The organism is Klebsiella planticola ATCC 33531, assembly GCF_000735435.1.
Lineage (GTDB): Bacteria > Pseudomonadota > Gammaproteobacteria > Enterobacterales > Enterobacteriaceae > Klebsiella > Klebsiella planticola.
In genome coordinates this window covers 1-57671 of record NZ_JMPP01000001.1, presented here as the reverse complement: position 1 = coordinate 57671, position 57671 = coordinate 1, and the positions used below count along the sequence as shown (strand labels likewise).

51 protein-coding genes (1 of these 51 running past the window's edge) are annotated in these 57671 nt (G+C 55.6%); 34 read left to right on the top strand and 17 right to left on the bottom strand.

From position 1 onward, the window contains the following. Window positions 1-23, bottom strand: partial view of a type II secretion system pilot lipoprotein GspS gene (gspS, locus tag GRPL_RS25195; protein ID WP_032697290.1) — the 5' portion only. The gene continues 352 nt to the left of window position 1, outside the view; 23 of the gene's 375 nt are visible here — the first part of the coding sequence; the start codon lies at window positions 21-23; its stop codon lies beyond the left edge, outside the window. A 611-nt stretch (window positions 24-634) separates the two neighbouring features. Here gspS and mrcB point away from each other — a divergent pair. The 5 genes from mrcB to fhuB all read left to right on the top strand — a co-directional run bounded on the left by mrcB (window position 635) and on the right by fhuB (window position 9342). Further along, a complete protein-coding gene (mrcB, locus tag GRPL_RS25200; protein WP_032689425.1) occupies window positions 635-3187 on the top strand; it encodes a bifunctional glycosyl transferase/transpeptidase in 2553 nt (850 codons plus the stop codon). Between the two features lie 228 nt (window positions 3188-3415). Beyond that, on the top strand, window positions 3416-5629 hold the full coding sequence (fhuA, locus tag GRPL_RS25205) for a ferrichrome porin FhuA (RefSeq protein WP_032689424.1): 2214 nt from the start codon (window positions 3416-3418) through the stop codon (window positions 5627-5629). 46 nt (window positions 5630-5675) lie between these two features. Further along, window positions 5676-6473: a Fe3+-hydroxamate ABC transporter ATP-binding protein FhuC gene (gene fhuC, locus GRPL_RS25210; protein ID WP_032689423.1), complete on the top strand. Its 798-nt coding sequence runs from the start codon at window positions 5676-5678 to the stop codon at window positions 6471-6473. Further along, window positions 6473-7363: a Fe(3+)-hydroxamate ABC transporter substrate-binding protein FhuD gene (fhuD, locus tag GRPL_RS25215; RefSeq protein WP_032689422.1), complete on the top strand. Its 891-nt coding sequence runs from the start codon at window positions 6473-6475 to the stop codon at window positions 7361-7363. The genes fhuC and fhuD overlap by 1 nt, the downstream gene beginning before the upstream one ends. Further along, entirely contained in the window at window positions 7360-9342 is a 1983-nt protein-coding gene (gene fhuB, locus GRPL_RS25220) for a Fe(3+)-hydroxamate ABC transporter permease FhuB (RefSeq protein ID WP_032698108.1), read from the top strand. The genes fhuD and fhuB overlap by 4 nt, the downstream gene beginning before the upstream one ends. A 75-nt stretch (window positions 9343-9417) precedes the next feature. Here the strand turns inward: fhuB and hemL are convergent, their stop codons facing one another. Further along, a complete protein-coding gene (gene hemL / locus GRPL_RS25225) occupies window positions 9418-10698 on the bottom strand; it encodes a glutamate-1-semialdehyde 2,1-aminomutase (RefSeq protein ID WP_032689420.1) in 1281 nt (426 codons plus the stop codon). Between the two features lie 178 nt (window positions 10699-10876). On the opposite strand from hemL, the gene clcA reads away from it, so the two are divergent. Further along, window positions 10877-12295 carry a H(+)/Cl(-) exchange transporter ClcA gene (clcA, locus tag GRPL_RS25230; protein ID WP_155032489.1) on the top strand — a complete coding sequence of 473 codons (1419 nt, stop codon included), beginning with the start codon at window positions 10877-10879 and terminating at the stop codon, window positions 12293-12295. A gap of 81 nt (window positions 12296-12376) precedes the next feature. Beyond that, window positions 12377-12721, top strand: coding sequence for an iron-sulfur cluster insertion protein ErpA (gene erpA, locus GRPL_RS25235; RefSeq protein WP_004858085.1), 345 nt, complete (start codon window positions 12377-12379; stop codon window positions 12719-12721). A 56-nt stretch (window positions 12722-12777) separates the two neighbouring features. On the opposite strand, the gene GRPL_RS25240 is transcribed toward erpA, so the two are convergent. The 3 genes from GRPL_RS25240 to mtnN all read right to left on the bottom strand — a co-directional run bounded on the left by GRPL_RS25240 (window position 12778) and on the right by mtnN (window position 15035). Next, entirely contained in the window at window positions 12778-13401 is a 624-nt protein-coding gene (locus GRPL_RS25240) for a TRIC cation channel family protein (protein WP_032689418.1), read from the bottom strand. 142 nt (window positions 13402-13543) lie between these two features. Beyond that, window positions 13544-14344: a vitamin B12 ABC transporter substrate-binding protein BtuF gene (gene btuF / locus GRPL_RS25245; protein ID WP_032697293.1), complete on the bottom strand. Its 801-nt coding sequence runs from the start codon at window positions 14342-14344 to the stop codon at window positions 13544-13546. After that, window positions 14337-15035, bottom strand: coding sequence for a 5'-methylthioadenosine/S-adenosylhomocysteine nucleosidase (mtnN, locus tag GRPL_RS25250; protein ID WP_032689416.1), 699 nt, complete (start codon window positions 15033-15035; stop codon window positions 14337-14339). The genes btuF and mtnN overlap by 8 nt, the downstream gene beginning before the upstream one ends. A gap of 84 nt (window positions 15036-15119) precedes the next feature. On the opposite strand from mtnN, the gene dgt reads away from it, so the two are divergent. The 3 genes from dgt (at window position 15120) to GRPL_RS25265 (ending at window position 19546) form a co-directional block, all read left to right on the top strand. Then, window positions 15120-16634 carry a dGTPase gene (gene dgt / locus GRPL_RS25255; protein ID WP_032689415.1) on the top strand — a complete coding sequence of 505 codons (1515 nt, stop codon included), beginning with the start codon at window positions 15120-15122 and terminating at the stop codon, window positions 16632-16634. A gap of 135 nt (window positions 16635-16769) precedes the next feature. Next, window positions 16770-18209 carry a serine endoprotease DegP gene (degP, locus tag GRPL_RS25260; RefSeq protein WP_004858096.1) on the top strand — a complete coding sequence of 480 codons (1440 nt, stop codon included), beginning with the start codon at window positions 16770-16772 and terminating at the stop codon, window positions 18207-18209. Window positions 18210-18388: 179 nt separating this feature from the next. Then, complete coding sequence (locus GRPL_RS25265) at window positions 18389-19546, top strand: CdaR family transcriptional regulator (RefSeq protein ID WP_032689414.1); 1158 nt, start codon at window positions 18389-18391, stop codon at window positions 19544-19546. A 90-nt stretch (window positions 19547-19636) separates the two neighbouring features. On the opposite strand, the gene GRPL_RS25270 is transcribed toward GRPL_RS25265, so the two are convergent. The 4 genes from GRPL_RS25270 to map form a co-directional block, all read right to left on the bottom strand. Next, window positions 19637-20026: a DUF3461 family protein gene (locus GRPL_RS25270; protein ID WP_004858100.1), complete on the bottom strand. Its 390-nt coding sequence runs from the start codon at window positions 20024-20026 to the stop codon at window positions 19637-19639. A gap of 107 nt (window positions 20027-20133) precedes the next feature. Beyond that, window positions 20134-20958, bottom strand: a complete 825-nt coding sequence (dapD, locus tag GRPL_RS25275; protein WP_004858103.1) for a 2,3,4,5-tetrahydropyridine-2,6-dicarboxylate N-succinyltransferase — start codon at window positions 20956-20958, stop codon at window positions 20134-20136. 35 nt (window positions 20959-20993) lie between these two features. Continuing rightward, window positions 20994-23657 carry a bifunctional uridylyltransferase/uridylyl-removing protein GlnD gene (glnD, locus tag GRPL_RS25280; protein WP_032698105.1) on the bottom strand — a complete coding sequence of 888 codons (2664 nt, stop codon included), beginning with the start codon at window positions 23655-23657 and terminating at the stop codon, window positions 20994-20996. Between the two features lie 59 nt (window positions 23658-23716). Next, window positions 23717-24511, bottom strand: coding sequence for a type I methionyl aminopeptidase (map, locus tag GRPL_RS25285; RefSeq protein WP_032689412.1), 795 nt, complete (start codon window positions 24509-24511; stop codon window positions 23717-23719). 323 nt (window positions 24512-24834) lie between these two features. Between map and rpsB the strand changes: the two genes are divergently transcribed. The 20 genes from rpsB (at window position 24835) to tilS (ending at window position 48614) form a co-directional block, all read left to right on the top strand. Continuing rightward, complete coding sequence (gene rpsB / locus GRPL_RS25290; RefSeq protein ID WP_032689411.1) at window positions 24835-25560, top strand: 30S ribosomal protein S2; 726 nt, start codon at window positions 24835-24837, stop codon at window positions 25558-25560. 117 nt (window positions 25561-25677) lie between these two features. Continuing rightward, on the top strand, window positions 25678-26529 hold the full coding sequence (gene tsf / locus GRPL_RS25295; RefSeq protein ID WP_015585106.1) for a translation elongation factor Ts: 852 nt from the start codon (window positions 25678-25680) through the stop codon (window positions 26527-26529). Between the two features lie 147 nt (window positions 26530-26676). Beyond that, window positions 26677-27402, top strand: coding sequence for a UMP kinase (pyrH, locus tag GRPL_RS25300; protein ID WP_004858112.1), 726 nt, complete (start codon window positions 26677-26679; stop codon window positions 27400-27402). A 150-nt stretch (window positions 27403-27552) separates the two neighbouring features. Continuing rightward, a complete protein-coding gene (frr, locus tag GRPL_RS25305) occupies window positions 27553-28110 on the top strand; it encodes a ribosome recycling factor (RefSeq protein ID WP_004858114.1) in 558 nt (185 codons plus the stop codon). 239 nt (window positions 28111-28349) lie between these two features. Continuing rightward, window positions 28350-29552 carry a 1-deoxy-D-xylulose-5-phosphate reductoisomerase gene (gene ispC / locus GRPL_RS25310; protein ID WP_032698104.1) on the top strand — a complete coding sequence of 401 codons (1203 nt, stop codon included), beginning with the start codon at window positions 28350-28352 and terminating at the stop codon, window positions 29550-29552. Window positions 29553-29801: 249 nt separating this feature from the next. Beyond that, on the top strand, window positions 29802-30560 hold the full coding sequence (ispU, locus tag GRPL_RS25315) for a (2E,6E)-farnesyl-diphosphate-specific ditrans,polycis-undecaprenyl-diphosphate synthase (RefSeq protein ID WP_004858119.1): 759 nt from the start codon (window positions 29802-29804) through the stop codon (window positions 30558-30560). 12 nt (window positions 30561-30572) lie between these two features. Then, a complete protein-coding gene (gene cdsA / locus GRPL_RS25320; RefSeq protein WP_032697297.1) occupies window positions 30573-31430 on the top strand; it encodes a phosphatidate cytidylyltransferase in 858 nt (285 codons plus the stop codon). Window positions 31431-31441: 11 nt separating this feature from the next. Next, window positions 31442-32794, top strand: a complete 1353-nt coding sequence (gene rseP / locus GRPL_RS25325) for a sigma E protease regulator RseP (RefSeq protein ID WP_032689408.1) — start codon at window positions 31442-31444, stop codon at window positions 32792-32794. Between the two features lie 31 nt (window positions 32795-32825). Next, window positions 32826-35255 (top strand): outer membrane protein assembly factor BamA, encoded by a 2430-nt coding sequence (gene bamA, locus GRPL_RS25330; protein WP_032689407.1) that lies wholly within the window; start codon window positions 32826-32828, stop codon window positions 35253-35255. Between the two features lie 122 nt (window positions 35256-35377). Beyond that, window positions 35378-35863, top strand: coding sequence for a molecular chaperone Skp (skp, locus tag GRPL_RS25335; RefSeq protein WP_004858127.1), 486 nt, complete (start codon window positions 35378-35380; stop codon window positions 35861-35863). A 3-nt stretch (window positions 35864-35866) separates the two neighbouring features. After that, window positions 35867-36892, top strand: coding sequence for a UDP-3-O-(3-hydroxymyristoyl)glucosamine N-acyltransferase (lpxD, locus tag GRPL_RS25340; RefSeq protein ID WP_004858130.1), 1026 nt, complete (start codon window positions 35867-35869; stop codon window positions 36890-36892). A gap of 171 nt (window positions 36893-37063) precedes the next feature. Then, entirely contained in the window at window positions 37064-37519 is a 456-nt protein-coding gene (fabZ, locus tag GRPL_RS25345; RefSeq protein ID WP_004858132.1) for a 3-hydroxyacyl-ACP dehydratase FabZ, read from the top strand. Between the two features lie 3 nt (window positions 37520-37522). After that, on the top strand, window positions 37523-38311 hold the full coding sequence (gene lpxA / locus GRPL_RS25350; protein WP_032698103.1) for an acyl-ACP--UDP-N-acetylglucosamine O-acyltransferase: 789 nt from the start codon (window positions 37523-37525) through the stop codon (window positions 38309-38311). Further along, window positions 38311-39459: a lipid-A-disaccharide synthase gene (lpxB, locus tag GRPL_RS25355; protein WP_032689405.1), complete on the top strand. Its 1149-nt coding sequence runs from the start codon at window positions 38311-38313 to the stop codon at window positions 39457-39459. The genes lpxA and lpxB overlap by 1 nt, the downstream gene beginning before the upstream one ends. Beyond that, the gene (gene rnhB, locus GRPL_RS25360; RefSeq protein WP_032689404.1) at window positions 39456-40052 is read left to right on the top strand and encodes a ribonuclease HII; all 597 of its coding nucleotides are present in this window, start codon (window positions 39456-39458) and stop codon (window positions 40050-40052) included. Before lpxB ends, rnhB begins: the two co-directional genes overlap by 4 nt. Before the next feature lie 37 nt (window positions 40053-40089). Continuing rightward, window positions 40090-43572, top strand: coding sequence for a DNA polymerase III subunit alpha (gene dnaE, locus GRPL_RS25365; RefSeq protein WP_032697298.1), 3483 nt, complete (start codon window positions 40090-40092; stop codon window positions 43570-43572). Window positions 43573-43584: 12 nt separating this feature from the next. Further along, window positions 43585-44544 carry an acetyl-CoA carboxylase carboxyl transferase subunit alpha gene (gene accA, locus GRPL_RS25370; protein ID WP_015585101.1) on the top strand — a complete coding sequence of 320 codons (960 nt, stop codon included), beginning with the start codon at window positions 43585-43587 and terminating at the stop codon, window positions 44542-44544. 113 nt (window positions 44545-44657) lie between these two features. Next, a complete protein-coding gene (locus GRPL_RS25375; RefSeq protein WP_032698101.1) occupies window positions 44658-46814 on the top strand; it encodes a lysine decarboxylase LdcC in 2157 nt (718 codons plus the stop codon). Between the two features lie 42 nt (window positions 46815-46856). Beyond that, on the top strand, window positions 46857-47246 hold the full coding sequence (locus GRPL_RS25380) for a VOC family protein (RefSeq protein WP_032697300.1): 390 nt from the start codon (window positions 46857-46859) through the stop codon (window positions 47244-47246). Window positions 47247-47312: 66 nt separating this feature from the next. Next, complete coding sequence (gene tilS, locus GRPL_RS25385) at window positions 47313-48614, top strand: tRNA lysidine(34) synthetase TilS (RefSeq protein WP_032697304.1); 1302 nt, start codon at window positions 47313-47315, stop codon at window positions 48612-48614. Window positions 48615-48629: 15 nt separating this feature from the next. Here the strand turns inward: tilS and rof are convergent, their stop codons facing one another. Both rof and GRPL_RS0125445 read right to left on the bottom strand, forming a co-directional pair. Continuing rightward, window positions 48630-48890 carry a Rho-binding antiterminator gene (gene rof, locus GRPL_RS25390; RefSeq protein WP_004858152.1) on the bottom strand — a complete coding sequence of 87 codons (261 nt, stop codon included), beginning with the start codon at window positions 48888-48890 and terminating at the stop codon, window positions 48630-48632. Next, on the bottom strand, window positions 48877-49077 hold the full coding sequence (locus GRPL_RS0125445) for a YaeP family protein (RefSeq protein WP_004858155.1): 201 nt from the start codon (window positions 49075-49077) through the stop codon (window positions 48877-48879). Before GRPL_RS0125445 ends, rof begins: the two co-directional genes overlap by 14 nt. Before the next feature lie 196 nt (window positions 49078-49273). Here GRPL_RS0125445 and GRPL_RS25395 point away from each other — a divergent pair, with 196 nt between their 5' ends. Genes GRPL_RS25395 through nlpE form a run of 3 tightly spaced genes read left to right on the top strand, consistent with a single transcriptional unit; the run spans window position 49274 to window position 50970 of the window. Beyond that, the gene (locus GRPL_RS25395) at window positions 49274-49819 is read left to right on the top strand and encodes a YaeQ family protein (RefSeq protein ID WP_032689401.1); all 546 of its coding nucleotides are present in this window, start codon (window positions 49274-49276) and stop codon (window positions 49817-49819) included. Continuing rightward, complete coding sequence (gene arfB / locus GRPL_RS25400) at window positions 49816-50229, top strand: alternative ribosome rescue aminoacyl-tRNA hydrolase ArfB (RefSeq protein WP_032689400.1); 414 nt, start codon at window positions 49816-49818, stop codon at window positions 50227-50229. The genes GRPL_RS25395 and arfB overlap by 4 nt, the downstream gene beginning before the upstream one ends. Window positions 50230-50271: 42 nt before the next feature. Continuing rightward, entirely contained in the window at window positions 50272-50970 is a 699-nt protein-coding gene (gene nlpE / locus GRPL_RS25405; protein ID WP_085397085.1) for an envelope stress response activation lipoprotein NlpE, read from the top strand. A 157-nt stretch (window positions 50971-51127) separates the two neighbouring features. Here the strand turns inward: nlpE and proS are convergent, their stop codons facing one another. From proS to metN, 6 genes are all read right to left on the bottom strand, one after another. Continuing rightward, on the bottom strand, window positions 51128-52846 hold the full coding sequence (gene proS, locus GRPL_RS25410; protein ID WP_004858164.1) for a proline--tRNA ligase: 1719 nt from the start codon (window positions 52844-52846) through the stop codon (window positions 51128-51130). A 112-nt stretch (window positions 52847-52958) separates the two neighbouring features. After that, window positions 52959-53666, bottom strand: coding sequence for a tRNA (N6-threonylcarbamoyladenosine(37)-N6)-methyltransferase TrmO (gene tsaA / locus GRPL_RS25415; protein WP_032689397.1), 708 nt, complete (start codon window positions 53664-53666; stop codon window positions 52959-52961). Next, window positions 53663-54070: an Rcs stress response system protein RcsF gene (rcsF, locus tag GRPL_RS25420; RefSeq protein ID WP_004858168.1), complete on the bottom strand. Its 408-nt coding sequence runs from the start codon at window positions 54068-54070 to the stop codon at window positions 53663-53665. Before rcsF ends, tsaA begins: the two co-directional genes overlap by 4 nt. A gap of 108 nt (window positions 54071-54178) precedes the next feature. Further along, complete coding sequence (locus tag GRPL_RS25425) at window positions 54179-54994, bottom strand: MetQ/NlpA family lipoprotein (protein WP_004858169.1); 816 nt, start codon at window positions 54992-54994, stop codon at window positions 54179-54181. A gap of 84 nt (window positions 54995-55078) precedes the next feature. After that, on the bottom strand, window positions 55079-55732 hold the full coding sequence (locus tag GRPL_RS25430; RefSeq protein ID WP_032689396.1) for a methionine ABC transporter permease MetI: 654 nt from the start codon (window positions 55730-55732) through the stop codon (window positions 55079-55081). Then, window positions 55725-56756: a methionine ABC transporter ATP-binding protein MetN gene (gene metN, locus GRPL_RS25435; RefSeq protein ID WP_032689395.1), complete on the bottom strand. Its 1032-nt coding sequence runs from the start codon at window positions 56754-56756 to the stop codon at window positions 55725-55727. Before metN ends, GRPL_RS25430 begins: the two co-directional genes overlap by 8 nt. Before the next feature lie 188 nt (window positions 56757-56944). On the opposite strand from metN, the gene gmhB reads away from it, so the two are divergent. Continuing rightward, window positions 56945-57511, top strand: a complete 567-nt coding sequence (gmhB, locus tag GRPL_RS25440; RefSeq protein WP_004858176.1) for a D-glycero-beta-D-manno-heptose 1,7-bisphosphate 7-phosphatase — start codon at window positions 56945-56947, stop codon at window positions 57509-57511. Window positions 57512-57671 lie beyond the last annotated feature (160 nt).

Genomic DNA, 57671 nt, shown 5'->3' with positions numbered 1-57671 from the left:
GGAAATATAATGGAAGTTCGCATAATATATTAAACAGATCGGGTTAACTGAAGGACAGTTTAACAAATATTTCCATGCTGTCATCAGGAAATATTATTATAGATATTTGTTAAGGCGCTCCCGTTTTTATCGTCAAATGGCTTAATGTTTCTCTTTACTTCTTACCAGAATATTTGTTGTCACACTCACAATATAATATTCAACCAGCGCTGAGGTTTTTGTTTTTTATCGCTGCAGAGGTCCTCAGGCAGACCGCTGCGACGATGAACGGCGAAGGATATTTTTTATGTTATTAAAAAACATAATATTTTCGCTTTTGTTACGCCGTGAGGGAGTAAAATGCTGGTTAAGCCTGTCCCGGTTTAGTGCTATCCTGTGTCACCTGGACTATTTGTGCTATGTCCCAAAATTCTCGTCAGGCGATGTGTGTAACATGATGATTTATATTATGAATTCTCCAGGAGTACATAAACATACATCATGACCGCGCCCTGTGACGCGAAGCGCTGTGATACCGAGGTAGTGGCCTGCGGGTTGAGACCTCCGGGCGTGAATTTGAGAGATATCTTCTTCCTCTTTCAAGAGGAAGTATTGAGAATCAGGCTTTTACGCCTGAAAGTTGCGGAGAAAAAGCATGGCGGGAGATGACCGCGAGCCTATCGGACGTAAGGGAAAGCCCTCGCGTCCGGCAAAACAAAAAGTGACTCGTCGTCGGGTCCGGGATGAGGACTACGACGATGATTACGACGATGATGATTATGAGGATGAAGAGCCGATGCCGAAGAAAGCAAAAGGCAAAGGTAACAAGCCTCGGCGTAAACGTACCTGGCTATGGCTACTGTTCAAGCTAGGGATCGTGGTCGCGGTGCTGGTTGCCGCTTACGGTGTCTACCTCGATCAGAAAATCCGTAGCCGTATCGACGGCAAAGTTTGGGAGCTTCCGGCGGCGGTCTATGGCCGTATGGTGAACCTCGAACCGGATATGCAGATCAGCAAAAATGAAATGGTTCGTCTGCTGAATGCCACGCAGTACCGCCAGGTCAGCGCAATGACGCGCCCGGGCGAGTACACCGTGCAGGCCAACAGCATTGAGATGATCCGTCGTCCGTTTGATTTCCCTGATAGTAAAGAAGGGCAGGTGCGCGCGCGTCTGACCTTTGACGGCGATCATCTGGAAACGATTGAGAATATGGAGAACAACCGCCAGTTCGGCTTCTTCCGTCTCGATCCGCGGCTGATCACCATGCTGCAGTCGGCAAATGGCGAACAGCGTCTGTTTGTGAAGCGCAGCGGCTTCCCGGATCTGCTGGTGGATACGCTGCTGGCGACCGAAGACCGTCACTTCTATGAACACGACGGGATTAGCCTGTATTCGATTGGTCGTGCGGTGCTGGCGAACCTGACGGCCGGGCGCACGGTGCAGGGGGCCAGTACTCTGACCCAGCAACTGGTGAAAAACCTGTTCCTTTCCAGCGAGCGTTCTTACTGGCGTAAAGCGAACGAAGCCTATATGGCGCTGATCGTTGATGCGCGTTACAGCAAGGATCGTATCCTTGAGCTGTATATGAACGAGGTATACCTCGGTCAGAGCGGCGACAACGAAATTCGCGGCTTCCCGCTGGCGAGCCTCTATTACTTTGGCCGCCCGGTGGAAGAACTCAGCCTCGATCAGCAGGCGCTGCTGGTCGGGATGGTGAAAGGCGCATCGATTTACAACCCGTGGCGTAATCCGAAGCTGGCGCTGGAACGACGCAACCTGGTACTGCGTCTGCTGCAGCAGCAGAACGTGATCGATCAGGAGCTGTATGACATGCTGAGCGCGCGTCCTCTGGGCGTGCAGCCGCGCGGCGGCGTGATCTCTCCACAGCCGGCATTTATGCAGATGGTTCGTCAGGAGCTGCAGGCGAAACTGGGCGATAAGGTGAAAGATCTCTCCGGCGTGAAGATCTTTACTACCTTTGACTCCGTTGCGCAGGATGCGGCAGAGAAAGCGGCGACCGACGGCATTCCGGCCCTGAAGAAACAGCGTAAGCTGCCGGATCTGGAAACCGCGATGGTGGTGGTTGACCGCTTTACGGGCGAAGTGCGGGCGATGGTCGGCGGTGCGGAGCCGCAGTTTGCCGGTTACAACCGCGCGATGCAGGCCCGCCGTTCAATCGGTTCTCTGGCCAAGCCGGCGACCTATCTGACGGCGCTGAGCTTGCCGAACCAGTATCGCCTGAACACGTCGATTGCCGATGCCCCGATCACCATCCGTCTGCCAAACGGTCAGACCTGGTCTCCGCAGAACGACGATCGTCGCTTTAGCGGTCAGGTGATGCTGGTGGATGCGTTGACGCGCTCGATGAACGTGCCGACCGTTAACCTCGGGATGGCGCTGGGCCTGCCGGCGATAACCGACACCTGGGTCAAACTGGGGGCGCCGAAAGATCAGCTGCACCCGGTACCGGCGATGATTCTCGGGGCGCTGAACCTGACGCCGATCGAAGTCGCGCAGGCGTTCCAGACCATCGCCAGCGGCGGTAACCGCGCGACGCTTTCGGCGCTGCGTTCGGTCATCGCCGAAGATGGTACCGTGCTGTATCAGAGCTATCCGCAGGCAGAGCGTGCGGTGCCGGCGCAGGCGGCGTACATGACGCTGTGGACCATGCAGCAGGTTGTGCAGCGTGGTACCGGTCGTCAGCTTGGCGCGAAGTATCCGGGCCTGCATCTGGCAGGGAAAACCGGGACCACCAACAATAACGTCGACACCTGGTTTGCCGGTATTGACGGCGGTCAGGTGACCATTACCTGGGTGGGTCGCGATAACAACCAGCCGACGAAACTCTACGGTGCCAGCGGCGCCATGTCTATTTACCAGCGCTATCTGGCTAACCAGACGCCGACGCCGCTGGTGTTGACGGCACCGGAAGACGTGGTGGATATGGGCGTGGACAGCAATGGCAACTTCGTATGTAGCGGGGGGATGCGTTCGCTTCCGGTCTGGACAACCACGCCGGATGCGCTGTGTCGCCAGGGCGAGCAGATGCAACAGCAGCAGCTGGAGCAGCAACAGCAGAACAATCCGTTCAATCAGTCCGGGCAGCAGCAACCGGCGCAGCAGCAACAGCAGCAGCAACAGCCCGCGAAGCAGGAAAAGAGCGATGGCGTAGCAGGCTGGATTAAGGATATGTTCGGCGGTAACTGATCGTCGTCACCAGGCCCCCTGATACAGATGTATCAGGGGGCTTTTTTATTTCTGCACATTACTTAACAGTCACTTAACCCCACAATAACTGCCTGGTTATTATTTCGTCCTTCAGTCTCCAGCGCGGGGCATACCACTTGCCTTGTATTCTGCGTTTCGCCTATTATGCAACGGTCATAATAATAATTCTCGTTTACGTTATCATTCACTTTCATCAGAGATATACCCATGGCGCGTCCAAAAACTGCTCAGCCAAATCACTCGCTGCGTAAAATCGCAGTCGTAGTAGCCACGGCGGTTAGCGGCATGTCTGTCTATGCGCAGGCAGCAGTTGAACCGAAAAAAGAAGAAACCATCACCGTTATCGCGGCACCGGCCACCCAAGAGAGTGCCTGGGGGCCGGCGCCCACGATCGCTGCGAAACATTCGGCAACGGCGACCAAAACCGATACTCCGATTGAAAAAACACCGCAGTCTGTCTCCGTCGTCACCCGCGCCGAGATGGACATGAAGCAGCCGACGACGGTAAAAGAGGCGCTGTCCTATACGCCGAGCGTCTTCTCCACCCGCGGCAGCTCTACCACCTATGACGTGGTGACCATTCGCGGCTTCACGACCTCCACAACGGTCAATACCAACCAGTATCTGGACGGCATGAAGCTGCAGGGGAATAACTATTCAGAAGTGTCGATGGACCCTTACTTCCTTGAGCGCGTGGAAGTGATGCGTGGACCAACATCGGTGCTGTACGGCAACAGCAACCCTGGCGGTATCGTCAGCATGGTGAGCAAGCGTCCGACGACCGAACCGCTGAAAGAAATTCAGTTCAAAATGGGTACCGATAATCTGTGGCAGACCGGTTTTGACTTCAGTGATGCCATCGATGATAACGGCGTGTGGTCATATCGACTGACCGGTTTAGGCCGCAGTCAGGATGCGCAGCAGCAGATGGCGAAATCAACTCGCTACGCGGTCGCGCCCTCCTTCAGCTGGCGTCCGGATGATAAAACCGACTTCACTTTCCTCAGTAACTTCCAGAACGATCCGTATGCCGGTTACTACGGTTGGCTGCCTCGCGAAGGGACCGTGGTGCCGTATTACGACGCCAACGGCAACGCCCATAAGCTGCCGACTGATTACAACGAAGGCGAGCCGGATAACAAGATGTCCCGCCGTCAGCAGATGGTCGGCTACAGCTTCTCGCATCAGTTTGATGACACCTTCACCGTGCGCCAGAACCTGCGCTATGCCGACGTGAAGACGCTGTATCGCTCCGTTTACGGTAACGGCTATTCGGCTCCGGGCCAAATCAACCGCGCCTATGTGCGTTCTGATGAACATCTCAATACGTTCACCGTTGATACGCAGCTGCAGTCTGACTTTGCCACCGGCGCGGTCAACCATACGTTGCTGACCGGCGTTGATTATTCGCGCATGCGTAACGATGTGAATGCTGAATACGGTTCTGCCGATTCAATCAGCATGAGCAACCCGCAATACGGTGATGCGAACGTCAACGTGAACTTCCCCTACGCGGTGCTGAACCGTATGGAGCAGACCGGCCTGTATGCTCAGGACCAGATGGAGTGGGACAAATGGGTGATGACGCTGGGCGGCCGCTATGATTACGCCATGGCTTCAACCCTGACGCGCTCTTCTAACGATCTCGCGGAAAACCACGATCAGCAGTTTACCTGGCGTGGCGGTATTAACTATCTGTTCGATAACGGAATTTCTCCGTACTTCAGCTATAGCCAGTCCTTCGAACCGGTTTCCGGCTCTTCCCGCGAAGGCAAGCCGTTCGATCCTTCCCGCGGCGAGCAGTATGAAGCGGGCGTGAAATACGTCCCGAAAGACATGCCGGTGGTGGTGACCGCGGCAGTCTATCAGCTGACCAAAGACAAAAACCTGACCGCGGATCCCAACGATCCGTACGGAATTTATAGCGTTCAAACAGGTGAAATTCGCTCGCGCGGTTTTGAGCTGGAAGCAAAAGCGGCGGTCAATGCCAATATCAACCTGACGGCGGCCTATAGCTATACCGATGCGGAGTACACCGAAGACACCGTATTCAAAGGCAAACGTCCGGCGGAAGTTCCGCGCAACATGGCGTCGCTGTGGGCAGATTATACCTTCCACGAGAGCGCGCTGAGCGGTCTGACGGTTGGGGCCGGGGCGCGTTATATCGGCTCGACGGTGAGCTACTACAAAAATGATACGGACACCGGGAAGAAAAACGACTCCTTCAACGTGGCTGGCTATGCCTTGATGGATGCCACGGTGAAATACGATCTGGCGCGTTTTGGTCTGCCAGGATCGTCTGTGGGGATCAACGTGAACAACCTGTTCGATCGTGAGTACGTATCCAGCTGCTACAGCGAATACGCGTGCTACTGGGGCGCAGGACGTCAGGTTATTGCGACCGGAACCTTCCGCTTCTAATCACTTACCGGGCGCGGTTCGCCGCGCCGTTCACCAGGTCGCCGCTATGCAGGAAAACTCTCCGCACTCTGATACCACGTTTTCGTTGAATCGCGTTACCTTCCGCGTACCTGGCCGTACGCTGCTGCATCCTCTCTCCTTAACTTTCCCGGCGGGACAAGTGACGGGGCTGATTGGCCATAATGGCTCCGGCAAATCCACACTGCTGAAAATGCTCGGCCGTCATCAGCCGCCGTCGGAAGGCGATGTGCTGCTGGACGGGCAGCCGCTGGACAGCTGGAGCAGCAAAGCCTTTGCCCGTAAAGTGGCCTACCTGCCGCAGCAGTTACCGCCGGCGGAAGGGATGACGGTGCGTGAGCTGGTGGCAATCGGCCGCTATCCGTGGCACGGCGCGCTGGGGCGTTTTGGCGCCGCCGACCGCGAGAAAGTGGAAGAGGCGATTGCGCTGGTCGGTCTTAAGCCTCTGGCGCACCGGCTGGTTGACAGCCTGTCCGGCGGTGAACGGCAGCGGGCGTGGATTGCCATGCTGGTGGCGCAGGACAGCCGCTGTTTATTGCTGGATGAACCCACCTCGGCGCTGGATATCGCCCATCAGGTTGATGTCCTGGCACTGGTGCATCGTTTGAGTCAACAGCGCGGGTTAACGGTGATCGCCGTCCTGCACGATATCAACATGGCTGCCCGTTACTGTGATTATCTGGTCGCGTTACGCGGTGGTGAGATGATTGCTCAGGGAACGCCCGCGCAGCTGATGCGCAGCGAAACGCTGGAGCAAATTTACGGTATTCCGATGGGTATTCTGCCGCATCCGGCGGGTAGCGCGCCGGTAAGCTTTGTCTATTGATGGAAAAGACGCCTTTAATAACCCGTCGCCGTCTGCTGGCGGCGATGGCCCTGTCACCCCTGCTGTGGCAGATGCGCGGCGCCCAGGCCGCAACCCTCGATCCGCAGCGTATTGTGGCGCTGGAGTGGCTGCCGGCAGAACTCCTGCTGGCGCTTGGCGTGACGCCCTACGGCGTGGCCGATATCCCGAACTATAACCTGTGGGTGAATGAACCGGCGCTGCCCTCCTCGGTGATTGATGTCGGGCTGCGTACGGAGCCGAATCTCGAGCTGCTGACGCAGATGAAACCGTCGTTTATCGTCTGGTCGGCCGGATACGGGCCGTCGCCAGAGAAACTGGCGCGTATTGCCCCGGGGCGGGGATTCACCTTCAGCGACGGTAAACGACCGCTGCTGATGGCGCAGCAGTCACTCAACGAGATGGCCGAGCTGATTGGCCGCCAGCAGGCGGCGAAGCGCCATCTGGCGGAATTTGATGCGCTGATGGAGAACCTGCGCCCGCGTTTCGCCCGTCGAGGCGATCGTCCGCTGCTGATGATCACCTTACTCGATCCCCGCCATGTCCTGGTTTTCGGCAATAATTGCCTGTTCCAGGAGGTGCTCGATCGCCTGGGGATTAAAAATGCCTGGCGCGGTGAAACCGCCTTCTGGGGCAGCGTCAGCGTCGGCATCGATCGGCTGGCCGCCTACAAAGAGACCGATGTTATCTGCTTTGATCATGGTAATCATGCCGAAATGAGCCAACTGATGAGTACGCCGCTCTGGCAGGCGATGCCGTTTGTCCGCGAAGGGCGCTTCCAGCGCGTGCCGGCGGTCTGGTTCTACGGCGCGACGCTGTCGGCGATGCATTTTGCCCGCGTACTGGCGGATGCTCAGGGAGGTGAGGCATGAGATCGCGACTGTCTCCTCTGGCGGCTTTGCTGCTGACGGTGCTGGCGATTGCTGCGTTTACGCTCAGCTTCTTCAATCTCCAGGCGGCGCTGCCGCAGCACGAGTGGCGTCAGGCGCTGTGGCAGCCGGATATCGACAATATCGCGCAGATGTTGTTCCACTACAGCCTGCTGCCGAGACTGGCGGTGTCGCTGCTGGTTGGCGCGGGGCTCGGACTGGTGGGCGTGCTGTTCCAGCAGGTGCTGCGCAACCCGCTGGCGGAACCAACCACCCTCGGGGTCGCGACCGGCGCTCAGCTGGGGATGACGGTGACGACGCTGTGGGCGATTCCCGGCGTTCTGGCTTCGCAGTTCGCCGCGCTGGCGGGGGCCTGTCTTGTCGGGGCGCTGGTTTTCGGCGTCTCGTGGGGAAAACGTCTGTCGCCGGTAACCCTGATTCTGGCCGGTCTGGTGGTCAGTCTGTACTGCGGAGCGCTGAACCAGCTGATGGTCATTTTCCATCACGATCAGCTGCAAAGTATGTTCCTGTGGAGCACCGGTACGCTGACGCAAACCGACTGGAGCGTGGTGCAACGGCTGTGGCCGCAGCTGCTCGGTGGCCTCATTTTAACGCTGCTGCTGCTGCGCCCCCTCACGCTGATGGGGCTGGATGATGGCGTGGCGCGTAATCTCGGACTGGCGCTCTCTCTGGCGCGCCTGGCCACGCTGACGCTGGCTATCGTGATCAGCGCGATGCTGGTGAATGCGGTGGGGATTATCGGTTTTATCGGCCTGTTTTCGCCGCTGCTGGCGAAAATGCTCGGCGCGCGTCGTCTGCTGTCGCGTCTGCTGCTGGCGGCGGTGATTGGCGCGCTCATTCTCTGGCTGTCTGACCAAATTATTCTGTGGCTGACCCGGGTGTGGCGGGAAGTGTCCACCGGTTCCGTAACGGCGCTGATCGGCGCGCCGCTGCTGCTGTGGCTGCTGCCGCGCTTGCGCAGCATCAGTGCGCCGGTGATGAATGCCGGCGATAAAGTGCTGGTGGAACGGCAAAACGTACGGGTATTTGCGTTTGGCGGCTTGCTGATTCTGCTGCTGGCGCTCCTCGTGGCGCTGGCCTTTGGGCGAGATGCCCAGAGCTGGCACTGGGCGAGCGGCACGCTGCTGGATCAACTGATGCCGTGGCGCTGGCCGCGGGTGCTCGCCGCGCTGTTCGCCGGGGTGATGCTGGCGGTCGCGGGTTGTATTATCCAGCGTCTGACCGGTAACCCGATGGCCAGCCCGGAAGTGCTGGGCATCAGCTCCGGCGCGGCTTTTGGTATTGTCCTGATGCTGTTTTTCGTTCCCGGCAACGCTTTCGGCTGGCTGCTGCCTGCCGGTAGCCTGGGGGCGGCGGCGACGCTGCTGGTGATCTTGGTTGCTGCCGGGCGCGGCGGTTTCTCACCGCACCGGATGCTGCTGGCGGGGATGGCGCTCAGCACCGCCTTCACTATGCTGTTGATGATGCTGCAGGCCAGCGGCGATCCGCGAATGGCGCAGATTCTGACGTGGATTTCCGGCTCGACCTACAGCGCCACGCCGGAGATGGTGGTGCGCAGCGGGATTGCGATGGTGCTGTTGCTGATTCTGGTGCCGCTGTGTCGGCGCTGGCTGATGATTCTGCCGCTGGGGGGGGAAGCCGCTCGCGCGGTAGGCATGGCGCTGACGCCGTCGCGGGTCGCTCTGCTGCTGCTGGCCGCCGGCCTGACGGCAGCCGCCACGCTGACTATTGGCCCGCTGAGTTTTGTTGGCCTGATGGCGCCGCATATTGCGCGCATGATGGGATTCCGCCGGACGATGCCGCAGATGGTGATGGCCGGGCTGATTGGTGGGTTGCTGCTGGTCTTTGCCGACTGGTGCGGGCGAATGATGATGTTTCCGTATCAGATCCCCGCAGGTCTGCTGTCGACCTTTATCGGCGCGCCGTACTTTATTTATCTGCTGAGGAAACAGAGCCGATAATTTTCCCCGCTGGCGTTTCGCTTAGCGGGGCGACACAAACACAGGCCGGGCAAGCTTGCGCCGCCCGGCATTGCATTACAGCTTCGCAAACGCCTTACGGGCGGCGGCGATGGTATCGTTGATATCATCAGGGGTGTGGGCTATCGACATAAAGCCGGCCTCAAACGCCGATGGCGCCAGATAGACGCCTTCTTCCAGCATCAGATGGAAGAAACGCTTAAAGCGTTCAACGTCGCACTTCAGCACATCCTGATAGCAGGTGACCGTCTCGGCATCGGTAAAGAAGAGGCCGAACATGCCGCCCACATTATTCACCACCAGCGGAATGCCCGCTTCGCGTGCGGCATCCAGCAGCCCTTGAGAGAGCTGATTGGTTAAATCCGTTAGCGTTTCGTGGACGCCCGGCTGCGCGACTTCGGTCAGGCAGGCAAAACCGGCTGCCATAGCTATCGGATTACCAGACAAGGTTCCGGCCTGATACACCGGGCCGGTCGGGGCCAGGGCATCCATCACCTCGCGACGACCGCCAAATGCGCCGACCGGCATGCCGCCCCCGATGATTTTGCCCAGACAGGTCAGATCCGGGACTACGTCGTAGTATGACTGCGCGCCCGCCAGCGCCACCCGGAAGCCGGTCATCACTTCATCGATAATCAGCAGCGCGCCAAATTCGTCGCACAGCGCCCGCAGGCCCGGCAGGAACTCCGGCAGCGGTGGGATGCAGTTCATGTTGCCGGCTACCGGCTCGACGATGATGCAGGCAATCTCTTGCGGATACTGCTCAAACGCGGCGCGAACGGAAGTCAGATCGTTATAGGTACAGGTCAGGGTATGTTTAGCAAAATCAGCCGGTACGCCCGGTGAGTTCGGCTGGCCCAGCGTCAGCGCGCCGGAGCCCGCTTTCACCAGCAGACAGTCGGCATGGCCGTGATAGCACCCTTCAAACTTGATGATTTTGTCACGGCCGGTAAAGCCACGGGCCAGGCGAATGGCGCTCATGGTTGCTTCGGTACCGGAGTTCACCATCCGCACCATATCCATCGTGGGGACCAGTTCGGTCACCAGCTCCGCCATTTTGACTTCCATTTCCGTCGGCGCGCCAAAGCTCAGGCCGCGTTCCGCGGCTTCAATCACCGCGTTGCGAATGGCCGGATGGTTATGGCCCAGCACCATAGGTCCCCAGGAGCCGACATAATCGATATACGCTTTACCGTCGACATCGTACAGTCTGGCGCCGTCGGCGCGTTCGATAAACAGCGGTGTACCGCCCACGCCGCTAAAGGCACGGACCGGCGAGTTCACGCCGCCGGGGATGAGTTCACGTGCGGCGCTATAGAGTGTTTCAGATTTGCTCATTGCCATGATCCTGGTTCGTGATAAATGTTTTGCTGGTTATTCTAAGTTATTCCAGGATAGTTATGAAAGTTTTGCCCAATTGAAACAAAGCGCAGCCGGTGCATTTTTCCCGCGACGTAGGACGTTCAGAAGGCTAAAATGTCCCCTTCGTATTTGTATGACTATTGACGATAAGAGTATGAAAACAGAAGCCTCTACTTTTGAAGCAAAACAAATCGTGCGCTTGCGTCGTGGCGATGTGGTACGTCGATTAGTTCAACGTGACAAAACGCCGCTGGCGGTGCTGCTGATGGCCGCCGTGGTCGGCACGCTGGCCGGGCTGGTGGGGGTCGCCTTTGAAAAGAGCGTCAACTGGGTGCAGAACATGCGTATCGGTTCGCTGGTGCAGGTGGCGGATCACGGGTTCCTGATTTGGCCGCTGGCCTTTATTTTATCTGCGTTGCTGGCGATGGTGGGCTATTTTCTGGTGCGCCGTTTCGCGCCGGAGGCGGGGGGATCCGGCATACCGGAGATCGAAGGGGCGCTGGAAGAGCTGCGTCCGGTTCGCTGGTGGCGAGTGCTGCCGGTGAAATTTATCGGCGGGATGGGGACGCTGGGCGCCGGCATGGTGCTCGGTCGCGAAGGGCCAACGGTACAGCTGGGCGGCAACGTCGGACGAATGGTGCTGGATATTTTCCGCATGCGCAGCCCCGAAGCGCGCCACACGTTGCTGGCCACCGGGGCTGCGGCGGGGCTCTCTGCGGCATTTAACGCGCCGCTGGCGGGGATTTTATTCATTATCGAAGAGATGCGCCCGCAGTTTCGCTACAACCTGATTTCGATTAAAGCCGTCTTTACCGGCGTGATCATGTCGAGCATTGTGTTCCGTATCTTTAATGGCGAATCGGCGATTATTGAGGTCGGCAAGCTGAGCAATGCGCCGGTGAATACGCTGTGGCTGTACCTGATCCTGGGGATGATTTTTGGCTGCGTTGGCCCGCTGTTTAATAGCCTGGTGCTGCGCACCCAGGATATGTTCCAGCGTATTCATGGCGGCAATACGAAGAAGTGGGTGCTGATTGGCGGGTTAATCGGCGGGATGTGCGGCGTTCTCGGGCTGATTCAACCGGCGGCGGCGGGAGGCGGCTTTAACCTGATTCCGATTGCTGCGGCGGGCAACTTTTCCGTGGGACTGCTGCTGTTTATCTTTATTGCCCGCGTGATAACCACGTTACTCTGTTTCTCCTCCGGGGCGCCCGGCGGCATTTTTGCGCCGATGCTGGCGCTGGGAACCTTGCTGGGAACCGCCTTCGGGATGGCGGTCACGCCGATGTTGCCGGCCTATCATCTGGATGCCGGGACCTTTGCGATTGCCGGAATGGGGGCCCTGCTGGCGGCGTCAATCCGCGCTCCGCTGACCGGGATTGTGCTGGTGCTGGAGATGACCGATAACTATCAGCTCATTTTGCCAATGATTATTACCTGTCTTGGCGCAACACTACTGGCGCAATTCCTTGGCGGTAAGCCTTTGTATTCCACGATCCTGGAGCGCACGCTGGCGAAGCAGGCCGCAGAACAGGCGGCAAAAGCGCAGCAGGTTGCCGGGGAGAATACTTGAACGATTTACCAGGGTATTAGATAATGGCTCATAAGGTCGGGTTATTCTTTAACCGGTCAGAAGTATCAATGGGAGCATAAAATGAGTGATGACGTAGCGTTGCCGCTGGAGTTTACTGAAGCTGCAGCCAAAAAAGTAAAATTCCTGATTGCAGATGAAGACAATCCAAACCTGAAACTGCGTGTGTATATCACCGGTGGTGGTTGCAGTGGTTTTCAGTACGGCTTCACCTTTGACGATCAGGTTAACGAAGGCGATATGACCATCGAAAAACAGGGCGTAGGCCTGGTGGTCGATCCGATGAGCCTGCAGTATCTGGTCGGCGGTGCTGTCGACTACACTGAAGGCCTGGAAGGCTCGCGTTTTATCGTGACCAACCCGAATGCGAAAAGCACCTGCGGCTGCGGGTCTTCATTCAGCGTCTGATTCCCGCACTGGATTCTCGCCCCGGTAGCTCTTCTCCGCCGGGGCAATTTCCCCGTTTAGCGCCCGTTATCGTCGAGAGCAAAAGTCGGCAGCTTCAGATGCCAACGGATAGCCGCAAGGCGAATCATCAGCGTGACGACCATCCCCATCATCGCCGAATTTTGCAGCGAAACATGAAAAGTGTCATAGGCCGTGGCGTGCACGATACCGCCGACAATACAGGCCGTGGCATAGATTTCCGTGCGCAAAATCATCGGAATTTCGCGCGCCAGTACGTCGCGAATGATCCCGCCGCCGACGCCGGTGACGACACCCATACAGATAGCGACCAGCGGGCCGCTGTGGGCCAGAAACGCTTTATTCACCCCGATGCCGACAAATACCGCCAGACCAACGGCATCAAGCACCGGCAATATCCATTTCGGCAGCCGGCGTGGCTGGCGCACCAGCAGAATGGTCATCATGCTGGTGACCATCGCCACCACCAGGTCGGTGGGGTCTTTTACCCAGAACACCGGGCCGTTGGCGAGCGCCATATCGCGAATGGTCCCACCGCCCACGGCGGTGACAACGCCGAGCACCAGCACGCCAAAGGGGTCCATCCGGAGTTTACCGGCCAGCAATACGCCCGAGATAGCAAATACGGCGGTGCCAATAATATCCAGCCAATAGACAAGCATCGTCAGTTCTCGTTAAGCGCCCGGTTCCTCAGGCTATTTTTACTCACCAAATTGCATCCGCACAGCCTCCGCCAACCGGACGTATATCGGTTACACTGGCGTTCTCTGTAGCGGATGTCGTTATTGCCCTGCGCAAGCGGTGCTATTTGACCTGCCCGAGCGCCTCGCAGAGCTGTTTTGCGGCGAGGATAATACGCGGGCTTGCGCGTTCAAACCAGTCGCCATCTACTGCAATCAGGGAAATTTTTAACTGCTGATGCCAGTAGCGTTCAACTGCAGGGAGTCTGCTGACATCGCCAGGGATAACAATCGCCTGAGGCTGCCTCGCCAGGACCTGTTCACGACTCACCTGGGGCCAGGGAACCGGGCTGGAGGCAAAAATGTTGTCGCCGCCGCACAACGTCAGTACCTGGTCCTGAATCGATCCCCGACTGCTGGTAAAAAGAGGATTGGCGCCAAACTGCAGAAAGACGCGTTTTTTCGGCGTATGTGCGTAGCGGGCTTTGAGGGCATCATAGTCGTCCTGCATTCGCTGCGCGGATGCGCGAGCCTTTTCCGGCTGCGGACTCCACTGCGCCAGCTGTCGCAGCGTCGAAATGATCTCTTCAATCGTCGCGGTATTGACCCAGAGTACCTTGATCCCCAGCGCGCTCAGTTGATTAACCTGCCGTTCGGCATTGCCGCCGCGCCATGCCAGAATCAGATCCGGCTTCAGCGCGACGATGCGTTCCAGGTTCATCCCTTGCCAGCTGGCGACCTGTTCGATACCGGCCGCTTCCGGTGGATAATCGGAATGGCTGCTGACGCCAACCGGCGTAATGCCGGCGGCAAAGGCCAGTTCGGTATTGGATGGTGACAGCGTGATAACCCGTGGCGCGGCGAAGAGCCACGCCGGGGTGAGCAGCAGCAGGGCGGCAAGCGCCCGTTTTAGCAACTTAGCCACGCGCCAGCGTCTGCACCAGCTTTTCCACCATCAGCGTGGACTGTTTGGCAGCAACGGCGAGGAACTCATCAAAGCTCAGATGAGACTGCTGATCCGCAACGTCGGAAATCGCGCGTACGACCACGAACGGCACGCCGAAGTTATGGCAAACATGGGCAATCGCCGTTGCTTCCATTTCAACCGCTACGGCCTGCGGGAAGTTGTGGCGGATTTTCGCCAGCCCGACCGACCCGTTGATGAAGGCGTCACCGCTGACGATCAGGCCGCGCACCGCGTGCAGATTCAGCGCTTCGATACAGCTTTGCGCAGCGGCAATCAGCTTATCGTCGGCTTTGAAGCCTGCCGGGCAGCCTGGCAGCTGGCCATACTCATAACCAAAGGCGGTGACATCGGCATCGTGGTAGCGTGTCTCGTCGGAGATGACGATATCGCCGACTTTCAGCGTCGACGCCAGTCCACCTGCGGAGCCGGTGTTGATAATCACGTCCGGCTTGCAAATCTCCAGCAGCAGGGTTGCGCCCATCGCGGCCGCCACCTTGCCAATACCCGATTTCAGCAGAACGACCTCGGTGCCGTTCAGCTGGCCGGTATAAATTTCGCTTCCGCCAAGGGTCAACGTCTTACGGTTTTCGATTTTGTCGCGCAGAAGGGTAACTTCTTCTTCCATAGCGCCAATAATGCCGATTTTCATAGATTTACTCGCGATGTGTCAGGTTTAGTTGCATAGTCTATCATGCACTCAAAGGGAAACGTTATTGCTCGCGCGGGAGAGGCCATGGCAAAGATTGATTTTCGCAACAAGATTAACTGGCGTCGGCGCTACCGCTCGCCGCAGGGGGTCGAAACGGAACGTGAGATCCTGCGTATTTTTGAAAGCGACCGCGGGCGAATTATCAACTCGCCGGCAATCCGCCGTTTACAGCAAAAAACCCAGGTCTTCCCGCTGGAACGTAATGCCGCGGTGCGTACGCGTTTAACCCACTCCCTTGAAGTTCAGCAGGTGGGGCGCTATATCGCCAAAGAGATCCTCAGCCGCCTGAAAGAGCAGCGTCTGCTGGAAGCCTACGGGCTGGATGAGCTCAGCGGGCCGTTTGAGAGCGTGGTGGAGATGGCCTGTCTGATGCATGACATCGGCAATCCGCCGTTCGGCCATTTTGGCGAGGCGGCGATTAATGACTGGTTCCGTCAGCGGCTCGCGCCTGACGATGCGGCCGGTGCGCCGTTAGCGCAGGATAGCTGCACGGTGGCGGCGCTCCGTTTGCAGGAGGGCGCTGACGAACTGAATGGGCTGCGGAGCAAAGTTCGTCAAGATCTGTGCTGGTTTGAAGGCAACGCGCAGGGTATTCGCTTAGTGCATACCCTGATGCGGATGAATCTGACATGGGCGCAGGTTGGCTGCATTCTAAAATATACGCGCCCGGCGTGGTGGCGGGGAGAACTTCCCTCCAGCCACAGTTATTTGATGAAGAAGCCTGGTTATTATTTAGCCGAAGAGGGCTATATTGCGAGGTTGCGTAAAGAACTGGATCTGGCTCCTTACAATCGTTTTCCTTTGACCTGGATTATGGAGGCGGCGGACGATATCTCATATTGTGTGGCCGATCTTGAGGATGCGGTAGAAAAACGTATTTTCAGCGTAGAGCAACTTTATCAGCTGCTTCACGAGGCGTGGGGGCAGCATGAAAAAGGATCTTTATTTTCGCAGGTGGTAGAAAATGCCTGGGACAAATCGCGCGCGAATTCTCTGAGTCGAAGTACGGAAGATCAGTTCTTTATGTATTTACGAGTCAATACGCTGAATAAACTGGTGCCCTATGCAGCACGCCGGTTTATCGATAATTTGCCGAAGATCTTTGCCGGTGATTTTAATCATGCGCTGCTTGAGGACGATAGCGACTGCAGTCAGCTGCTGGAGCTATATAAAAATGTCGCGATAAAACATGTGTTTAGTCATCCTGACGTGGAACAGCTGGAATTGCAGGGCTATCGGGTGATTAGCGGTCTTCTGGATATCTATGAGCCGCTGTTAAAATTATCGCTGGAGGAGTTCAGCTTATTAGTGGAGAAAGAGCGGGTGAGGAGCTTACCTATCGCCTCACGCTTGTTCCAGAAACTTTCGACGCGTCATCGGCTGGCCTATGTTGAAGCGGTAAATAAGATTTCGCGCGATGATGAAGAATTTCCTGTGATGGAATATTATTATCGCTGCCGTCTGATACAGGACTATATCAGTGGGATGACGGATTTGTATGCATGGGATGAATATCGGCGCTTGATGGCGGTGGAATAAGTACAAGTTTTGTAAAGACGGACAATAAATTTTTACTTTTTCCAGATGCTTAATTCCGGAACTTAGCGCGATAAAATGACTCTGATAGTCACATACATAGCAATTTGCGTTATCTAAAATCGAGATATGAGACATATGAAAAAAACCACGTTAGCAATGAGTGCACTGGCTCTGAGTTTAGGTCTGGCGTTATCCCCGCTCTCTGCGAGCGCGGCAGAAACGTCCTCTTCGGCCTCAAGTACACAGCAAATGCCAAGCCTGGCTCCAATGCTGGAAAAAGTGATGCCGTCGGTTGTCAGCATTAATGTTGAGGGTAGCACGACGGTCAACACGCCGCGGATGCCGCGTAACTTCCAGCAGTTCTTTGGTGATAATTCGCCGTTCTGCCAGGATGGTTCGCCGTTCCAGAGTTCTCCGTTCTGTCAGGGCGGTGGACAGGGCGGCGGGGCGCCGGGTGATGGCGGCCAGCAGCAGAAATTTATGGCGCTGGGCTCCGGGGTCATTATCGATGCGGCTAAAGGCTATGTCGTGACCAATAACCACGTTGTGGATAATGCGACCACGATTAAAGTACAGCTGAGCGACGGACGTAAGTTTGATGCCAAAGTTGTTGGCAAAGATCCGCGTTCCGACATTGCGCTAATCCAGATTCAGGATCCGAAAAACCTGACGGCGATTAAGCTGGCAGATTCCGATGCGCTGCGCGTCGGCGACTATACCGTGGCGATCGGTAACCCGTTTGGTCTGGGTGAAACCGTCACTTCGGGTATTGTCTCCGCGCTTGGCCGTAGCGGCCTGAACGTAGAAAACTACGAAAACTTTATCCAGACCGATGCGGCGATCAACCGCGGTAACTCCGGCGGTGCGCTGGTTAACCTGAACGGCGAACTGATCGGGATTAATACCGCGATCCTGGCGCCGGACGGCGGCAATATCGGTATCGGTTTTGCCATCCCGAGCAACATGGTCAAAAACCTGACCGAGCAGATGGTCAAGTATGGCCAGGTGAAACGCGGCGAGCTGGGTATTATGGGGACCGAGCTGAACTCTGAACTGGCGAAAGCCATGAAGGTCGATGCGCAGCGCGGTGCCTTCGTCAGCCAGGTGATGCCGGGTTCTGCGGCGGCGAAAGCAGGGATCAAAGCCGGTGACGTGATTACCTCGCTGAACGGTAAGCCTATCAGCAGCTTCGCCGCGCTGCGTGCGCAGGTGGGTACGATGCCTATCGGTAGCAAAGTCCAGCTGGGACTGGTACGCGACGGCAAAGCGGTCAATGCGACCGTCGAACTGCAGCAGAGCAACCAGACTCAGGTTGACTCCAGCACCATCTTCAATGGTATTGAAGGTGCGGAAATGAGCAACAAAGGTCAGGACAAAGGTGTGGTGGTCAATAATGTGAAAGCGGGGACTCCGGCGGCACAAATTGGCCTCAAGAAAGGCGACATCATCGTCGGCGCTAACCAGCAGCCGGTGAAAAATATCGCCGATCTGCGCAAAATCTTTGATGCCAAACCTTCGGTGCTGGCGTTGAATATCCAGCGTGGCGATAGCACTATCTATCTGCTGATGCAGTAATCGCTAACGGCTAAACCCGCCCCTTCTCCTCGCCGAGGGAAGGGGCTTTTTTTTTGCCCCGCTCTCCTTTCTGTGACTCCACCCGCAACTCCATACTTCTGTGCTTTGCTTTATGCATATGCACAATGCGACGTTCGGTTAACTCTTTTATGCTGACCCCCTGTTGACGGGAGGGTTACATGGCTGGCTGGCATCTTGATACCAACATGGCGCAGGATATCGTGGCGCGTACGATGCGCATCATTGATACCAATATCAATGTAATGGACGCCCGTGGGCGCATCATCGGTAGCGGCGATCGCGAGCGAATTGGGGAATTGCACGAAGGGGCGCTGCTGGTGCTTTCTCAGGGGCGGGTCGTGGATATTGACGATGCGGTTGCTCGTCATCTACACGGCGTGCGTCAGGGGATTAACCTGCCTTTGCGTCTGGAGGGGGAGATCGTCGGTGTGATTGGCCTCACCGGCGAACCCGAAACGCTGCGCAAATATGGCGAGCTGGTGTGCATGACCGCCGAGATGATGCTGGAGCAGTCGCGGTTGATGCATCTTCTGGCCCAGGATAGCCGCCTGCGTGAAGAGCTGGTGATGAACCTGATTCAGGCAGAAGAGAATACGCCCGCGTTAACCGAATGGGCGCAACGGCTGGGTATCGATCTGAACCAGCCCCGCGTGGTTGCCATGATTGAAGTGGATAGCGGCCAGCTTGGCGTGGACAGCGCCATGGCCGAGCTACAGCAGCTGCAGACCGCCCTGACCACGCCGGATCGCAATAATCTGGTGGCGATTGTCTCCCTGACCGAGATGGTGGTCCTCAAGCCCGCGCTGAATGCGTTTGGCCGCTGGGACGCGGAGGATCACTGCAAACGAATCGATCAGCTGATCGCCCGAATGAAAGAAAACGGCCAGCTGCGCTTTCGTGTGGCGCTGGGTAACTTTTTTACCGGCCCCGGCAGCATCGCCCGTTCGTACCGCACCGCGCGCACCACGATGATGGTTGGCAAGCAGCGGATGCCCGAGAGCCGCAGCTTTTTTTATCAGGATTTGATGCTGCCGGTGCTGCTCGATAGCCTGCGCGGCGGCTGGCAGGCCAATGAGCTAGCCCGTCCGCTGGTCCGGCTGAAGGCGATGGATAATAACGGTCTGCTGCGACGTACTCTACAAGCCTGGTTTCGCCATAACGTGCAGCCGCTGGCGACGTCAAAGGCGCTGTTTATTCATCGTAATACGCTGGAGTATCGCCTGAATCGTATCGCAGAACTGACGGGGCTGGACCTGGGGAATTTTGACGATCGTCTGCTGCTTTATATTGCGCTGCAGCTGGATGAACAGCGCTAGAAGAGAGCCCGGATAGCGACACAATGCCTTATCCGGGTTGTTGTTGGTCTCTCCCCGGAAAGCATCGCCGGCCAGGGAGCGAAAACCCACTTATTTATTGCGCGTCAGTTTTTCCAGATCGGCTTCAATTTCACTGATCTTATGAGTGACGACGCTTTCCAGATGACGCAGATCGTCAAGGATCTTACGTTTGAGGTCGACTTCGGTACGATCGCGCTGGCAGATCTGATCCAGCTCATCGATAACGTAGCGCAGATTCGGGCTAATTTCCTGAACCTCTTTATACCCCTGGCCTACGCCATCTGCGACAACGGTCTTACGCTGACGCGGGTATTTAAACTTGACGCTTTTGGCGAAGAACTCGCCTTTGTCTTTCTGAAAATAGATTTTCAGAATGTCGTTGTTGGCTTCCTGCCGCAGGCTATAGCGATCGATCTCATCAGGATTGGTAATGCCAAGACTTTTCAGATTATCGTACATAACGGTACCTTTGATATCATCATAACCTTTGAATAATTAACGAAAAGATCCATCTCCGCCAGCTTCAAATATAAAAAAAGCGGGAGATATCCCGCTTTTTATTCTGCTTAGTCGATGGTACGCAGCAGTTCGTTAATGCCGACCTTGCCGCGAGTTTTCGCATCCACTTTCTTCACGATAACGGCGCAGTACAGGCTGTACTTGCCATCTTTTGACGGCAGGTTGCCGGAAACCACCACTGAGCCCGCCGGAACGCGGCCGTAATGGACTTCGCCGGTTTCGCGATCGTAAATTTTGGTGCTCTGACCCAGGTACACGCCCATGGAGATCACGGAACCTTCTTCAACGATCACGCCTTCAACCACTTCAGAGCGTGCGCCGATGAAGCAGTTGTCTTCGATAATGGTTGGGTTAGCCTGCAGCGGCTCCAGGACGCCACCGATGCCGACGCCGCCGGACAGGTGCACGTTTTTACCGATCTGCGCGCAGGAACCCACGGTGGCCCAGGTATCTACCATGGAGCCTTCATCAACGTAGGCGCCAATGTTGACGTAGGACGGCATCAGCACGGTGTTGCGGGCAATAAATGCGCCCTGACGAACCGCCGCCGGCGGAACCACGCGGAAGCCTTCTTTCTGGAAACGCGCTTCATCATAGTCAGCGAATTTCATCGGCACTTTATCGAAGTAGCGGCTTTCCGCACCGTCGATAACCTGGTTATCGTTAATACGGAAAGAGAGCAGAACCGCCTTCTTCAGCCATTGATGGGTGACCCACTGGCCATCGATCTTTTCAGCGACACGCAGCGCGCCGGAATCAAGCAGAGAAATCACCTGGTTAACCGCTTCGCGGGTTACGGTATCCACATTTGCCGGCGTGATGTCGGCGCGACGCTCAAAAGCGGACTCAATAACATTCTGTAATTGCTGCATTGTTTTACTCTTTCTCTTTACACATTAAAAGTTCGTCACCCTTTATCGTTTGGATTGAGGGCCTCTGTCAACCGTTGTTGTACTTCTTGTTGTAGCGCATTATTAAGCCCACGCCGGTCCGCCGTCGCGATTATAAATAAATCTTCTACTCGCTCACCAATTGTCGTAATTCTCGCCCCGTGAAGCGAAATATTGAGGTCGGCGAACACCTGACCCACGCGAGCCAGCAGACCCGGCTGATCGAGCGCAATCAGCTCAAGAAACGATTTTCTGTCGGTGTGCGTCGGCAGGAAATTGACTTCGGTAACGACGGAGAAATGGCGAAGTTTCGCCGCCTGACGGCGCGGGGCCGGAGGCTGCCAGCTACGTTGGGTGATGGTCTGTTCCAGACCGTGACGGATCATTTCATGGCGATCGGCGGAAAGCGGACTGCCGTCCGGCTCCAGCACAATAAAGGTGTCCATCGCCATGCCGTCGCGGGTGGTAAAAATCTGGGCATCGTGGACGCTGAGGTTGCGGCGATCCAGTTCACCACAGACGGCGGCAAACAGATACGGGCGGTCCGGGCTCCAGATAAAAATTTCGGTCCCACCGCGCGTGGCCTGCGAGCTAAGCAGGATCATCGGTTTGCTCAGGTCATGTTTGAGCAAATTGCGGGCGTGCCAGGCGAGCTGGTTAGGCGTATGGCGCACGAAGTAGTTGGCGCGACAGCGGTTCCAGATTTGATGCAGCGCCTCTTCATTAATATTTTCCATCCGCAGCAGCGCCAGCGCCTGCAGCTGATGATGGCGTACTCGTTCGCGCATATCCGGCGTACTTTGCATCCCGCGACGCAGCTGTTTTTCGGTGGCGAAATAGAGCTCGCGCAGCAGGCTCTGCTTCCAGCTGTTCCACAAGGTTTCGTTGGTCGCACAGATATCGGCGACGGTCAGGCACACCAGGTAGCGCAGGCGGTTTTCGGTCTGCACCTCTTCGGCAAACTGCTTGATGACTTCCGGATCCTGGATATCACGGCGCTGAGCGGTGACTGACATCAACAGATGATGGCGCACCAGCCAGGCCACCAGCTGGGTTTCCCGTGAGTTAAGTCCGTGCAGCTCGGCGAATTTCAGCACATCCTGGGCGCCGAGGACCGAATGATCGCCGCCGCGACCTTTGGCAATATCATGGAACAGGGCGGCAATCAGAATCAGCTCCGGGTGGGTCAGGCGAGGCCACAGTTCCACGCACAGCGGGTGGCGGCTGCGGGTCTCTTCTTTGGCGAAGCTTTCCAGCTTCAGCAGCACGCGGATCGTATGTTCATCGACCGTATAGGCATGAAAGAGGTCAAACTGCATCTGGCCCACAATATGCGACCACTGCGGCATATAGGCCCACAGTACGCTGTGACGGTGCATCGGCAACAGCCCCCGGCTGACCGCCCCCTGGTGGCGCAACATGCTGAGGAAAATCGCGCGCGCTTCCGGGATATAGCACAGCGGCTGCGTCAGGTGGCGCCGCGCGTGGCGCAGGTGGCGAAGGGTCGTCGAGTAGATGCCGGTGATGTTGCTGTTACGCACCATAATATAGAACATGCGTAGTATTGCCTGCGGTTCGCGGATAAACAGCGTGTCGTCGCGCAGGTCAATCAGCGTGCCGCGCAGCTGAAAATCATCATCGATGGGCCGCGGCTTTTCATCTTCGGTGAGAGCGAGGATTGCTTCATCAAACAGCTGGAGCAGCATGTGATTCAGTTCGCTGACCCGCCGGGTGACGCGGAAGAAATCCTTCATCATGTATTCGATAGGCTGATTACCTTCGCCTTCGTAGCGCAGCCGGCGGGCGACGCTGAGCTGGCGGTCGAATAACAGGCGGTTGTCGTAACGGTTTAACTCGAGGTGCAGCGCAAAGCGAATCCGCCACAGCTGGTGCAGACATTCGTTAAGCTCGTTACGTTCGGCTTCGGTAAGAAAGCCGAAGCCAACCATTTCATCCAGCGAGGTGGCGCCGAAGTGGCGGCGGGCGACCCACTGCAGGGTGTGGATATCGCGCAGGCCGCCGGGGCTGCTTTTCACGTCCGGCTCGAGGTTATAGCTGGTGCCGTGGTAGCGCTGGTGGCGGATGTTCTGCTCTTCGACCTTGGCGGCAAAAAACTTCTCTGAGGGCCAGAAACCATCGCTGAAGATATGTTTCTGCAGTTCAAGAAACAGGGCCACATCGCCAATCAGCAGGCGAGATTCAATCAGGTTGGTCGCGACGCTAAGATCGGACAGTCCTTCCAGCAGGCACTCTTCCAGCGTGCGCACGCTGTGGCCAACCTCGAGCTTGATGTCCCACAGCAGGGTCAGCAGTTCGCCGACTTTCTGCGCCTGCTCGTCGGAGAGCTTCTTGCGGCTGAGAATCAGCAGGTCGACGTCGGAGAGCGGGTGCAGCTCGCCGCGGCCATATCCGCCGACAGCGACCAGCGCCAGGTCGCTGACCGGACCAAAGCCGTAATCAATCCACAGACGCTGGAGCAGCTGGTCGATAAATTCGGTTCGCGCTTCGATTAGCTGCCCGGCGGCGATACCGCTATCAAACGCTTCGCCCAGCCAGCGCTGGAAAATATCGAGATGTGCCTTGATGGCGGCACAGTTCAAATCACCTTGCGGCCAGCTACCCGGATTCTCAGGCTGACCGGAGAGGGTAGGGGAGACAGTGTCAGGTAAAGAGTTGCTCATCGCGTCACCATAAGAAAAAACTATCGCCCATAAAAAAGCCGGCGGGCGCCGGCTTTTCGTTATGCGTCGTGCGAGATTATCGCCGGGATGGTGTCATCCTTGCGTAATGTCAGAATCTCACAGCCGTTCTCTGTCACCACAATAGTATGCTCGTACTGCGCAGACAAGCTCCGGTCTTTGGTTTTCACCGTCCAGCCGTCTTTCATACTGCGGATCTCTTTCTTGCCGGCATTAACCATTGGTTCGATGGTAAAGGTCATGCCCGGCTTGAGCACCACATTGGTCTCAGGAGAGTCGTAATGCAGCACCTGCGGTTCTTCATGGAAACCGCGGCCGATACCGTGACCGCAATATTCACGCACCACCGAGAAACCTTCCGCTTCGACGAATTTCTGGATGGCTGCGCCGATCGCGCGCAGGTTGATTCCTGGCTTAACCATCTTCAGCGCCAGATACAGGCTTTCCTGGGTAATGCGGCACAGGCGCTCGCCGAGAATCGTCGGTTTGCCGACGATGAACATCTTAGAGGTGTCGCCGTGGAAATCATCCTTAATTACCGTGACATCAATGTTGACGATGTCGCCGTCTTTCAACAGTTTTTCGTCGTCAGGAATCCCGTGACAGACGACTTCGTTAATAGAGATGCACACGGATTTCGGGTAACCGTGGTAGCCGAGGCAGGCGGAGATCGCTTTCTGTTCGTTAACAATATAATCGTTACAGATGCGGTCCAGTTCGCCGGTGCTGACGCCCGGTTTAACGTAGGGTTCGATCATTTCCAGCACTTCAGCGGCCAGGCGGCCGGCGACGCGCATTTTTTCGATGTCTTCAGATGTTTTGATAGATATAGCCATGGATTGTGTCCAGCTGTGTCGGTTTTTTCGACAATAATAGAGTTATTCCTGTCAATGTTAACAGTCCGGGTGTCCTGGTGCCAAATTGAGAATCATTAACAGCACTCAGCGTCAACAACAGTTGGTTTCCGATCGGGTTTTGTGGTATAAAGCGCGCCGGACTTCCGTTCCATTTCGTACTACACAGGATGGACTGAAGCGACAAATCTCACTTTGTGTAAATAACACACACGTATCGACACATATTCCGGGGTGCCCTTTAGGGTCGGTAATATGGGATACGTGGAGGCATAACCCCAACTTTATCTATAGAGGTTTTAAACATGGCAACTGTTTCCATGCGCGACATGCTCAAGGCTGGTGTTCACTTTGGTCACCAGACCCGTTACTGGAACCCGAAAATGAAGCCTTTCATCTTCGGCGCGCGTAACAAAGTTCACATCATCAACCTTGAGAAAACTGTACCGATGTTCAACGAAGCTCTGGCTGAACTGAACAAGATCTCTGCTCGTAAAGGCAAGATTCTGATCGTTGGTACTAAACGCGCTGCAAGCGAAGCGGTAAAAGAAGCTGCTAACAGCTGCGACCAGTTCTTCGTGAACCATCGCTGGTTGGGCGGCATGCTGACTAACTGGAAAACCGTTCGTCAGTCCATCAAACGTCTGAAAGACCTGGAAACTCAGTCCCAGGACGGTACTTTCGAGAAGCTGACCAAGAAAGAAGCGCTGATGCGCACTCGTGAGCTGGACAAGCTGGAAAACAGCCTGGGCGGTATCAAAGACATGGGCGGCCTGCCGGACGCACTGTTTGTTATCGACGCTGACCACGAGCACATCGCTATCAAAGAAGCAAACAACCTGGGTATCCCGGTATTTGCTATCGTTGATACTAACTCCGATCCGGACGGCGTAGACTTCGTTATCCCGGGTAACGACGACGCAATCCGCGCTGTTAGCCTGTACCTGGGCGCTGTAGCTGCAACCGTGCGTGAAGGTCGTTCTCAGGATCTGGCTTCTCAGGCGGAAGAAAGCTTCGTAGAAGCTGAATAATAAGGTTTCACCCCTTATTAGTACCGTGTATGAATAGGGGCCCATTTTCGGCCCCTTTTTTCAATTTATACTGTTTGGCCCCCGGCCGGGCAGTTCACATCTCCCGAGGATTTAAGAATGGCTGAAATTACCGCATCCCTGGTAAAAGAGCTGCGTGAGCGTACTGGCGCAGGCATGATGGATTGCAAAAAAGCGCTGACCGAAGCAAACGGCGACATCGAGCTGGCAATCGAAAACATGCGTAAATCTGGCGCAATCAAAGCGGCGAAAAAAGCAGGTAACGTTGCTGCTGACGGCGTGATCATCACTAAGATCGACGGTACCTACGGCATCATTCTGGAAGTTAACTGCCAGACTGACTTCGTTGCTAAAGATGGTGGTTTCCAGGCATTTGCTAATAAAGTACTGGACGCTGCAGTCGCTGGCAAAATCACTGACGTTGAAGTTCTGAAAGCACAGTTCGAAGAAGAGCGTGTTGCGCTGGTTGCTAAAATCGGTGAGAACATCAATATCCGTCGCGTGGCTTCCCTGGAAGGCGACGTTCTGGGTTCATACCAGCACGGCGCACGTATCGGTGTTCTGGTTGCGGCTAAAGGCGCTGACCAGGAGCTGGTTAAACAGCTGGCAATGCACATCGCAGCAAGCAAGCCGGAATTCGTTAAGCCGGAAGACGTTTCTGCTGAAGTGGTTGAGAAAGAGTACCAGGTTCAGCTGGACATCGCGATGCAGTCTGGTAAGCCGAAAGAAATCGCAGAGAAAATGGTTGAAGGCCGCATGAAGAAATTCACCGGCGAAGTTTCTCTGACCGGCCAGCCTTTCGTTATGGACCCGAGCAAATCTGTTGCTCAGCTGCTGAAAGAGCACAATGCCGACGTTACTGGCTTCATCCGCTTTGAAGTGGGCGAAGGCATCGAGAAAGTTGAGACTGACTTTGCAGCAGAAGTTGCTGCGATGTCCAAGCAGTCTTAATTTTCAAAAGGAGCCGCCTGAGGGCGGCTTCTTTTTGTGCCCGTTTTGTAAATTCAGCGCATCGCTTATAGTGGCTGTGCTGAAAAGCGGCATACAATGTCGCCAGAATTAACTCATCTCACTCGTTGACAGTCTCAGGAAAGAAACATGGCTACCAATGCAAAACCCGTCTACAAACGTATTCTGCTTAAGTTAAGTGGCGAAGCTCTGCAGGGTTCGGAAGGCTTCGGTATTGATGCAAGCATACTTGACCGTATGGCTCAGGAAATCAAAGAACTGGTTGAACTGGGTATTCAGGTTGGCGTAGTGATTGGTGGCGGTAACCTGTTCCGTGGTGCTGGGCTGGCGAAAGCGGGGATGAACCGCGTTGTGGGCGACCACATGGGCATGCTGGCAACGGTGATGAACGGCCTTGCAATGCGTGACTCACTGCATCGCGCCTATGTGAACGCTCGCCTGATGTCAGCGATTCCGCTGAATGGCGTGTGTGATAACTACAGCTGGGCGGAAGCCATCAGCCTGCTGCGTAACAATCGCGTAGTGATTCTTTCTGCAGGTACCGGTAACCCGTTCTTCACCACCGACTCCGCTGCCTGCCTGCGTGGTATTGAAATCGAAGCCGATGTGGTACTGAAAGCCACCAAAGTCGACGGCGTGTTTACCGCTGACCCGGCCAAAGACCCGTCTGCCACCATGTACGATCAGCTGACTTACAGCGAAGTGCTCGATAAAGAACTGAAAGTCATGGATTTAGCCGCCTTTACCCTGGCGCGTGACCATAAATTGCCGATTCGCGTCTTCAACATGAATAAACCAGGCGCACTGCGTCGCGTGGTGATGGGCGAAAAAGAAGGCACATTGATTACGGAATAATTCCCGTCAGCGCCAAATCCGGGTAATATTCCGCCTTACTTTCGCGGGCTTATTGCCCGGTGATTTGCATTAAACCTGACTATACTTAGCTCACTTTTACGGTGAGCGACCGTCTGGTCTGTCTGAGACAAGTTTTCAAGGATTCGTAACGTGATTAGCGATATCAGAAAAGATGCTGAAGTACGCATGGAAAAATGCGTCGAAGCGTTCAAAACCCAAATCAGCAAAATACGCACGGGTCGTGCTTCTCCCAGCCTGCTGGATGGCATTGTCGTGGAATATTACGGCACGCCGACGCCTCTGCGTCAGCTGGCAAGCGTCACGGTAGAAGACTCCCGTACTCTGAAAATCAACGTATTCGATCGCTCGATGAGCCCGGCCGTTGAGAAAGCGATCATGGCTTCCGATCTCGGTCTGAACCCAAGCTCTGCGGGTACCGACATCCGCGTTCCGCTGCCGCCGCTGACCGAAGAACGTCGTAAAGATCTGACTAAGATCGTGCGTGCCGAAGCCGAACAGGCTCGCGTGTCTGTCCGTAACGTGCGTCGTGATGCTAACGACAAAGTTAAAGCGCTGCTGAAAGACAAAGAGATCAGCGAAGATGACGATCGCCGTTCTCAGGACGACGTGCAGAAAATGACTGACGCCGCCATTAAGAAAGTGGATGCGGCGCTGGCCGATAAAGAAGCGGAACTGATGCAGTTCTGATTCTCTGCCGATACGCTCGCCGCCCACTATTATTGATGGGCTGTGGGCGTTAAGTCTGAAACGCCGTACAGAAGACCGAACGCTCAATTCCTGGGATTGTGTTAAAACGGTCGGCCCTGTAGCCTTTGGCACGCTTGCTGAAGGTGATAGACCGCCGACCTGCTCCCGGGTAATTGTGGCGTAAGGGCTTACTGGCGGCGTTTTTCTTTTTATCCTGTCTCAATTCTTCTGGACATCTCATGAAGCAATTAACCGTTCTCGGTTCGACCGGTTCAATTGGCTGCAGCACGCTGGATGTGGTGCGCCATAACCCCGATCGCTTTTCCATCGCTGCGCTGGTCGCAGGGAAGAATGTCGACCGCATGGTTGAACAATGTCTGGAATTTTCTCCCCGCTATGCGGTTATGGACGATGTACAAAGCGCCGACGCGCTGCGCATCCGCCTGCGTGAAAGCGATAGCCGCACTGAGGTATTAAGCGGCCAGCAGGCTGCCGCTGAAGTGGCTGCGCTGGACGACGTTGACCAGGTGATGGCGGCGATTGTGGGTGCTGCGGGACTGGTACCTACGCTGGCCGCCATCCGTGCCGGCAAAACGGTTCTGCTGGCGAATAAAGAGTCGCTGGTCACCTGCGGACGCCTGTTTATGGATGCGGTACAGCAGTATGGTGCGCACCTGCTGCCCGTGGACAGCGAACATAACGCGATTTTTCAGAGTATGCCTGTAACCGTACAGCATAATCTTGGATACGCTGACTTAACGCAGAACGGCGTATCGTCGATTCTGCTGACCGGTTCCGGTGGTCCTTTCCGGGAAACGGCGATAGCGGAGCTGGCGGCGATGACGCCGGATCAGGCCTGCCGTCACCCCAACTGGTCAATGGGACGCAAAATCTCTGTCGATTCCGCCACGATGATGAACAAAGGGCTGGAATATATCGAAGCCCGCTGGCTGTTCAACGCTTCAGCCCGGCAGATGGAAGTGCTGATCCATCCGCAGTCCGTCATTCACTCGATGGTGCGTTATCTTGACGGCAGCGTCATTGCACAGCTCGGTGAACCGGATATGCGCACGCCTATCGCCCATACGATGGGCTGGCCAGACCGCCTGAATTCTGGCGTGCCGGCATTAGACTTCTGCCAGTTGAGCCAGCTGAGCTTTTCCGCGCCGGACTACGGGCGCTATCCGTGCCTCAAGCTGGCGATGGACGCATTTGACCAAGGTCAGGCGGCTACAACGGCATTGAATGCGGCAAACGAAATCTCAGTGGCAGCCTTCCTGGCCGGAGAGATTCGCTTTACCGATATTGCGGGAGTCAACCTGGCGGTGCTGGATCAACTGACGCTGGATGAGCCGCAAAGCATTGATGAAGTGCTGGTTATTGACGCTCAGGCCAGGGTTGTTGCGCAGAAGCAGATAAAACATCTGACAACGCGGGGCTGAACCTCACGACACGTTGTGATATTTGTGGGCGCTGGGCTTCGGTGATATAGTCTGCGCCACCCAATCGTTGCATTTTGTTGTAAAAGATTGTGGTGGCCGTGGAAAAACACGGCTTTTTTGCGTAAAGCTTTGGGTTGTTCTCTGCGATTAGCTGTAGCTTCGGCACTGGATAAAAATGCGTATACAGCGCTGACCGGTTGCTCGCGTTTAGTGGCTTGGCTAATCCTTATTATGGACTTAAAACGCGTTATGTTGTCTGCTAATCACACTGTCAGCGAAATATCGCCTGCGCATGGCTGTCGTCATGTCGCCATTATCATGGACGGCAACGGTCGTTGGGCGAAACAGCAAGGAAAAATTCGCGCATTCGGCCATAAAGCCGGGGCGAAGTCGGTTCGTCGCGCGGTCTCCTTCGCGGCGAACAATGGTATTGAAGCGTTGACGCTATATGCATTCAGCAGCGAGAACTGGAACCGCCCGGAGCAGGAAGTCAGTGCTCTGATGGAGCTGTTCGTTTGGGCGCTGGATAGCGAAGTGAAAAGCTTGCATCGGCATAACGTCCGCCTGCGGATCATCGGCGAGACGACGCGTTTTAATGCGCGCCTGCAGGAGCGTATCCGCAAAGCGGAAGCGCTGACGGAGAACAACACCGGCTTAACGCTGAATATTGCGGCGAACTACGGTGGGCGCTGGGATATTATTCAGGGTGTCCGCAATCTGGCCGAACAGGTTCAGAACGGGTTACTTCGGCCCGAACAGATCACGGAAGACATGCTGAGTCAGCAGGTCTGTATGCATGAACTGGCACCTGTAGATTTAGTTATTAGGACCGGGGGAGAGCATCGCATCAGTAATTTTTTGATTTGGCAAATTGCGTATGCCGAACTTTACTTTACCGATGTTCTTTGGCCCGATTTTGCAGAACAGGACTTTGAAGGTGCACTCCATGCCTTTGTTAATCGAGAGCGTCGTTTCGGCGGCACTGAGCCGGGTGGCAATCATGCCTGATGGGGGTCACTTTTGCTGAAGTATCGCCTGATATCGGCTTTCGTTTTAATCCCCGTAGTCATTGCGGCGCTTTTTCTGTTGCCGCCTGCGGGTTTTGCCATCGTCACGCTCGTGGTGTGTATGCTCGCTGCGTGGGAGTGGGGGCAATTTAGCGGTTTCACTTCAACTTCACAACGCATCTGGCTGGCGCTGCTGTGTGGCCTGTTACTGGCGTTGATGCTTTTCCTGATGCCGGAATATCACTACGACGTTCATCAACCGTTGGTTGAAGGATCGCTCTGGGCGTCGTTTGGTTGGTGGATTGTGGCGCTGCTGCTGGTGCTTTCTTACCCGGCGTCCGCGGCTTTCTGGCGCAACTCGAAGGTGCTGCGGCTGATCTTTGGTATTCTGACTATCGTCCCGTTCTTCTGGGGCATGCTGGCGCTGCGTGCCTGGCATTATGCGGATAACCATTACAGCGGCGCGCTGTGGCTGCTGTACGTGATGATTCTGGTCTGGGGCGCGGATTCTGGCGCCTATATGTTTGGCAAGATGTTCGGCAAGCATAAGCTGGCACCGAAAGTGTCTCCGGGTAAAACCTGGCAGGGGTTCTTCGGCGGTCTGGTGACGGCGGCGGTCATCTCCTGGGCCTACGGCCAGTGGGCAAATCTGGATGTTACCCCAACGGTATTGCTGGTGTGCTCCGTTGTTGCGGCACTGGCATCGGTGCTGGGCGATCTGACAGAGAGTATGTTTAAGCGAGAGGCCGGCATTAAGGATAGCGGTCATCTGATTCCCGGACACGGTGGAATACTGGATCGTATCGATAGCCTGACGGCGGCGGTACCGGTGTTTGCTTGTCTGCTATTGTTGGTCTTCAGGACGATTTGACGGAAGGTTTTATGCTAAGCGTTCTCTGGAATTTGGCTGCCTTTATCATTGCGCTGGGCGTATTGATCACCGTGCATGAGTTTGGCCATTTCTGGGTGGCTCGTCGCTGCGGCGTTCGCGTTGAACGCTTTTCCATCGGCTTTGGTAAAGCGTTATGGCGACGTTTTGACAAGCAGGGAACGGAATTCGTCATCGCTCTTATTCCACTCGGCGGCTATGTCAAAATGCTCGACGAACGCGTCGAGCCGGTGGCGCCAGAGATGCGCCACTACGCTTTCAATAACAAAACCGTTGGCCAGCGTGCGGCCGTCATTGCCGCAGGCCCTGTCGCCAACTTCATTTTTGCCATCTTTGCCTACTGGCTGGTGTTTATCATCGGTGTTCCTGGCGTCCGTCCGGTTGTTGGTGAAATAGTACCCGACTCGATTGCCGCACACGCACAAATTGCAAAAGGAACGGAACTTAAAGCGATAGATGGCATCGAAACGCCTGATTGGGATGCAGTGCGTATGGCGCTGGTCTCGAAGATTGGCGACGAGCAAACAATAGTTACGGTCGCCCCTTTCGGGAGCAGTCAGCGCCAGGATAAAATCCTCGATCTGCGGCACTGGGCGTTTGAGCCGGATAAACAAGATCCGGTGACATCGCTGGGTATTCAGCCTCGCAGCGCGCAGATTGATACGGTGCTGGCTGAAGTACAATCTGGCTCGGCGGCGCAGAAGGCCGGTTTGCAAGCGGGCGACAGGATCGTTAAAGTCGATGGTCAACCGTTAACGCAGTGGATGACGTTTGTAAATCTGGTGCGTGATAATCCGGGTAAGGCGCTGATTCTGGACATCGAGCGACAGGGGAGTCCCTTGTCTGTTACGCTGACGCCAGATAGCCGAGCCGCAAAAGGTAAAGCCGAAGGGTTTGCAGGGGTAGTGCCTAAGGTCATCCCGCTGCCTGATGAATATAAGACAGTGCGTCAGTACGGGCCGTTTGCCGCCATTGCTGAAGCCACGGATAAAACCTGGCAACTGATGTCATTAACCGTCAGGATGCTGGGTAAATTGATAACCGGTGATGTCAAACTGAACAACCTCAGCGGGCCGATTTCTATCGCCCAGGGGGCTGGAATGTCAGCGGAGTTTGGATTGATTTACTATCTGATGTTCCTTGCGTTGATTAGCGTGAACCTCGGAATAATCAATCTGTTCCCGCTTCCCGTCCTGGACGGGGGGCACCTGCTATTTTTGGCGATTGAAAAGCTGAAGGGCGGGCCGGTATCCGAGCGAGTTCAAGACTTTAGTTATCGCATTGGCTCAATACTGCTGGTGTTGTTAATGGGGCTTGCACTTTTCAATGATTTCTCTCGGTTATAAGAGAGTTTGTTAGGAAGAACGCATAATAACGATGGCGATGAAAAAGTTGCTCATAGCGTCGCTGCTGTTTAGCAGCGCAACCGTATACGGTGCTGAAGGGTTCGTGGTGAAGGACATTCATTTCGAAGGCTTGCAGCGTGTCGCTGTTGGTGCGGCCCTCCTCAGTATGCCCGTGCGTCCTGGCGATACGGTGACCGATGATGATATCAGTAACACCATTCGTGCTTTGTTTGCCACTGGCAACTTTGAGGACGTCCGCGTCCTGCGCGATGGTGATACCCTGTTGGTGCAGGTGAAAGAGCGCCCAACGATTGCCAGCATCACTTTCTCCGGTAACAAATCGGTGAAGGATGACATGCTCAAGCAAAACCTTGAGGCATCCGGCGTTCGCGTTGGGGAGTCCCTTGACCGCACGACCCTCGCTGATATCGAGAAAGGGCTGGAAGATTTCTACTATAGCGTCGGTAAGTACAGCGCCAGCGTAAAAGCTGTCGTGACCCCGCTGCCGCGTAACCGCGTCGACCTGAAACTGGTATTCCAGGAAGGCGTCTCGGCGAAAATCCAGCAGATTAACATTGTCGGTAACCATGCGTTCAGTACCGATGAACTGATCTCAACATTCCAGCTGCGCGATGAAGTGCCGTGGTGGAACGTGGTCGGCGATCGTAAATACCAGAAGCAGAAGCTGGCCGGGGATCTCGAAACCCTGCGCAGTTACTATCTGGATCGCGGTTACGCACGTTTCAACATCGACTCCACCCAGGTGAGCCTGACGCCGGATAAAAAAGGCATCTACATCACCGTAAACATCACCGAAGGCGATCAGTACAAGCTGTCCGGTGTGCAGGTGACGGGCGATCTGGCGGGGCATTCGGCAGAAATCGAAGCGTTGACCAAAGTGGAGCCGGGCGAGCTGTATAACGGCGCCAAAGTGACCAAAATGGAGAATGATATTAAGAAACTCCTCGGTCGCTATGGCTACGCTTATCCGCGCGTCCAGTCTCAGCCGGAAATTAACGATAGCGATAAGACCGTGAAGCTGCACGTCAACGTCGATGCGGGCAACCGTTACTACGTACGTAAAATTCGCTTCGAGGGCAACGATACCTCCAAAGACTCCGTTCTGCGTCGCGAAATGCGTCAGATGGAAGGGGCATGGCTGGGTAGCGACCTGGTCGATCAGGGTAAGGATCGTCTGAATCGTCTCGGCTATTTCGAAACGGTTGATACCGATACGCAGCGCGTACCGGGCAGCCCGGATCAGGTCGACGTGGTCTATAAGGTCAAAGAACGTAACACCGGTAGCTTCAACTTTGGTATCGGCTACGGTACGGAAAGCGGTGTGAGCTTCCAGGCCGGCGTTCAGCAGGACAACTGGCTGGGTACCGGCTATTCCGTCGGAATTAACGGCACCAAAAACGATTACCAGACCTATACTGAACTGTCGGTCACTAACCCGTATTTCACCGTTGATGGCGTGAGTCTCGGTGGTCGTATTTTCTATAACGACTTCGACGCGAACGACGCGGATCTGTCTGACTATACCAACAAAAGCTATGGTACGGACGTTACGCTGGGCTTCCCGATCAACGAATACAATACGCTGCGCGCGGGCTTAGGGTATGTCCATAACTCCCTGTCCAATATGCAGCCGCAGGTGTCGATGTGGCGTTATCTGAACTCGATGGGTCAATATCCGGAAAATACCGATGATAAAAACTCATTCAGCGCCAACGACTTCACCTTCAACTACGGTTGGACCTATAACAAGCTCGACCGCGGCTTCTTCCCGACGGAAGGTTCGCGTGTCAACCTGAATGGTAAAGTGACCATTCCAGGTTCGGATAACGAATACTACAAAGCTACGCTGGATACGGCGACCTATGTACCGATCGACAACGATCATAAATGGGTGGTTCTGGGACGTACTCGCTTCGGCTATGGCGACGGTATTGGCAGCAAAGAGATGCCGTTCTACGAGAACTTCTACGCCGGTGGTTCAAGCACCGTGCGCGGGTTCCAGTCGAACACCATTGGTCCGAAAGCGGTTTATTTCCCGGCCAGCAATCGCCACGATGGCGATGATAACTATGACAGTAACTGTAAGAGCACTGAGTCTGCGCCGTGTAAATCGGATGATGCAGTCGGCGGTAACGCCATGGCCGTTGCCAGCCTGGAGCTGATTACACCGACGCCGTTTATCAGCGATAAATATGCTAACTCGGTCCGTACCTCCTTCTTCTGGGATATGGGTACCGTGTGGGATACTCACTGGGATTCGAGCGCTTATGCGGGTTATCCGGATTACGGTGATCCGAGCAACATCCGTATGTCCGCTGGTATTGCGGTGCAGTGGATGTCGCCGTTGGGGCCGTTGGTATTCTCCTACGCCCAACCGTTTAAAAAGTACGAGGGAGACAAGGCCGAGCAGTTCCAGTTTAACATTGGTAAAACCTGGTAATTGCGGGCAGCAATGGAATGTAAGTGCAGTATAGCGCTGACTTTAGGCGATAATCACGGTTATCGCCTGGCCACGCAAATAACGGTACCCCTGGGTACTCATGGGATGGTAAGGAGTTAATTGTGAAAAAGTGGTTATTAGCTGCAGGTCTGGGTTTAGCAATGGTAACTTCCGCTCAGGCGGCAGATAAAATTGCAATGGTTAACATGAACAGCCTGTTCCAACAGGTTGCCCAGAAAACAGGCGTTTCTAACACGCTGGAAAACGAGTTCAAAGGCCGCGCGAGCGAGCTGCAGCGTATGGAAGGCGATCTGCAGTCCAAAATGCAGCGTCTGCAGTCCATGAAACCGGGTGCCGATCGTACCAAGCTGGAAAAAGACGTCATGGCTCAGCGCCAGACCTTCTCTCAGAAGGCGCAGTCTTTTGAGCAGGATCGTGCACGTCGCTCCAACGAAGAACGCGGCAAACTGGTTAACCGTATCCAGACTGCTGTGAAAAGCGTAGCGAGCAGCCAGAGCATCGACCTGGTTGTTGATTCTAATGCCGTTGCATACAACAGCAGCGATGTAAAAGACATCACCGCTGATGTGCTGAAACAGGTTAAATAAGTAATGCCTTCTATTCGACTGGCTGATCTAGCACAGCAGTTGGATGCAGAATTACACGGTGATGGCGATATCGTCATCACCGGCGTTGCGTCCATGCAGACTGCAAAAGCAGGTCATATTACATTCATGGTCAACCCTAAGTACCGTGAACACCTGGCCGCTTGCCAGGCTTCTGCCGTTGTCATGACGCAGGATGATTTACCTTTTGCCCAAAGCGCCGCGCTGGTAGTGCGTAATCCCTACCTGACCTATGCGCGCATGGCTCAAATTCTGGATACCACGCCGCAGCCGGCGCAGGATATCGCCCCGAGTGCGGTGATTGATGCCACGGCGACGCTGGGTAAAAACGTCTCGATTGGCCCTAACGCCGTGATCGAATCTGATGTTGTGCTTGGTGACAATGTGGTGATTGGCGCCGGGTGCTTCGTTGGGAAAAAGACGAAAATTGGTGCTGGCTCCCGTTTGTGGGCCAACGTGACCGTTTACCACGAGATTGAGATCGGTGAGAATTGCCTGATTCAGTCCAGCACCGTTATCGGTGCCGATGGTTTCGGCTATGCCAACGATCGCGGCAACTGGGTGAAGATCCCGCAGCTGGGTCGCGTCATCATTGGCGATCGCGTGGAGATCGGCGCCTGTACGACCATTGACCGTGGTGCGCTGGATGATACCGTGATCGGCAATGGCGTTATCATTGATAACCAGTGTCAGATTGCGCATAACGTTGTGATTGGTGACAATACTGCCGTTGCAGGTGGCGTTATCATGGCAGGCAGCCTGAAAATTGGCCGTTACTGCATGATTGGCGGAGCCAGCGTGATTAACGGACATATGGAAATCTGCGACAAAGTCACCGTCACCGGGATGGGGATGGTCATGCGTCCTATCACCGAGCCTGGCGTCTATTCTTCAGGGATTCCGCTGCAACCGAATAAGGTGTGGCGTAAAACCGCGGCGCTGGTGATGAATATTGATGAGATAAACAAACGCCTCAAATCGATTGAGCGTAAGGTTAATCAGCAAGATTAGCGCATCCGTTGACACACAAAATCATGCCAAGCAGTATCCGGGCGGCAACTACCGCTGACCAGGATACTGCCTGAGAGATGTAGTGTAAAAATTTTCGGCCTGTTGCATTCATAAGATTGCCGCAGGCCGTGTTATTATTGCCTTTTAGTATATTTAGACAGGAAGAGTATTTTGACTACTGAAACTCATACTCTGCACATTGAAGAGATTCTGGAACTTCTCCCTCACCGCTACCCGTTCCTGCTGGTAGACCGTGTGCTGGATTTTGAAGAAGGTCGTTTTCTGCGCGCAGTAAAAAATGTTTCTGTTAACGAGCCGTTTTTCCAGGGGCACTTCCCTGGTAAACCGATTTTACCGGGCGTACTGATTCTGGAAGCGATGGCGCAGGCCACCGGCATTCTGGCATTCAAAAGCGTCGGCAAGCTCGAACCGGGTGAACTCTATTACTTCGCCGGGATTGATGAAGCGCGTTTCAAACGTCCGGTAGTACCAGGCGATCAGATGATTATGGAAGTCACTTTCGAGAAAACCCGTCGCGGCCTGACGCGTTTTAAAGGCGTCGCGCTGGTTGATGGTAAAGTGGTTTGCGAAGCAACGATGATGTGTGCGCGTAGCCGGGAGGCCTGATACGTGATTGATAAAACCGCCTTTGTTCATCCGACTGCCATCGTGGAAGATGGCGCCGTTATCGGTGCTAACGCCCACATTGGCCCGTTTTGTATTGTTGGTGCTAACGTCGAAATTGGCGAAGGTACCGTACTGAAGTCTCATGTTGTTGTTAACGGCCATACCAAAATTGGTCGTGATAACGAGATCTATCAGTTCGCTTCCATCGGTGAAGTTAACCAGGACCTGAAATACGCTGGTGAACCGACGCGTGTGGAAATTGGCGACCGCAACCGCATCCGCGAAAGCGTCACCATCCATCGTGGCACAGTACAGGGTGGTGGATTAACGAAGGTGGGCAGCGATAACTTGCTGATGATCAACGCTCACGTCGCGCACGATTGTACGGTCGGGAACCGCTGTATTCTGGCTAACAATGCCACGCTCGCCGGCCATGTCTCGCTGGATGATTTCGTTATCATCGGCGGCATGACGGCAGTGCATCAGTTCTGCATCATCGGCGCACACGTCATGGTCGGCGGCTGCTCCGGCGTCGCGCAGGATGTCCCGCCGTTCGTGATTGCCCAGGGCAACCACGCAACGCCGTATGGCGTCAATATTGAAGGGCTGAAGCGCCGTGGCTTTAGCCGCGAAGCCATCACCGCGATTCGCAATGCGTACAAACTGCTGTACCGCAGCGGGAAAACGCTGGATGAAGCGAAGCCGGAAATCGCCGAGCTGGCGACTCAGTATCCTGAAGTTCAGCCATTTGTCGATTTCTTCGCCCGCTCCACACGCGGTCTGATTCGTTAATGTCTGCACAGCGTCCCCTGACGATTGCCCTGGTCGCCGGAGAAACCTCCGGCGATATTCTTGGCGCAGGTCTCATCCGCGCCCTTAAAGCACGTATTCCCGATGCGCGCTTTGTCGGCGTGGCGGGGCCATTGATGCAGGCCGAAGGCTGTGAGGCCTGGTATGAGATGGAAGAGCTGGCGGTGATGGGCATTGTCGAAGTGCTTGGTCGCCTGCGTCGCCTGCTGCATATCCGCGCCGATCTCACCCGGCGATTTACCGAGCTTAAACCAGACGTATTCGTCGGTATTGATGCGCCTGACTTCAATATCACCCTCGAAGGTAATCTGAAGAAGCAGGGTATCAAAACTATCCATTACGTCAGTCCGTCGGTTTGGGCATGGCGGCAAAAACGCGTTTTCAAAATTGGCAGATCCACCGATCTGGTACTGGCATTTCTGCCTTTCGAAAAAGCGTTTTACGACAAATTTAACGTTCCCTGCCGCTTTATCGGCCATACCATGGCGGATGCCATGCCGTTGGATCCGGATAAAGACGCCGCGCGGGATCGCCTGGGCATTGCCCGGGATGCGCACTGCCTGGCGCTGCTGCCGGGGAGTCGCGGCGCTGAAGTAGAAATGCTCAGCGCAGACTTTCTGAAAACCGCGCAGATTCTGCGTAACGATTATCCCGACCTGCAGGTACTGGTGCCGCTGGTGAATGCCAGAAGGCGGGAGCAGTTCGAACGTATTAAAGCGGAAACGGCGCCGGAGCTTACGGTGCATCTGCTGGATGGTCAGGCGCGCGATGCCATGATCGCCAGCGATGCGGCCCTGCTGGCTTCCGGAACCGCGGCGCTGGAGTGCATGCTGGCCAAGTGTCCGATGGTGGTTGGCTATCGTATGAAGCCGTTCACTTTCTGGCTGGCGAAACGCCTGGTGAAAACCGACTACGTTTCGTTGCCGAACCTGCTGGCCGGCCGCGAGCTGGTCAAAGAGCTGCTGCAGGATGAGTGCCAGCCTGCGTCGCTTGCGGATGCGCTGCGGCCGCTGCTGGCTGATGGTAAAACCAGCCATGAAATGCATGACACTTTCCGCGCGCTGCATCAACAAATTCGCTGCAATGCGGATGAGCAGGCGGCGGACGCGGTACTGGAGTTAGCAAAATGATTGAGTTTGTGTATCCGCATACTCACCTGGTCGCCGGCGTAGACGAAGTCGGTCGGGGACCTCTGGTCGGAGCGGTCGTTACCGCCGCGGTGATCCTTGACCCGGCACGGCCAATTGTCGGTCTGAATGACTCCAAAAAATTAAGCGAAAAGCGTCGTCTGGCGCTGTTCGATGAAATCAAAGAGAAAGCGTTAGCCTGGAGTTTCGGCCGCGCGGAACCGCACGAAATAGACGAGCTGAATATTCTGCATGCGACCATGCTGGCGATGCAGCGCGCCGTTGCTGCGCTGCCGGTGGTGCCGGAGTTTGTGCTGATTGATGGCAACCGCTGCCCGCCGCTACCTGTGCCTTCACTGGCGGTGGTCAAAGGCGATAGCCGGGTGGCAGAAATCAGCGCAGCGTCTATTCTGGCTAAAGTCGCGCGCGATGCGGAAATGGCTGAGCTGGACCTTGAATTTCCTCAATACGGCTTTGCGCAGCATAAAGGCTATCCTACCGCTTTCCATCTGGAAAAACTGATCGAACATGGCGCAACCGAGCATCATCGGCGTAGTTTTGGCCCGGTAAAACGCGCGCTGGGCCTTGCGTCCTGATTCTTGTGTCGAGAAATAAGTAAACCGGAATCTGAAGATGTCTGAACCACGTTTCGTCCACCTGCGGGTGCATAGCGACTATTCCATGATCGATGGGCTGGCAAAAACCGGGCCGCTGGTGAAAAAGGCGGCCTCGCTTGGCATGCCTGCGCTGGCGATCACCGATTTTACTAACCTGTGCGGACTGGTGAAGTTCTACGGAGCGGGACATGGCGCAGGTCTTAAGCCCATCGTCGGCGCGGATTTTCACGTCCAGAGCGAACTGATGGGCGATGAGTTCACCGAACTCACGGTTCTGGCGGCCAACAATGTGGGTTATCAAAACCTGACGCTGCTGATTTCACGTGCTTATCAACGCGGCTATGGCGCGCTGGGACCGTGGATTGACCGGGACTGGCTGGCCGAACATCAGGAAGGACTGATCCTGCTTTCCGGCGCGCGTAAAGGCGATGTTGGCGTCAGCCTGACGCGTGGCAATATGGCGCTGGTCGATCAATGCCTCTCTTTCTACCAGGAGCATTTCCCGGATCGCTACTATCTGGAGCTGATCCGCACCGGTCGCGCCGATGAAGAGGCCTATTTACACGCCGCCGTGCAGCTGGCTGAAGAGCGCGGTATACCGGTCGTGGCGACTAACGATGTGCGTTTCCTGGAAACCGGTGATTTCGATGCGCATGAGATCCGCGTCGCGATTCATGACGGCTTTACCCTGGACGATCCGAAGCGCCCGCGCAAATACTCGCCGCAGCAATATATGCGCAGCGAAGATGAAATGTGCGAGCTGTTCTCCGATATTCCGGAAGCGCTGGAAAATACCGTCGAAATCGCCAAGCGCTGCAACGTTACCGTACGTCTTGGCGAATACTTCCTGCCGCAGTTCCCGACCGGGGATATGACGACGGAAGATTATCTGGTTAAAAAATCAAAAGAGGGCCTGGAAGAGCGTCTGGCTTTTCTGTTCCCTGATCCTGAAGAGCGCGTTAAACGCCGACCTGAATACGATGAGCGACTGGATATCGAACTTCAGGTGATTAACCAGATGGGCTTCCCTGGCTACTTCCTGATCGTCATGGAGTTTATCCAGTGGTCCAAGGATAACGGCGTACCGGTAGGGCCGGGACGTGGTTCCGGCGCCGGGTCGTTAGTCGCCTACGCCTTAAAAATCACCGACCTGGATCCGCTGGAATTCGATCTGCTGTTCGAACGTTTCCTGAACCCTGAACGTGTATCGATGCCCGACTTTGACGTCGACTTCTGCATGGAGAAGCGCGATCAGGTTATCGAGCACGTGGCGGAGATGTACGGTCGCGATGCGGTATCGCAGATTATCACCTTCGGTACGATGGCGGCGAAAGCGGTTATTCGCGACGTGGGCCGCGTGCTTGGCCATCCGTACGGGTTCGTGGATCGGATCTCGAAACTGGTGCCGCCCGACCCGGGGATGACGCTGGCGAAAGCGTTTGAGGCCGAGCCGCAGCTGCCGGAGATCTACGAAGCTGACGAAGAGGTCAGAGCGCTGATCGACATGGCGCGTAAGCTGGAAGGCGTCACGCGTAACGCCGGTAAGCATGCGGGGGGCGTGGTTATCGCCCCGACCAAAATTACCGACTTCGCCCCGCTATATTGCGATGAAGCAGGTTTGCATCCGGTCACCCAGTTTGATAAGAACGACGTCGAATACGCCGGGCTGGTGAAGTTCGACTTCCTTGGCCTGCGTACGCTGACCATCATCAACTGGGCGCTGGAGATGATCAACAAGCGGCGGGCGAAGAACGGCGAGCCGCCGCTGGATATCGCGGCGATCCCGCTGGACGATAAGAAAAGCTTCGATATGCTGCAACGCTCGGAAACCACTGCGGTTTTCCAGCTTGAATCGCGCGGCATGAAAGACCTGATTAAACGCCTTCAGCCCGACTGCTTCGAAGATATGATCGCGCTGGTGGCCCTGTTCCGTCCGGGGCCGCTGCAATCGGGGATGGTAGATAACTTTATCGACCGTAAGCACGGCCGCGAAGAGATCTCTTACCCGGACGTACAGTGGCAGCATGAGTGTCTGAAACCGGTGCTTGAGCCGACGTATGGCATTATCCTGTATCAGGAACAGGTCATGCAGATTGCCCAGGAGCTCTCGGGCTATACCCTCGGCGGCGCGGATATGCTGCGTCGTGCGATGGGTAAGAAAAAGCCGGAAGAGATGGCCAAGCAGCGCGGCACCTTTGAGGAAGGGGCGAGGAAAAACGGCATTGACGGCGAGCTGGCGATCAAAATCTTTGACCTGGTGGAGAAATTCGCCGGTTACGGATTTAACAAATCGCACTCGGCGGCCTATGCGCTGGTCTCCTACCAGACGCTGTGGCTGAAAGCGCACTATCCGGCCGAGTTTATGGCGGCGGTGATGACCGCGGATATGGATAACACCGAGAAAGTGGTGGGGCTGGTCGATGAGTGCTGGCGGATGGGCCTGAAAATCCTGCCGCCGGATATTAACTCCGGTCTGTACCATTTCCACGTGAATGACGACGGTGAAATCGTCTACGGTATCGGCGCGATTAAAGGGGTCGGAGAAGGGCCGATCGAAGCCATTATTGAAGCGCGTAACAACGGCGGTTATTTCCGCGAGTTGTTCGATCTTTGCGCCCGCACCGATACCAAAAAGCTGAACCGTCGGGTGCTGGAAAAACTGATTATGTCCGGGGCGTTTGACCGCCTCGGGCCGCATCGCGCGGCATTAATGAATTCGCTGGGCGATGCGCTGAAGGCCGCCGATCAGCATGCGAAAGCCGAGGCGATTGGCCAGGCGGATATGTTCGGGGTGCTGGCGGAAGAGCCGGAGCAAATCGAGCAATCCTATGCCAACTGCCAGCCGTGGCCGGAGCAGGTGGTGCTGGATGGTGAAAGGGAGACCCTGGGGCTGTACCTGACGGGTCATCCTATCAACCAGTATTTGAAAGAGATTGAGCGCTATGTTGGCGGCGTGAGACTCAAAGACATGCATCCGACCGATCGTGGTAAAGTCACCACGGCGGCGGGGCTCGTTATTGCTGCGCGGGTAATGGTCACCAAGCGCGGCAATCGTATCGGTATCTGTACGTTGGATGACCGTTCCGGGCGTCTGGAGGTGATGTTATTTACCGACGCGCTGGATAAATATCAGCAATTGCTGGAAAAAGACCGCATACTTATCGTCAGCGGACAGGTCAGCTTTGATGACTTCAGCGGGGGGCTTAAAATGACCGCCCGTGAAGTCATGGACATTGACGAAGCCCGGGAAAAATATGCTCGCGGGCTTGCTATCTCGCTGACGGACAGGCAAATTGATGACCAGCTTTTAAACCGACTCCGTCAGTCTCTGGAACCCCACCGTTCGGGAACCATTCCAGTACACCTCTATTATCAGAGGGCGGATGCGCGCGCGCGGCTGCGTTTTGGCGCAACATGGCGCGTCTCTCCGAGCGATCGTTTACTCAACGATCTGCGTGGCCTTATCGGCTCGGAGCAGGTGGAACTGGAGTTTGACTAATACAGGAATACTATGAGTCTGAATTTCCTTGATTTTGAACAGCCGATTGCAGAGCTGGAAGCGAAAATCGATTCCCTGACTGCGGTAAGCCGTCAGGATGAGAAACTCGATATTAACATCGACGAAGAAGTGCATCGTCTGCGCGAAAAAAGCGTTGAACTGACGCGTAAAATCTTCGCCGATCTGGGGGCATGGCAGGTTGCTCAACTGGCACGCCACCCACGTCGCCCGTACACCCTGGATTATGTTCGCCTGGCATTCGACGAATTTGACGAACTGGCTGGCGACCGCGCTTACGCTGACGATAAAGCCATTGTTGGCGGTATTGCGCGTCTGGACGGGCGTCCGGTGATGATTATCGGCCACCAGAAAGGGCGCGAAACGAAAGAGAAGATTCGCCGCAACTTCGGGATGCCGGCGCCGGAAGGCTATCGTAAGGCGCTGCGCCTGATGGAGATGGCTGAGCGTTTCAAAATGCCAATCATCACCTTTATCGACACCCCGGGTGCGTACCCGGGCGTGGGTGCGGAAGAGCGCGGCCAGTCTGAGGCGATTGCCCGTAACCTGCGCGAAATGTCGCGTCTGAGCGTTCCGGTCATCTGTACCGTTATCGGGGAAGGTGGTTCCGGCGGCGCGCTGGCGATCGGCGTTGGCGATAAGGTCAACATGCTGCAGTACAGCACCTATTCGGTCATTTCACCGGAAGGCTGCGCCTCCATTCTGTGGAAAAGCGCGGATAAAGCCCCGCTGGCGGCCGAAGCGATGGGGATCATTGCTCCACGTCTGAAAGAGCTGAAGCTGATTGACTCAATTATCCCGGAACCTCTGGGCGGCGCTCATCGCAACCCGGAAGCCATTGCGGCAAGCCTGAAGGCGCAGCTGCTGGCGGATCTGGCTGACCTCGACACCCTGAGTGAAGAGGAGCTGTTAAATCGTCGCTACCAGCGTCTGATGAGCTACGGCTACGCCTGATTATTTCTCGCGTCAATATTGCCTGGGGCCGGATTTTCCGGCCCCTTTTTTATGTGCGATACGCCAGCGCGATTGCTATGATGCCTGACTCAGGTCAATTCCAGGAGGAAAGCGTGAATATCATCGCCATCATGGGGCCCCACGGCGTCTACCACAAAGACGAACCGATCAAAGAGCTGGAAGCGGCCCTGCAACGGCAAGGCTTTCAGACTATCTGGCCGCAAAACAGCGCCGACCTACTGCAGTTTATCGAACATAATCCGCGGATCTGCGGGGTCATCTTTGACTGGGATGAGTACAACGCCGATCTGTGCAGCGATATCAATCAGCTGAATGAGTATCTCCCGCTATACGCCTTTATCAACGCGCATTCGACGATGGATGTCAGCAGTCAGGATCTGCGTATGACGCTGTGGTTCTTTGAATACGCGCTTGGCCTGGCAGAAGAGATCGCCACCCGAATCGCCCAGTACACGCGTGAATACCTGGATAACATTACGCCGCCGTTTACCAAAGCCCTGTTCAACTATGTGCAGGAGGGAAAATATACCTTCTGTACGCCGGGGCATATGGGGGGCAGCGCGTACCAGAAAAGCCCGGTTGGCTGCCTGTTTTATGACTTTTTCGGGGGCAATACGCTAAAAGCCGACGTGTCGATTTCGGTCACCGAGCTGGGGTCGCTGCTCGATCATACCGGGCCGCACCTGGAGGCTGAAGAGTATATCGCCCGCGCCTTTGGTGCCGAGCAGAGCTACATGGTGACGAACGGCACCTCGACGTCGAACAAAATTGTCGGCATGTATTCGGCGCCGGCGGGCAGCACGCTGCTGATTGACCGTAACTGCCATAAGTCACTGGCGCACCTGCTGATGATGAGCGATGTCGTTCCACTGTGGCTGAAACCGACGCGTAACGCGCTGGGTATTCTGGGCGGTATACCGAAACGGGAATTCACCCGCGACAGCATTCAGCAGAAGGTCGATACCACGAGCGGAGCCGGGTGGCCGGTACATGCGGTGATTACCAACTCCACCTACGACGGGCTGCTGTATAACACCACCTGGATCAAAGAGACGCTCGATGTGCCCTCGATCCATTTTGATTCGGCCTGGGTGCCTTACACTCATTTCCATCCGATCTACCAGGGGAAAAGCGGGATGAGCGGCGATCGCATTCCGGGTAAGGTGGTCTTCGAAACACAATCAACGCACAAAATGCTGGCCGCGCTGTCGCAGGCCTCGCTGATCCACATTAAAGGCAGCTACGACGAAGAGACCTTTAATGAAGCGTTTATGATGCACACCTCGACGTCGCCGAGCTATCCGATCGTGGCTTCGATAGAAACCGCGGCGGCCATGCTGCGCGGCAATTCTGGCAAGCGTTTGATCCAACGCTCCATTGAGCGAGCGCTGGATTTCCGCAAAGAGGTCCAGCGTCTGCGTGAAGAGACTGACGGCTGGTTCTTTGATATCTGGCAGCCGGAGGATATTGAGCAGGTGCAGTGCTGGCCGGTGGCAGGGGGGGAGAACTGGCACGGTTTCAAAGACGCTGACGATAATCATATGTTCCTCGACCCGGTGAAGGTGACGATCCTGACGCCGGGAATGGATGAACAGGGCAATATGGACGGTGAGGGGATCCCGGCGGCGCTGGTGGCGAAATTCCTCGATGAGCGCGGCGTGGTCGTGGAAAAAACGGGTCCCTACAACCTGCTGTTTCTGTTCAGCATCGGCATCGATAAAACCCGGGCGATGGGGCTGCTGCGCGGCTTAACCGAGTTTAAGCGCGCCTACGATCTCAACCTGCGAGTGAAGAACATGCTGCCGGATCTCTACGCGGAAGATCCCGATTTTTATCGCAATATGCGTATTCAGGATCTGGCGCAGGGGATCCATCGCCTGATCCGTCAGCACCAGCTTTCACAGCTGATGCTGAGCGCGTTTGACGTGCTGCCGGAAATGAAAATGACGCCGCATCAGGCCTGGCAGCGGCAAATCAAAGGTGAAGTCGAAACCATTGAGCTGGAAAATCTGGTTGGGCGCATTTCGGCTAATATGATTCTGCCGTACCCGCCGGGCGTACCGCTGTTGATGCCCGGAGAGATGATTACCGAAGAGAGCCGGGCGGTGCTCGATTTCCTGCTGATGCTCTGCTCGATTGGCCGCCATTATCCGGGCTTTGAAACGGATATCCACGGGGCGAAGCGCGGGGACGACGGCGTCTACCGGGTACGAGTCTTAAAAAATGACTCACTGCTTGCACCGCGCTAAGCGGCGCGAGTAACCTGGATGGCATTAACTGGAGGAGTAGACATGCTGGGTTTAAAACGGGTTCACCATATTGCTATCATCGCGACCAATTATGCGCAGAGCAAAGCCTTTTACTGCGATATTCTGGGCTTTACGTTGCAGAGTGAGTTTTATCGTGAAGAGCGCGACTCGTGGAAGGGCGATCTGGCATTGAACGGCGAGTATGTTATTGAACTGTTCTCTTTCCCGTTCCCTCCAGCTCGTCCGAGCCGTCCGGAAGCCTGTGGGCTGCGTCATCTGGCCTTTAGCGTGGATGATATTGACGCTGCGGTGGCTCATCTGGAAAAGCATGGCGTGGCCTGTGAGGGAATTCGCATCGATCCTTTTACCGGCAAACGCTTCACCTTTTTTAACGATCCCGACGGCCTGCCGCTGGAGATTTATCAGCAGTAACCCTTGCCAGAGCGCGCCCGGCCCGGTAACGTGCCGGGCTATCTCCCCAGCGACACTATCAAGATGATGACGCCCGATATTGCGCACACCCTACACCCCTATCGTCAGTTTTTGGTCGCCTTCAGCGGCGGTCTGGATTCGACGGTGCTTTTACATCAACTGGTCTGCTGGCGTGAACGGGACCCGACGCTGCAGCTGCGGGCCATCCATATTCACCATGGCCTGAGCGCGAATGCCGATAGCTGGGTTGCGCACTGCCAGCAGGTTTGTCAGCACTGGCAGGTTCCGCTGGTGGTCGAGCGCGTCACCCTGGCGGATGACGGCCTGGGCGTGGAGGCGCATGCGCGTCAGGCACGCTACCAGGCTTTCCGGGGGGCGCTGCGGCCGGGAGAAGCCCTGGTGACGGCTCAACACCTCGACGATCAGTGTGAAACCTTCCTGTTGGCGCTCAAACGCGGCAGCGGCCCAACCGGGCTGGCGGCGATGGCGGCGTCCTCCGGGTTTGCCGCTACCCGGCTGCTGCGTCCTCTGCTGAATACCCGTCGTGAGACGCTGCACCAGTGGGCGCTGGCTCATCAGCTCAGCTGGATTGAGGACGAGAGTAATCAGGATGATACCTACGATCGTAACTTCCTCCGCCTGCGCGTTGTCCCGCAGCTTAACGCGCGCTGGCCCCACTTTAGTGAAGCGGTCGCGCGTAGCGCCAGCCTGTGCGGTGAACAGGAGCAGCTGCTGGATGAACTGCTGGCGGAAGATTTGGCAAAACTGGTGGCGGATGACGGTTCGTTAGCTATCGACGCGCTGGCGTCCATGAGCGCGCCGCGCCGCGCCGCGCTGCTGCGGCGCTGGCTGGCCAGGCACTCTGCGCCGATGCCCTCGCGCGAGATGACGGAGCGAATCTGGCGCGAAGTCGCGCTGGCGCGGGAGGATGCCTTTCCCTGTCTGCGTCTTGGCGATTTTTCCGTGCGCCGTTATCAGCAGCGGCTGTGGTGGGTCAGGTATCAACCCGGCCAGACGAATGCGCTGCTACCGTGGCCGGACTACCGACAACCGCTACGGCTGCCTGAAGGTCTTGGCGAACTGGCGCTGCAACCAGGCGGACCGCTACGCGCCCCGCGTGGTGAAGAGCCGGTGACGGTGCGCTTTCGCGCCAGCGGGAATCTGCATATTGTCGGTCGTCACGGTGGCCGCAAGCTGAAGAAAATCTGGCAGGAGCTGGGCGTGGCCCCCTGGCGCCGCGATACCACACCGCTACTGTTCTACGGTGAGACGCTGATTGCGGCGGCGGATTCGCTGTTCGTAACCTGCGAAGGGGAAGCGCGGGAAGGCGAAGGGGTAGAGATGATATGGAGGAAAACGGGCGGCTGAGCCACCCGTTTTTATTCAGGACTCACTGACCACCACGGTACCGATTTCCGGGTGGCTGAAGCTGGCGATTTTATCCAGGCGTAGTTCGCGAATGTTTCCGCTCAGTTCCACCACCAGATACTCGATATTTTTGCGCGAGATAAGATCGCTTGCCTTCGCTTGCAGCTGCTCACCATCTTTGAGCGTCAGGACAAGCACCAGATGATGCTGGCAGGCAAGTTCGAGGTTGTCATAATCATCACAGTTGATGGGTTGATAAGTATCATTCATTGACATAATCGCTCACCAGTAAGTTTGCTGCCGCACAGGCGGCTTTTTCCCTGACTGACTCCGAAAGGGCCTCATCCGCCGCAATTTCATTCAATACTTTCAACACGCAACCCAGCGCATCTGGAATATACCCTAGGTCTCCGCTGGCTATTTCCGCATACCGCTTGCGTATTAACTCACAATATTGGTCCACATGCCCTCCTGTCAGTATTCTGACTCAACCGTGGGATGCAAGTTTAAGCCTACGAAGATACACTCTGTTTAGCAAGGTGACTATACCATAGTCATTTAAGCAATATCAGCAGGATGAAAAGAGAGCCGCCGATTGCCGGCAGCCTTTTGTCGCCCGTTTCGCTACAATGTACGCCATTTATTTCAGGAGAGTATTCATGGCGCTGAAAGCGACAATTTATAAGGCTACGGTGAACGTTGCCGATCTCGATCGCAACCAGTTTCTGGATGCCAGCCTGACGCTGGCTCAGCATCCGTCGGAAACCCAGGAGCGCATGATGCTACGCCTGCTGGCGTGGATCAAATACGCCGACGAACGTCTGCAGTTTACCCGCGGCCTCTCGTCAGAGGATGAGGCAGAGCTCTGGCTACTCAACGATCATCTCGGCGTTGACCTGTGGATTGAGCTTGGTTTGCCGGATGAGCGGCGGATTAAAAAAGCGTGTTCACGGGCGCAGGAGGTGGTGTTGTTTGCCTACAATAGCCGGGCAGCGGAAATCTGGTGGCAGCAGAACAAGAGCAAAATGGCGCAGTTTAGCAAACTGACGGTCTGGTATCTGGATGATGCGCAGCTCGCCAGGCTCAGCGCTTTTGCCGATCGTTCAATGGTGCTACAGGCCACTTTACAGGACGGCGGCATCTGGCTATCTGACGCTAAGAATAATCTGGAAATTCATTTAACGGCGTGGCAGCCGTCGGCATGATTACGATTAGCCGCAGCGTGGTTATTCCGGATGAAGAGATAACCTTGTCCGGGATACGCGCGCAGGGCGCGGGCGGTCAGCACGTGAATAAAGCGTCTACCGCCATCCATCTGCGCTTTGACATAAAAGCATCCAGTCTGCCTGATTATTATAAAGAACGATTACTGGCCGCCAGTCACCACTTAATTTCTGCCGAGGGTGTGGTTATCATTAAGGCTCAGGAATATCGCAGCCAGGAAATGAATCGCGAAGCGGCCATTTCCCGTCTGGTTGCGTTAATAAAAGAATTAACCGCAGTGCAAAAAAGTCGCCGTGAGACCCGGCCGACCCGGGCGTCAAAAGAGCGTCGTCTTGCCTCGAAGGCGCAAAAGTCCTCTGTCAAAGCGCTGCGGGGGAAAGTTCGTCAGTAGGCGGCATGGCGAACGGGTGGAATGGATTATAAGGAATTAACAGTGAAGAAAATCGTACTCTCCGTTGCCGTAGCGTGTTCGCTCTTTGCGCTATTTGGCTGCAACCATCGTTCGGATGTCGAGATGTTACAGCCGGCGCCGATGGAAGAACTGAAGCCGATGCAGCAAAGCTGGCGTGGCATTTTGCCCTGCGCCGATTGTGAAGGGATTGAAACCTCGCTGTTCCTCGAAAAGGATGGCAGCTGGGTTATGAACGAACGTTACCAGGGCGTCAGCCGTGAACCGTCATCGTTCGCCTCGTACGGGACCTGGGCGCGGACCGCCGATAAGCTGGTCCTGACCGACAGCAAAGGGGAGAAGTCCTACTATCGCGCGAAGGGGGAAACCCTGGAAATGCTCGATCGGGAAGGTAACCCCATTGAGTCAACGCTCAACTACACCCTGAAATCGGTCAAAGCCAGCCTGCCGACTACGCCGATGACCATGCGCGGGATGTATTTCTATATGGCGGATGCGGCCACCTTCACCGACTGCGCGACCGGTAAGCGGATCGCGGTGGCTAACAATGCCCAGCTTGAGCGCGATTATGCCGCCGCTCGCGGGACGCAAACGCGCCCGGTGCTGCTGGTGGTAGAAGGGCACTTTACGCTGGAAGCCAACCCCGATAGCGGGGAGATGGTGAAAACGCTGATGGCGGATAAAAATAGTAAATTCGTGCCGGGCAAAGAGTGTAACCAGTAAGTGTTTTCTCGCTTCGTGCCGGGCAAAGAGTGTAACCAGTAAGTCGTTTTCTCGCGAACGCGGCAAACAAACGCTGCGGAAAACGGAGCAGCGAACCTCGTTGCCAACATAAAAAAGGCCCCGCAGATGCGGGGCCTTTTTACGTTTAGCGGTGGGTTCAGCCTTTAATAGCGTTAACCAGGTAATTCACGATATCGCCGGTTTTGATCAGCTGCTTCTCGCCGTTGCGACGATATTTATATTCGATATCGTCATTGTCGAGGTTGCGATCGCCGAGCACGATGGTATGCGGAATACCAATCAGCTCCATGTCGGCAAACATCACGCCCGGACGCTCTTTACGGTCGTCCATCAGCACTTCGATACCCTGTGCGCGCAGCTCGCTATACAGCTTCTCAGCCAGCTCCTGCACGCGGTAGGATTTGTGCATGTTCATCGGCAGGATAGCGACCTGGAAAGGGGCGATCGCATCTGGCCAGATAATACCGCGGTCGTCATGGTTCTGCTCAATGGCAGCAGCCACCACGCGGGTTACCCCGATACCGTAGCAGCCCATAGTCAGCACCTGGTTACGGCCGTCTTCACCCTGCACCGAGGCGTTCATCGCCTGTGAGTACTTGGTCCCCAGCTGGAAGATGTGACCCACTTCGATGCCACGTTTAATCAGCAGCGTACCCTGGCCATCCGGGCTCGGATCGCCGGCGACAACGTTACGGATATCGGCAACTTCCGGGGTCGCCACATCGCGATCCCAGTTAATGCCGAAGTAGTGTTTACCATCGATGTTGGCGCCGGCAGCGAAATCGCTCATCGCCGCCACGGTACGGTCGATAACCACCGGAATCGGCATATTCACCGGCCCCAGAGAACCTGGACCTGCGTTAACGATGGCGCGAATTTCTGCTTCAGTAGCGAAGGTCAGCGGGCTGGCAACCTGCGCCAGTTTTTCTGCTTTCACTTCGTTCAGCTCGTGGTCGCCGCGCACCAGCAGGGCAACCAGCGGGTAGCTGCTGCCTTCAACTGCTTTAACCAGCAGGGTTTTGACGGTCTTCTCAACCGGCAGGTTGAACTGCTCGACCAGCTCGGCGATGGTTTTCGCATTCGGCGTATCGACCAGCGTCATCTCCTGAGTTGCTGCCGCGCGCGGTGCTTTCGGCGCAACTGCTTCAGCAAACTCAATGTTGGCCGCGAAGTCAGAGCTGTCAGAGAAGATCACGTCATCTTCGCCGCTCTGCGCCAGAACCTGGAACTCATGAGACGCGCTACCGCCGATTGAGCCGGTGTCAGCCTGTACCGCGCGGAAATCAAGACCCATGCGAGTGAAGATTTTGCTGTAGGCAGCATACATCGCATCGTAGGTCTCTTGCAGCGATTCCTGAGAGGTATGGAAAGAGTAGGCATCTTTCATCAGGAACTCACGAGAGCGCATTACGCCAAAGCGCGGGCGAACTTCGTCACGGAACTTGGTCTGAATCTGGAAGAAGTTCAGCGGCAGCTGCTTGTAAGAGTTCAGCTCGTTACGGATCAGGTCGGTAATGACCTCTTCATGCGTTGGACCGAGAACAAACGGACGCTCGCCGCGGTCAACGAAACGCAGCAGTTCCGGACCGTACTGCTCCCAGCGACCGCTCTCCTGCCACAGGTCCGCTGGCTGAACTACCGGCATGGACACCTCGATGGCACCGGCGTTGTTCATCTCTTCACGCACGATGTTTTCGACTTTTTTCAGGACGCGCAGGCCGGTCGGCAGCCAGGTATACAACCCGGAGGCCAGCTTGCGGATCATCCCGGCGCGCAGCATCAACTGATGGCTGATGACTTCGGCGTCGGCAGGTGTCTCCTTTTGAGTGGAGAGCAGGTATTGGCTAGTACGCATGTTGTTACGGTTCCATTTGGACGATCGGAACAGGCTGGGGGACCAGCCTGAAACAAAAAAAGTGGTTTAGTTTACCAGTGTGGCAAAGATGCCAAAAGAGAGGAAAATAAAATTAGCGCGGTTCAAGGGAAAAGACTTCAAAACCGGACGGAATCACGCGCCAGCGTACGTTAAAATCGAGCAGCCAGACGGCATAAGTTTTTCCCGCTTCTTCCTCTTTACGATAGGCCGGCCGCGGATCCTGCGCCAGCACCTCGCAGATGAACGCTGTAAGGTGCGGATAGCGCTGTTCCAGGGCGAGGAGCTGCGCCTGCGTTTCAGGGGTAAAGCTGACCGCCATCTCCGCCTGCGGCGCCTGCTGGGCGTAGCTGGCGTTGGCATCCGGCAGCGCTTCGGCAAACGGCAGGTAAGGTTTGATATCGACGACCGGCGTACCGTCTACCAAATCCAGACTGCCAAGCTGAAGGATGACCTGATCTTGATGACAGCGAACGCCTTTCAGTTCAACCAGCGACATCCCGATGGGATTCGGGCGAAACGTTGAACGCGTGGCGAACACGCCCATACGCGCATTGCCGCCGAGGCGGGGAGGGCGCACGGTGGGGCGCCAGCCGCCTTCCATCGTCTGATGGAAAACAAACAGCACCCACAGATGACTGAATGCTTCCAGGCCGCGGACGGCATCAGCCTGGTTATAAGGCGGCAGCAGATGCAATTCGCCGCCGCCATGTTTGACCAGGCCTGGCTGGCGCGGGACGGCAAATTTTTCTTTATATGGCGAGCGGATAACGCCTATCTGCGCAAACTGAAAAGCACTCATTGCGCCGAGACGTTAAGCGCTGAACCCAGGCAAACGGCCTGGCGATAGCATCCTGGTGTGCCGCTGGTGACTTCACAGCTGTGCAGAAGGACCGCGTTAGCTTTCATTTTAGCTGCGTTGATTTGCAGACGCTTGCGGGCGGTCGGGATATTGGGCGGCGAGTCCTGATTGCTGGCCTGGCATGATTCGCCGGTCACTTCACCGAGATCGCGGAATGGCTTCCCGACCAGTGCGGAGGCATCGGTATAAATTCTTACCGGCGCCGGACGTACTGCTTTCGGTTTGGCAGGCTCCGTTTTGGCCGGTGCGGTTGCGGTGCTTTGTACAGGTTCGACGGGAGATCTGCTTAGCATAGAACAGCCGCTTAACATGAGTGCTAACAAACAGACCGGTAAAGCACGCATAGTATTTCCTCAATAAATGATCAAACAGGGCGCTATTGAATCAGGTGCTTGCATAAATGACAAGACGGGCATAAAGCCCGTCCTGCATGATATTACGGTGAAAAGAGATTACCAGCCTTTCACTGCGCCGCCGTTAAAGATTTTGTTAGCGGCTTCGTAAACTTCATCGCTCTGGTAAGCCTGAACAAATTTCTTAACATTCTCCGCATCTTTATTGTCTTCGCGAGCAACAATGAGGTTCACGTACGGAGAGTCCTTACCTTCTACGAAAATACCATCTTTGGCCGGGGTCAGGCCGATCTGGCTGGCGTAGGTAGTGTTGATGACCGCCAGCGCAATCTGTGCATCGTCGAGGGAACGCGGCAGCTGCGGTGCTTCCAGCTCAACAATCTTCAGGTTTTTCGGGTTCTCAATGATATCCAGCGAGGTTGGCAGCAGACCAACGCCTTCTTTCAGTTTGATCAGGCCCACCTGTTGCAGCAGCAGCAGGGAACGACCGAGGTTGGTCGGATCGTTAGGAATGGCAATCTGCGAGCCCGGCTGCAGTTCATCCAGTGATTTGATTTTTTTGGAATAACCGGCAATCGGATAGACAAAGGAGTTACCCACGGCCACCAGTTTGTAGCCACGGTCTTTAATTTGCTGATCGAGGTACGGTTTGTGCTGGAAGGCGTTAACGTCGATATCGCCTTTGCTCAACGCTTCGTTCGGCAGAACATAATCGTTGAAGGTCACCAGCTCAACGTCGAGACCGTATTTCTCTTTCGCCACTTTTTGTGCCACTTCGGCAACCTGCTGCTCGGCACCAACGATGACGCCGACTTTAATATGGTTCGGATCTTTTTCATCCTGACCACAACCCACCAGAGCCAGAGAACCGATTAATGCGCCGACTGCCGCAAAGGTTTTGAAATTAAAGGCCATGTTATTTCCTTTCTGTAAGAGTCTGTGTGTACACGAGTCATTGGGCCGCGCGGAGACGACCCGAATGAGGGGGTGTAGATAATGTTATTTGTGAGTTACAGCCCGGACGATACGATCGCCAGAGAATTGGATTAAATAAACCAGAATAACCAGTAATACCAGCACGGTATTCATTACCGTAGCGTTGTAGCCGATATAGCCGTACTGATAGCCAATCTGCCCCAGACCGCCGGCACCCACCGCTCCGCCCATCGCGGAATAGCCGACCAGCGTAATGAGGGTGATGGTTGCGGCATTTACCAGACCCGGCAGCGCTTCTGGCAGTAGTACCTTACGCACGATCTGCATCGGCGTGGCGCCCATCGCGCGGGATGCCTCGATAAGCCCGGTCGGAATTTCCAGCAGTGCGTTCTCCACCATACGGGCGATAAACGGCGCCGCGCCAACCGTCAGCGGCACAATGGCGGCCTGCAGCCCGATGGACGTACCGACAATCACGCGGGTGAAAGGAATCATCCACACCAGCAGGATAATGAAAGGGATGGAACGGAAAATGTTAACCAGCGCGGACAGCGTCCGGTACAGTTTGGCGTTGGCAATAATCTGTCCCGGGCGGGTGACGTACAGCAGCACACCCACCGGCAGGCCGATGACAAAACCGAAAAAGCCGGAGACGAAGGTCATGGCCAGCGTTTCCCATACGCCGCGCAACAGCAGCCAAATCATTGCCTCAGACATATCCCAGTACCTCTACTTTTACATGGTGTTCCTGCAACCAGGCGATGGCCGCCTGGGTATCTTCCTGCGTGCCGTGCATCTCGGTCAGCATAATGCCGAACTTCACGCCGCCGGCGTAATCCATCTGCGCGCTAATAATGTTGTTATTCACATTAAAGCGGCGGGCGGTTTCAGAGAGCAGCGGAGCGTCGACGGAATGACCGGTGAACTCCATGCGCAGCATAGGGACGCTATCGGGTAGCGCGGTCGGCTTCAGGCGAGCCTGGTAGTCGTCCGGAATATCCAGATGCAGTGTGGATTGAATAAACTGTTGGGCCAGCGGAGTTTTCGGGTGAGAGAAGACTTCACTCACCGTATCCTGCTCGATCAACTGACCATTGCTGATTACCGCGACGCAATCGCAGATACGTTTGACGACATCCATCTCGTGGGTAATCAGCAGAATAGTCAGCCCCAGGCGACGGTTGATATCTTTCAGCAGTTCCAGAATGGAGCGCGTGGTTGCCGGGTCCAGGGCGCTGGTGGCTTCGTCACACAGCAGCACCTTCGGGTTGCTTGCCAGCGCGCGAGCAATAGCCACACGCTGTTTCTGACCGCCGGAAAGGTTTGCCGGGTAGCTATCATGCTTATCGGCAAGACCGACCAGATCCAGCAGTTCGGTCACGCGGCGCTTAATTTCCGCCTGCGGGGTATTATCCAGCTCCAGAGGGAGCGCCACGTTGCCGAAGACGGTGCGCGAGGCCAGCAGGTTAAAGTGCTGGAAAATCATGCCAATCTGGCGACGTGCGCGGGTCAGCGCTTTTTCAGACAGCGCGGTCAGCTCCTGACCGTCAACCTGGACACTGCCTTCGGTCGGACGTTCCAGTAGGTTAACGCAGCGAATCAGCGTACTTTTACCGGCGCCGGATGCGCCGATCACGCCATAAATTTGTCCGGCAGGGACATGCAGGCTGACGTTGTTCAGAGCCTGTATGGTGCGATTCCCCTGCAGGAACACTTTGGTGATATTCGAAAGTTTAATCATCAGTTATTTATTATCGTTTAGCCGTTTGCCGTGGCATTTTCTTCTGCCGTGTCCAGGCGATGCCTGTCAATGAAATGGATGTTAAGGCATCCAGACGTCTAAATCAATCTGCCTCTGTATAATGAGCACTTTCTTGCCTCCAGAAACATGCGATACTAATCAGACTAGCCTTTATCAGGAGCAAACCGGTGGCAAAGTCAGTACCCGCAATTTTTCTCGACCGTGACGGCACGATTAATGTCGATCATGGCTATGTCCACGAAATCGACAACTTTGAATTTATCGATGGCGTCATTGACGCGATGCGTCAGCTAAAGGAGATGGGATTCGCCCTGGTGGTGGTCACCAATCAATCCGGTATCGCGCGCGGTAAGTTCACGGAAGCGCAGTTTGAAACGCTGACCGAATGGATGGACTGGTCTCTGGCCGATCGCGGTATCGATCTGGACGGTATCTATTACTGTCCGCACCACCCGCAGGGGACGGTTGAAGAGTTTCGTCAAACCTGTGATTGCCGTAAGCCGCATCCGGGAATGCTGATCTCGGCACGCGACTATCTTCATATCGATATGGCTGCTTCTTATATGGTTGGCGATAAAGTGGAAGATATGCAGGCCGCCGCCGCCGCATCTATTGGGACTAAAGTCTTGGTTCGTACCGGCAAGCCGGTCACGCCGGAAGCGGAAAATGCCGCAGACTGGGTGCTGAATAGCCTGGCAGACCTGCCGGAAGCCATCAAAAAGCAGCAAAAATAGGCGTTAAGTACAAAAGATGAGCGGTTGAAATAAAAATGCATTTTTCCGCTTGTCATTCCCGTTCGGCTCCCTATAATGCGCCTCCATCGACACGGAACAACGGCAAACAAGCCGCCGGGTTGAAAGAGAAAACTTCTGAAAAATGAGGTTGACTCTGCAA

Excerpts from the sequence above, each read along its gene's own strand:
- arfB (WP_032689400.1), top strand. The coding sequence starts at position 49,816 with ATGATTACGATTAGCCGCAGCGTGGTTATTCCGGATGAAGAGATAACC.
- bamA (WP_032689407.1), top strand. The coding sequence starts at position 32,826 with ATGGCGATGAAAAAGTTGCTCATAGCGTCGCTGCTGTTTAGCAGCGCA.
- rseP (WP_032689408.1), top strand. The coding sequence starts at position 31,442 with ATGCTAAGCGTTCTCTGGAATTTGGCTGCCTTTATCATTGCGCTGGGC.
- glnD (WP_032698105.1), bottom strand. The coding sequence starts at position 23,657 with ATGAGCAACTCTTTACCTGACACTGTCTCCCCTACCCTCTCCGGTCAG.
- fhuB (WP_032698108.1), top strand. The coding sequence starts at position 7,360 with ATGAGATCGCGACTGTCTCCTCTGGCGGCTTTGCTGCTGACGGTGCTG.
- accA (WP_015585101.1), top strand. The coding sequence starts at position 43,585 with ATGAGTCTGAATTTCCTTGATTTTGAACAGCCGATTGCAGAGCTGGAA.
- metN (WP_032689395.1), bottom strand. The coding sequence starts at position 56,756 with ATGATTAAACTTTCGAATATCACCAAAGTGTTCCTGCAGGGGAATCGC.
- degP (WP_004858096.1), top strand. The coding sequence starts at position 16,770 with ATGAAAAAAACCACGTTAGCAATGAGTGCACTGGCTCTGAGTTTAGGT.
- GRPL_RS25425 (WP_004858169.1), bottom strand. The coding sequence starts at position 54,994 with ATGGCCTTTAATTTCAAAACCTTTGCGGCAGTCGGCGCATTAATCGGT.
- ispC (WP_032698104.1), top strand. The coding sequence starts at position 28,350 with ATGAAGCAATTAACCGTTCTCGGTTCGACCGGTTCAATTGGCTGCAGC.
- GRPL_RS25430 (WP_032689396.1), bottom strand. The coding sequence starts at position 55,732 with ATGTCTGAGGCAATGATTTGGCTGCTGTTGCGCGGCGTATGGGAAACG.
- fhuD (WP_032689422.1), top strand. The coding sequence starts at position 6,473 with ATGGAAAAGACGCCTTTAATAACCCGTCGCCGTCTGCTGGCGGCGATG.
- rnhB (WP_032689404.1), top strand. The coding sequence starts at position 39,456 with ATGATTGAGTTTGTGTATCCGCATACTCACCTGGTCGCCGGCGTAGAC.
- lpxB (WP_032689405.1), top strand. The coding sequence starts at position 38,311 with ATGTCTGCACAGCGTCCCCTGACGATTGCCCTGGTCGCCGGAGAAACC.
- GRPL_RS25395 (WP_032689401.1), top strand. The coding sequence starts at position 49,274 with ATGGCGCTGAAAGCGACAATTTATAAGGCTACGGTGAACGTTGCCGAT.
- dnaE (WP_032697298.1), top strand. The coding sequence starts at position 40,090 with ATGTCTGAACCACGTTTCGTCCACCTGCGGGTGCATAGCGACTATTCC.
- mtnN (WP_032689416.1), bottom strand. The coding sequence starts at position 15,035 with ATGAAAATCGGCATTATTGGCGCTATGGAAGAAGAAGTTACCCTTCTG.
- rpsB (WP_032689411.1), top strand. The coding sequence starts at position 24,835 with ATGGCAACTGTTTCCATGCGCGACATGCTCAAGGCTGGTGTTCACTTT.
- erpA (WP_004858085.1), top strand. The coding sequence starts at position 12,377 with ATGAGTGATGACGTAGCGTTGCCGCTGGAGTTTACTGAAGCTGCAGCC.
- lpxD (WP_004858130.1), top strand. The coding sequence starts at position 35,867 with ATGCCTTCTATTCGACTGGCTGATCTAGCACAGCAGTTGGATGCAGAA.
- map (WP_032689412.1), bottom strand. The coding sequence starts at position 24,511 with ATGGCTATATCTATCAAAACATCTGAAGACATCGAAAAAATGCGCGTC.
- ispU (WP_004858119.1), top strand. The coding sequence starts at position 29,802 with ATGTTGTCTGCTAATCACACTGTCAGCGAAATATCGCCTGCGCATGGC.
- tilS (WP_032697304.1), top strand. The coding sequence starts at position 47,313 with ATGACGCCCGATATTGCGCACACCCTACACCCCTATCGTCAGTTTTTG.
- fhuA (WP_032689424.1), top strand. The coding sequence starts at position 3,416 with ATGGCGCGTCCAAAAACTGCTCAGCCAAATCACTCGCTGCGTAAAATC.
- hemL (WP_032689420.1), bottom strand. The coding sequence starts at position 10,698 with ATGAGCAAATCTGAAACACTCTATAGCGCCGCACGTGAACTCATCCCC.
- GRPL_RS25265 (WP_032689414.1), top strand. The coding sequence starts at position 18,389 with ATGGCTGGCTGGCATCTTGATACCAACATGGCGCAGGATATCGTGGCG.
- rcsF (WP_004858168.1), bottom strand. The coding sequence starts at position 54,070 with ATGCGTGCTTTACCGGTCTGTTTGTTAGCACTCATGTTAAGCGGCTGT.
- GRPL_RS25380 (WP_032697300.1), top strand. The coding sequence starts at position 46,857 with ATGCTGGGTTTAAAACGGGTTCACCATATTGCTATCATCGCGACCAAT.
- proS (WP_004858164.1), bottom strand. The coding sequence starts at position 52,846 with ATGCGTACTAGCCAATACCTGCTCTCCACTCAAAAGGAGACACCTGCC.
- dapD (WP_004858103.1), bottom strand. The coding sequence starts at position 20,958 with ATGCAGCAATTACAGAATGTTATTGAGTCCGCTTTTGAGCGTCGCGCC.
- pyrH (WP_004858112.1), top strand. The coding sequence starts at position 26,677 with ATGGCTACCAATGCAAAACCCGTCTACAAACGTATTCTGCTTAAGTTA.
- dgt (WP_032689415.1), top strand. The coding sequence starts at position 15,120 with ATGGCAAAGATTGATTTTCGCAACAAGATTAACTGGCGTCGGCGCTAC.
- GRPL_RS25270 (WP_004858100.1), bottom strand. The coding sequence starts at position 20,026 with ATGTACGATAATCTGAAAAGTCTTGGCATTACCAATCCTGATGAGATC.
- tsf (WP_015585106.1), top strand. The coding sequence starts at position 25,678 with ATGGCTGAAATTACCGCATCCCTGGTAAAAGAGCTGCGTGAGCGTACT.
- tsaA (WP_032689397.1), bottom strand. The coding sequence starts at position 53,666 with ATGAGTGCTTTTCAGTTTGCGCAGATAGGCGTTATCCGCTCGCCATAT.
- clcA (WP_155032489.1), top strand. The coding sequence starts at position 10,877 with ATGAAAACAGAAGCCTCTACTTTTGAAGCAAAACAAATCGTGCGCTTG.
- rof (WP_004858152.1), bottom strand. The coding sequence starts at position 48,890 with ATGTCAATGAATGATACTTATCAACCCATCAACTGTGATGATTATGAC.
- GRPL_RS25240 (WP_032689418.1), bottom strand. The coding sequence starts at position 13,401 with ATGCTTGTCTATTGGCTGGATATTATTGGCACCGCCGTATTTGCTATC.
- mrcB (WP_032689425.1), top strand. The coding sequence starts at position 635 with ATGGCGGGAGATGACCGCGAGCCTATCGGACGTAAGGGAAAGCCCTCG.
- fhuC (WP_032689423.1), top strand. The coding sequence starts at position 5,676 with ATGCAGGAAAACTCTCCGCACTCTGATACCACGTTTTCGTTGAATCGC.